Here is a 54721-nt window from a genome sequence, read left to right as displayed (position 1 = left end):
GCTTCAATGCGGAACTCATGGAACGCTTCCCTGCCCTGTCCCCGGGACGTCCCGGCGGATCACCTGTGAAAAATCATCGTTTGCATTGCTCGCCCGCGCACGGTCGGTAATCCGCCCGCGTGCCTTCAGCGTCTCGAACGGTACCCCCGGCGTGAGCACCCCCAGATCGCGCGCGTATTCGGCGAAGTAGCCCGAGGCCAGCAGCCGGTAGTCCATCGGCAGGCCAGGCGCGATCTGCTTGGCCAGTTCGTACACGATGGTCGTGCAGTTGCTGGTCAGCGTGTTGTAGAACGCCGGCGCGGCATCGAGCTTGCGGGCCTCGCCGAGGTAGGACACGAACAGCGCCTTGAGCTGCTCCTGGGTCATGCCGTGCAGGCGGTACAGATAGACATCTTCGCCCCGCGCATTGGTGCGCGTGCGCACGATGTCGGTTTCCTCCGAAGCGACCAGGGTCATCTCGAACTTGCGGAAGAACCCGCCCAGCGCGGAGAACGACTCGCCGCGCTCCTTGCGGATCTCCAGCGAGAACACCAGGTAGCGACCGTCGTCGAAGCCGAAGGAAATCAGCGTATGCGCGATCGCCGGGCCCATCCAGTAGGACATGATCAGATCGGCCGAGCGCAGCTGGTCCAGGTTGTACTCGCGGCGTACCCAGCGCGCGTCGTAGTCGGTCTCGCTGCGCCAGGTGAAATCACGCACGTTGTCGAGCACCACACGCGGGCCATCCACCTCGACCACCTTCAGCCGCTGGGCGACATCATCGGCCCAGACGCGATCCTGACGCGGGGTGAGCAGCAGCCACCAGACGCCCGAGAGCACCAGCGCCACGCCGTACAGCACGCCCGGCCAGCGCCCGGCGCGCGCACGCGCCACCCCGATCGCACCGGTGACGGCAAATAGCGCCCACAGGCCGACCAGCAGATACCGCACCCAGCCCGGACCCGGCAGCTGGTAGGCCAGCAAACCGGTGATCCACAGCGCCGCCAGCAGCATCAGCAACGCCAGCCCCCATCGTCCTGCCTTCTTCACGCATCGATCCGTCGTCTATCCGGGGCGCTAGTTAGCCATAACCCCTGTGTGCGCTGCATGTCGAGCCTGTTCAGCTTCGGACCGGCGTTCACCCCGGACCCGGCACCACATGGCGTCGCCTGCCCACCCGATCGCATACTTGGCCACCAACGGCTACCCGGGAAGCGCCCCTCATGCAGGGATTGACCACCATCGGCGGCGTGCCGATCCAGCGCCACCATCTGCTGCGCTGCCACTGCGGCGCCGTCGTCCTGCGCCTGCACCTGCCCGACGGCGTGGTCGCGCCCCGGCGTTGCGACTGCTCCATATGCCGCCGCCGCGGCGCGATCGTGGCCTCGGTGAAACTGGCGGATCTGGAGATCGTGCAGGGCCATGACGAACTGCGGCTGTATCAGTTCAACACGCACGTCGCCCGCCACCACTTCTGCGGCGTGTGCGGCATCTACACGCACCATCAGCGACGTTCTTCACCGGAGGAATATGGCTACAACGTCGGCTGCCTGGACGGTGTCAATCCGTTCGATATCGGCGAGGTGCCGGTGAATGACGGGGTCAACCACCCCGCCGATGCCAACCGCGCTTAGCGACGGCCCGGGCCGATCTTCTGCCACGGGGCCATGCCCTTGCGCCCATGCAGCAGCGGGCGCTTGAGCGGCAGCCGGCGCGGCATCGGGATGCCCACCCCGGGCGCGGCCGTATCGTCCTGGCGCAGTGACTCGGCACGCTGGCCGACCAGCAGGGCCGCCACTTCTTCCAACCCGTTTCGCATGGTCCGAGCGACCGTCTGCAGGGGATTCATGGCGTGTCTCCAAGCGGTGTGGGGACGATCTACGCTAATGGCGCACCGGCATTGAAACCGTGAACGGAATGGGTCAACAAGATGAAATCGGGGGTCCGGAGGGCATCTCCGTTCAGTGTTTTGCCACCGGATCGGGGCGGGCCTTGCCCAGGCGCCGCACCAGCACGAAGAACAGTGGCACCAGCAGGATCGCCAGCAGCGTGCCGGAAAGCATGCCGCCGATCACGCTGACACCGATCTCGCGCCGGCTCACCGCGCCAGCGCCGGTCGCCAGGGCCAGCGGGATCACGCCAGCCACGAAGGCCAGCGAGGTCATCACGATCGGCCGCAGGCGCAGGCGCGCGCCCTTCAGTGCCGCCTCCACCGCCGAGCTGCCCGCGCGGTACTCAGCCTCGGCGAACTCCACGATCAGGATCGCGTTCTTGGCCGATAGACCGATCGTGGTCAGCAGCCCCACCTGGAAGTAGATGTCGTTGACGAAGCCCGCCGCGGTGGTGGCGATCACCGTGCCGATCACGCCCAGCGGGATCACCAGCATCACCGCCACGGGCACCGTCCAGCTCTCATAGAGCGCGGCCAGGCACAGGAAGATGAAGGCGATGGAGGCCGCGTACAGCCACAGCGTCTGGTTGCTGGACAGCTGCTCCTGGTAGGACAGCCCACTCCACTGCAGCGCAAAGCCGGGCTGCTCGGCCACCAGCGTCTGCATGGTCTGCATCGCTTCGCCCGAGCTGCGCCCTTCGGCGGCACTGCCCTGGATCTGCATCGCCGGCAGACCATTGAAGCGCTGCTGCAGCTGCGGCCCACGTGACCAGTGGCTGCTGGCGAAACTGGCGAACGAGGCCATCTGCCCGTTGCTGCCGCGCACATACCACTGGCCGATGTCGTCGGGCACGCTGCGGTAGGGCTGGTCGCCCTGCACGTACACGCGCTTGACCCGGCCGCGGTCGAGGAAGTCGTTGACGTAGGTGCCGCCCCATGCCGAGGACAGCGTTGAATTGATGTCGGCCTGGGCCAGGCCCAGCGCACTGGCCTGCGCCTGATCGATGTCCAGATGCAGCTCGGCCTTGTCGCCGAGGCCATTCAACCGCACCGAGGTGAGCCGGTCGTCATCGCTGGCAGCCTGCACCACCTTTGCCTGGGCGGCCTGCAGCGCCGGCCGGCCGGCGGCGCTGTTGTCCTGCAGCCACAATTCGAACCCGCTGGACTGTCCCAACCCGCGCACCGCCGGCGGCGCCAGCACGTTGACCTTCGCATCGGGCAGATTGCGGAAATGCGCGTTGGCGCGGGCGATGATCGCCCCGGCGCTGTGCCTGGCATCGCGTTCGGACCACGGCTTGAGCGCCATGAACCCCTGCCCCGCGTTCTGCCCGGTGCCGGCGTTGTTGCGGCCGACCACCACGAACACCACGTCCAGGCTGTCCTTCTCGTGCTCCATGAAATAGCGACTGATCTGCTCGCCCAACGCCTCGGTGCGCGCCATCGGCGTGCCTTCCGGGGTGGAGAACTGGAAGGTCACCTGGCCCTGATCCTCCACCGGCAGGAAGCCGGTCGGCATCCGTGCATACAACGCGACCACCCCCACCACCAGCAGCACGTAGAAGGCCATCCAGCGACGCGGGTGCGCCACGATGCCGCCCAGCTTGCCGCGGTAGCCGTTCTGGCTGCGCTCCACGCCGCGGTTGAACCAGGCGAAGAAGCGGCCCGGTGGCGTCTGCGCGCTCGATGGCTTGAGCAGGGTCGCGCACAACGCCGGGGTGAGCGTCAGCGCGACCAGTGCCGACAGCGCCATCGCCGAGGCGATCGTGATCGAGAACTGCCGGTAGATGATGCCGGTGGAGCCGCCGAACAAGGCCATCGGCAGGAACACCGCGCCGAGCACCACGGTGATGCCGACCAGCGCACCGGTGATCTCGCCCATCGATTTCTCGGTCGCCTCGCGCGGCGGCAGGTGCTCCTCATGGATGATGCGTTCGACGTTCTCCACCACCACGATCGCATCATCCACCAACAAGCCGATCGCCAGCACCATCGCGAACAGGGTGAGCGTGTTGATGGTGAAGCCAGCCACCGCCAGCACGCCGAACGTGCCCAGCAACACCACCGGCACGGTGATCGCCGGGATCAGCGTCGCACGCAGGTTCTGCAGGAACAGGAACATCACCACCACGACCAGCACGATCGCCTCGATCAGGGTGTGGATGACCCCCTCGATGGAGACCCGCACGAACGGCGTGCTGTCGCGTGGGTAGGCCACTTCCAGCCCGGGCGGGAAGCTCGGGCGCAACCGCTCGATCTCGGCGCGCACCGCATCGGCGGTCTCCAGCGCGTTGGCACCGGAGGCCAGCGTCACCGAGAAGCCTGCTGCGGGATAGCCGTTGAGGAAGCTGCTGGTCTGGTAGTTTTCCGCGCCGATTTCCACCCGCGCGACATCGCTCAGGTGCACGGCCGCGCCGCTGGGCAGGGTGCGCAGGATGATCGCGCGGAACTGCTCGGCGGTCTGCAGCCGCGACTGCGCGGTGACGGTGGCGTTGAGCGCCTGCGCCGGCCCGGTTGGCAACGCGCCCAGCTCACCGGCGGTGACCTGGGTGTTCTGCGCCTGGATCGCGGTGCGCACATCCGAGGGCATCAGATCGAACGCGCGCAGCTTGTGCGGGTCCAGCCAGATGCGCATCGCATAGGGCGAACCGAACACGTTGATTTCGCCCACGCCGGGAATGCGGCTGATCGGGTCCTGCACATTGCTGACCAGGAAATCGGAGACGTCCACCCGTTCCATGCGCCGGTGGGTGTCATACAGCGACACCACCATCAGCGAATCACCCTGCGATTTGGCCACGGTGACGCCCTGCTGCTGTACTTCCTGCGGCAGCCGGTTGATCGCCTGGTTGACGCTGTTCTGCACCTGCACCTGGGCAATGTCCGGGTTGGCGCGCTGGTCGAAGGTGACCGTGATCCGCGCCTGGCCCGAAGACGAACTGGTGGAGGAGAAATACAGCAGGTGGTCGATGCCCTTGATCTGCTGCTCGATCACCTGGGTGACGCTGTCTTCCACCGTCTGTGCCGAGGCACCGGTGTAGTTGGCGGTGATGTTGACCTGCGGTGGCGCGATGTCCGGGTACTGCTCCACCGGCAACTGGGTCACCGCGATGGTGCCCAGCGCCATGATGCAGATGGCCAGGACCCAGGCGAAGACCGGGCGGTGGATGAAGAAGCGCGGCAGCATCGGCGGCTCAGCCCTCGCCGGCCGGCGCGGCGGCGGGCACCGTGGCCGGTGCGGCTTCGCCCGCGGGCTTGATCCGTACCGTGGCGCCTTCGCTCAGCCCCTGGCGGCCACTGAGCACGACCTGCTCACCGGCCCGCAGACCCTCGAGCACCAGCCACTGGTCACCCACCGCGCGCGCCGTCCCGAAGGTGCGTTGATGCACGCGTCCGTCCGCGCCCACCACCCACGCCAGCGCCTCGCCCTTCGGGCTGCGGTCCACGGCGGCCTGCGGCACCAGCAGCGCCTGCTGCTGCGTACCCTGGCCGACCTGGGCGCGCACGTACATGCCGGGCAGCAGCTGGCCCTGTGGATTCGGAAACTGTGCCCGCAGGGTGATGCTGCCGGTTTCCTGGTCCACATCGATGTCGGCGAATTCCAGCGTGCCGGTCAGGGCGTAGTCGGTGCCATCGGAGAGCTTGAGCTGCACCGGCGCGGTGGTCGCCTCCACGCCGCCGTCGGCGATCGCGCGGCGCAGCGCGAGATACTCGTTGCTGGACTGGGTGATATCCACGTTCATCGGATCCACCTGCTGGATGCGCGCCAGCGGCTCGGCCTGGCCGTTGGTCACCAGCGCGCCCGGGGTGAACAGCGCGCGGCCGATCCGCCCGCTGATCGGCGCGGTCACCCGCGCAAAGCCCAGGTTGGTGCGTGCGGTATCGCGCACCGCCTGCGCCGCCTGCACCGCCGCCTCGGCCTGCTGGTGGGTGGCCACCGCATCATCCACGTCCTGCTGCGCCGCCAGTTGACCGACACCGAGCTGCTGCATGCGCTTCGCACGCAACCCCGCCGCCACCGCACTGGCCTCGGCCGTGCGCAGGTTGGCCTGCGCTTCGTTCACCGAGGCCTGGTACAGCGCCGGTTCGATCTGGAACAGCGGCTGTCCGGCCTTCACCATCTCGCCCTGCTCGAACAACCGCGCCTGCAATACCCCGGACACCTGCGGGCGTACATCCGATTCCTGAGAGGCCACCGTGCGTCCGGGCAATTCCTGGGCCAGCGCCAGCGATTGCGCCTGCAGGGTCAGCACCGTCACCTCCGGCGCCGGTCCCTTTGCCTTGGGCGCTTCCTTGCTGCAGGCGGCCAGCCCCAACGCCACGGCCAGCCCCAGCAGCGGCAGGCGCCAAGGGCCGGACAACAGGCCGGGGGCCGGGGAGGACGGGAGCGGATCGGTCATGGGGGACGGTATTCCAGGCGTGAACGGGGCACATGGCCCCGGGCGGCAGGGCCACTGCTCGGGGCGAATATAGGAGAAGCGGGGCGAGGATCCGGCGAAAACCGCATGAAACATTTTTCATTTGCAGTCCCTCCGGGGGGTTGCGACGATGCACCGGTCCCAATCGTCAAAGTGGCCCATGCCGCGCGTACTCACCATCGAGGACGACCTCGTCACCGCCGAGGAGATCGCCACGGAACTGCGCAGCCACGGCTTCGAGGTGGACCGGGTGGGCAATGGCGAGGACGGCCTGGCCATGGCCTGCCGCGGCGACTACGCCGTGATCACCCTGGACCGCATGCTGCCGGGCATGGATGGCCTGGCCCTGGTCACGGCCCTGCGGCGCCAGGGCATCACCACCCCGGTGCTGATGATCAGCGCCCTTTCCGATGTAGATGAGCGGGTCCGGGGCCTGCGCGCCGGCGGCGACGACTACCTGACCAAACCCTTCGCCTCGGACGAAATGGCGGCCCGCGTGGAGGTGTTGATCCGTCGCCACGGGCAGCCAGCCGTGGCGGAGAACCAGTTGCGCGCCGGTGACCTGGAGCTGGACCTGATGACCCGCACCGCCCGCCGCGCCGGCGAGGAGATCACCCTGCTGCCGACCGAGTTCAAACTGCTGGAATTCCTCGTACGCAACGTCGGCCAGGTGGTCACCCGCACCATGTTGTTCCAGGAGGTATGGGGCTACCACTTCGATCCCGGCACCAACCTGATCGACGTCCACATCGGGCGCCTGCGCAAGCGCATCGACCAGCCCGGGCGTGCCCAGCCGATCCGCACCGTGCGTGGCACCGGCTATGTCCTGGACGACCATGTCTGATCACTGGCGTTCCTCCAGCAGCCGGCTGCTTGGGCTGTACTGCGTGCTGTTCGTGGCCTGGTCCAGCGTACTGCTGGGGGTGATGTACTGGCGCGTCTCGGACTACCTCAACGACCTCGCCGAGTCCGGCCTGCAGCAGCGCGCGCACCTGTTCGAGAAGTTCGAGGGCCCGGCGCTGGACGATGCGCTGCGCGACAGCCTGCGCTATGACCTGCACGGGGCGTATGCCTACGGCATCTTCAGCCGCAGCGGGCAGCCACTGTCCGGCCCACTCCTGGCGATTCCCGATGGCCTCAGCATCGACGGGCACGCGCAGGCGGTGGAACGCTGGTCCCTGCGTAGTGGGCCGATCAAGGCGCCCGGGCGCGCGCTCGGCGTGGAAACGCAGGATGGCCGGCTGCTGGTGTTCGTTCGCCAGAGCGGCAAGCTCTCCGCGGTCAACAGCATCATTCTCGATGCGCTGCTGTGGGGCGTCTCGTTGACCGTCCTTCCCGGCCTGGCCGGCTGGCACATCCTGCGCCGGCGCCCGCTCAAACGGATCCAGCAGATCGAGGCCGCGACCAACCGCATCATCGCCGGCGATCTCGGCCAGCGTCTGCCCGTGTCCGGCCACCCGGATGAGATCGACCGTCTCTCGAGCATCGTCAATGCCATGCTCGAACGCATCGAGCAGCTGATGACCGAGGTCAAGGGCGTGTGCGACAGCATCGCGCATGATCTGCGGACCCCGCTCACCCGCCTGCGCGCGCATCTCTACCGCACCCGTGTCGGGCTGGAAGAAGATGACCCGCGTGCCGCGCAGCTGGACAAGGCGCTGACCGAAACCGACCGGCTGATGGCGCGCTTCGGGGCGCTGCTGCGCGTCTCCGAACTGGAAAGCCACCAGCGCCGCTCGGCCTTCGTCGAACTGGATGCGGGCGAGCTGCTGCAGGAACTGCACGCGTTCTACCTGCCACTGGCCGAGGAGAAGGACCAGCAGCTGCTGCTGGAGATCACCCCGCAGGTAGGCACGCTGTGGGGCGACCGCGAACTGCTGTTCGAGGCGCTGGCCAACCTGCTCTCCAACGCGTTGCACTTCACCCCGGCGCAGGGCCGGATCGTGCTTCGCGCGGTGGATGACCACGGCGCACCGCGCATCGATGTGATCGACAACGGCCCCGGCATTCCGCCGCAGGATCGCAGCCTGATCTACCAGCGCTTCTTCCGCGGCGGTAGCGGCGGCGAGACGACCGAGGGCTTCGGGCTGGGGCTTTCGATCGTGGCCGCCATCGCCGGCCTCCATGGGTTCCGGGTCCGCGCCGGGGATGCGCCGGGCGGCGGCGCATGGCTGAGCATCCGCTGCGCGGCGGAGGGGCTTCGCTGACACCCGGCCGCCTGCACATCGCGGCGATGCGGTAGCCACTAGCATCGGCGGCGACGCTTGATTCGCTGCAAGGTGTACCCCTCGATGTCCTCATTGCCCGGCCCGCGCTTCCTCAACACCATCCTGCTTGGCGGCGACACAGCCGGAAAACTCGGTGCCGCCGCCGCGGCAGGATTCGCACAGGTCGAGCTGTGGCGTGAGGATGTCGAGTCCTCATCCGTCGCCGAGGTGCGTGCAACCCTGACGCGCACCGGCCTGCAGCTCACCGACGTGCAGGTGCTGCTGGATTTTGATGGCGCTTCGGCGGCCACCCGCGAGGGCAAGCGTGCAGAGGCACTGTCCTTGCTTGCGCTGGCGCACGACATGGGCGCAGGCACGGTGCTGGTGCCCGCCTGCACCGCGACCAACTACGTGCCCGACCGCGTCACCGACGACCTGCGCTGGCTGTGCGCGCGTGCCGCCGAACGTGGCCTGCGCATCGCCTACGAAGGCATGGCCTGGAGCCGCCTGCATTCCACCCTGCCCTCGGCGTGGCAGCAGATCGAGCAGGTCGGCGCGCCGAACCTGGACATCGTGGTCGATGCCTTCCACCTGTTCGCCGCCGGGCGCACCGCCGACGATCTGCACGACGTGCCGGTGGAGCGCATCGCGCTGGTGCAGCTGTCGGATGTGCTGACCCAGCCGTTGCCCGGCCAGGTCACCACGCAGGCGCGGCATCACCGCTGCCTGCCGGGCGATGGCCTCTGGCCGCTGGAGACGCTGATCGATGCGCTGGCCGCGATGGGTTACGGCGGGCCGATCGGGCTGGAGGTGTTCAACGATGCGCTGAAGGCCCGCGATCCACATGCGGTGGCACGTGAGGCCATCGCCGCGCTGGAGGCCGTGCTGACGCGCTGACGCTCGACGGCTGCCACCCGCGGGCCGTGTCGGGAAATCCGGCAAGCGCAGGACGTCAGGACGTGAGCGGGTGTCAGCGTGGTTCGACTGCCGACTTGGCGATCTGCGGCCACTGCCTGGCGACCGCCTCGATGTTACCGGCCACTACGGCCCGCAGATCGCGCGGATAGCGCACGCCCTCGGCCTCGCTCAGCCGCGTGGCATGGAACTGGCCGTTGCTGGCGCGCAGAATCCAGCCACCCTCGATGCAGGCGCGCGAGGCCAGGAACACGACGCCCGGCGCCACGGCCTCCGGGTGCAGCTCATCCGGCTCGCCTTCCACGCCCCACATGCGGGTCTTGGCCACGGGTGAAACCGCGTTGACCACGATCCCATGCGCGGCGCCTTCGGCAGCCAGCACATTGACGATGCCGACCGCGGCCGACTTCGCCGCCGCGTAGGCCGCCAGCCCGTGCTGCACGTACTGCGGGTACAGCGCGCGGTCGGAGGTGGTCAGCACGATGCGGCCATGCCCCTGCGCCTGCATCGCCGGCCACGCGGCCTGGGCGAGCCACAACGGCGCCTTGGCCGCGACCGCCATCATGTGGTCGAAACGATCCTCGTCCACCGCATCGATCCGCTGGTACTCGACCCAGCCCGCGTTGTGCAGGATCACGTCCAGGCGGCCATGCCGCTGCAGAATATCGGCGACCCGTGCGGCGGCCGCGGAGCGGGACTGGATGTCCTGGTGGCTGGCCTCGACAGAGAGCCCCTCTGCACGCAGACGCGCAACAGCGTGATCGATCCGCTGCGGATCACGGCCGGTACCGTCCAGCGTAGCGCCCACGTCCTGCATCACCACATGCGCGCCGCGCTGGGCCAGCAACCGGCTGTAGGCGAAGCCGAGGCCGCCTGCGGCGCCGGTGACCAGGGCGACCTGCCCGGCGAAAGAAAGTGTGTCGTTGATCGTCATGCGGACAGCATCCGCCCTGGACAGCGCGGATGCCAATACCGATGACAGCTTGCTGCGATACGCAGGGCGTATCGCACACGAGATGCTTAGCGGTGCGTGGGCTCGACGATCACCGCCGTGCCGTAGCACAGCACTTCGGTCAGGCCGGTCATCACGTCGGTGGCGTCATAGCGCATCGCGATGATCGCGTTGGCGCCCAGCAGCCGCGCATGGTTGGACATGTCCCGGTAGGTCTCTTCGCGCGCCTGCTCGCACAGCTGCGTGTAGATGGTGATGTTGCCGCCGAAGATGGTCTGCAGCCCGCCGAGGAAGTTGCCCACGATGGAACGCGAACGCACGGTGATGCCACGCACCACGCCCAGGCTGCGCACCACGCGGAAGCCGGGCAGCTCCATCGCCGTGGTCACCATGGAATCGTCGAGCCGGGTTGCCGGGCCTGCGCGGCCACCGCTGTTGTAAGGATCTGCCATTGCTGCCTTATCCAGGTTGAGAGTATCGATCCGGCCAGCACGCAGGGTGCGGCTGGCGCTGGCGGAAGGATAGCGCCAAGGCAAGCAAGGAAGCGACGTCCCGTGGCGCCCGGCGGCGCCCCTATACCCCGCCGAGCCTGACCACCTGGTACACTGCGATATTCCGCTCGGCCAGCGCACGCACCACCTCGGGAATCAGCTGCATCGGCAGGTCCACTTCATAGCCGTGCGGACGGGCGTGCAGGAGCGAGGCGTCGAAGTGGAAGGCAGGATTGTCGCTGGCGCGTTGAACGAGGAACGTGGTGATCGCATCGCGGGCGATGTCCTCCGATTCCCCGACTTCGACATACACCCGGTACAGCGTGTCGCCATAATCATCGGGCGTGCCGTGCACGGAAGTCACCGTTGGATCGGTCATCGCGTCCTCCTGTGTTGGCGCAAGCGCCGGGCCAGCCGAAACCATACACCTCGGTCGGTCCACAGCGCCTGCACACAGTCGCACTTCCGGCAGCCCTCAGCGCCCCCGCGGATCGACCAGATCGCTCTTGCTACGCGCAAACACCGGCGCCCCCACGTCCAGCTCCGCATCACCCACCGGCCGACCTGCCAGGAAGTCCGTGATGCCCGCGGCGATGGCGGGATTCCCGAGCCACAGTTCGTTGTCGTGGCTGGCCCCGCGCACCCGCAATGTGCGGCTGTCGCTGAAGCCCGGCCGCAGCGCCTCGGCGTTGGCCGGCGGCGTGCGCCCATCCAGCGTGCCACTGATGAACAGCACCGGCACGTTGCTGCGCAGTGGCCCGCGGAAAGCATCGCCAAGATCGACCAGCCCCAGGCCATCCCCCAGTGCCGGGAAGGGGAAGTTCAGCGCATCGCCGAACAGGCTCTCGCGTGCCTGCGCCTCGGCCAGTGCGCGGCGCTGCGGAGTCTGGCCAGAGGCCACATCCATCGCCAGCGACATCGCGCCGTAGCTGCCGTACTCACTGCGCAGCAGCAGGACCATTGCCGCCAGCAGATCGTAGTCGCCGTTCTCGGCATCGCGCAGGATCAGCGGCAGCCACTGCTGGGTCATGCGGCGCCCGAGACAGGCACTGATCGCCAGCTGCGCGTCGTACGCGCCGATCATCACGGGCTTGCCGCCATGCATGACACTGTGGCCTTGGCGCGGCTGCTCGCGCAGGGCGGCCAGCACGCGCGTGGCCGAGCCGGTCAGATCATCGAAGCCCGCTCCTTTGGCCAACACGCCCAGCTCCGCCAGCAGCGCATCGGCCGACAGCGGCAGCTTCAAGGTGTCATCAGGTCCTTCCGTCCCCATCAGCACCACGCGGTCCAGACCGGCGCCGTGCAGGCGCACCGTGGCCAGCGCCAGATGCGTGCCATAGCTCATGCCCCACAGGCTGATCTTCGGCACCTTCAACGCACGCCGCAGGTCCTCCAGATCGCCGGCACTTTCCGCGGTGGTGTAGGCCCCCAGGTCCACGCCCGTCTCCCGCCAGTACGCCACGCAGCGGGCGGCAACGTCACGCAGCGCGGCGAGCGCCGCATCGTGCTGCAGCGGCTTTGCATCGTCGAACGTGTGCTCATGCGGGCACGACGGCGGCGGCTCCGACTCACCCGCCCCGCGCTGATCGAGCAGCAGCACGTCGGTTTCGCGCCGGACCTGATCGAACACCGGCCAGCGCGGTCCGCGCCCGGTCCCGATCCCCGAGCCCCCCGGACCACCGGCCAGGTACACCACGGGCGACGCATTGCCATCGCCACCCGTTGCCGGCAGGCGCACCACCCGCAGGCGCATGCGCGGGCCGTTGGGGTCGGCATGCCGGCGCGGCACCTCCAGGTAGCCCGCCTCGGCGGCGATGGTGCCGTGCTTCTGCGTCTCGAACGCATAGGGGGCGAACACCAGCGGCGCCGCCGCATCACGTGCCAGCACAGGTGACGCGCCGACCAGGGTCAGGCAGAGCGCTGCCCACCGCGTGACCGGCAGGCACAGGCCGGGAGCAGGAGAACGGAACAGGGACATCGGGACGTTGGACATGACGGACTCCGGATGGGAGGTAAGGGAATCGAGCACCGAGTGACGGCGCATGCACCACGCCGTCAGCATCACCTTCCCCACGGCAGCCGAGGACGGCCCGTCCGCCGAACAGCTCCAGGCGGGGGTCCAGTGACTCCGTGCAACCGATACGATGGACGCATGCAGATCCCACGCACCCTGACCGCCCTCGTCGTCCTGCTCATCGCGGTCGCCGCGTGGCTGCTGTTGGTCGCGCCCCCACCGGGCGTGCACTACTACGAGCCACAGGAGATGGCACCCGCCACGTTGGATGCCGACGGCGCACTGCCCACCGCACCACCGACGGCACTGCAATGGCAAGCGGCCGACCAACGCGAACTGGTGAAGTGGCGCGGCCCTTACTGGCTGCGCTGGCGCTTGCCTGCGCAGCCAGCACACGGCGCGGCCGACCGTGCCCTGCGCATCTCGGTACGCGCCGCCAGCCAGCCCTTCTGGAACGGCCAGCCCTTGGCCGCCAATGGCACCGTCGGCCGCAACGCGGACGAAGAGCAGCCGGGACAGGTGGACATCATCCGTGTGCTGCCGCCCTCTTCCTCCAGTGGCACCGATACGGTGGTGCTGCTCGCCTCCAGCCATCATCAGTGGTTCAAACTGCGGGGCGCGGATGCCTTCGTTGCGGTCGGGCCGGCTGCCTCGATCTACAGCCTCAACCTTGGACCGTGGTTGATCGCCGCGCTTGCCACGGGGGCGCTGGGTGCGGCCTGCCTCTACTTCCTCGCTGCACAGCGCGGCCGTCCACGGGTACCGGGTGCGCGCCTGCTGCTCGCATTGGGGGTCGTCGGCCTTGCGTTGCCCGTCGTCGAAGCATGGCGGCCGCTGGTCGGCTATGGCTATCCGTGGCACGGCCCGCGACTGCTCATGCTGCTTCTGCTGCACCTCGCCGCGGCGATCCTGCTGCCGGCTTACCTGGCGCGTCGTTTCGGCGTCGCGGTGCCGAAGACAGCCCGCGTCGCCTATCTCGCCACACTGCTGGCGCTGGCCGCATTCGTGCCCAGCTTCGACGGCCGCGGTGCCGCACTCCTGCTGCTCAGCCTGCTGACCTCCGCCTACGTGCTGCTGCGCGCCCGTGGCGAGCCCGACGAGCGCTGGCCGATCCTGACCCTGGTGGTGGCCGGTGCATTCGCCGTGCCGCTGGCCGGCGGCATCTTCCTCGACGGCCCCTACTTCCTGTTCCTGGCCGTGCTGATGGGCTTCCTGCTGATCCGCCACGCCGCCCAACTGCGTACGTTGGACCACCACAACGCGCAGCTGCGCGAAGAGCGTGCCCGCCTCTCGCTGCAGCTGTTGCAACGGGGCATCCAGCCGCATTGGCTGATGAACACCCTCACCGGCCTGCAGGAACTGATCGAACAGGCACCGATGCGCGCCAGCCGCCTGGTCGAATCGCTGGCCGAGCAGTTCGACCGCCTGCGCGAGAGCAGCACCCGCCCCAGCGTGCCGCTGGACGAAGAGCTGGCGCTGTGCCGCAACCACCTGGACATCGTCGGGCTCGCGCTGGATCGCCACATCGGCTTCGAGCTCGACGGCGAGCACACGGGCCTATGGCTGCCGCCCGGCGTGCTGCATGCGCAGGTCGAGAATGCGCTGACTCATGCAGGAGCCGTCGCATGTGCCGAGCATCCCTTCCGCCTGCGTATCCAACGCGACGGCGACCGTTGGATGCTGGAGCTGCGCAGCGCACGCGGCACTGCCCCGCATCGCGGGCAAGGCACGGGCACCCGCTACATCGAGGCAAGCCTGGCCGCCACCTGCCCCGAGAACTGGCGCTTTGAACAAGGCCCCGATGGCAACGACTGGTACGGCCGCATGGAGCTGACATGCGCATCCTGATCGTCGAGGACGAACTGCTGGTCCGCCAGCGGCTGCTGCGGATGTGCACCGAACTGGCTGGCAGCCGCGCGCGATTCGATGCCGTGGCCGACCTTGACGCCGCCGGTGACCGGCTGCAGCGCAGCGTGTATGACGGCCTGCTGCTGGATTTGAATCTGGGTGGAGAGGATGGCTTCGACCTGCTGAAGCGCGTGGTGGCTGGCCGATACCACTGCGTGGTGGTCTCCGCGCATCGGGAGCGGGCGCTGCAGGCGTTTGAGCATGGGGTGCTGGATTTCGTGCCGAAGCCGTTCTCGCGCGAGCGGTTGCGGCAGGCGCTGGAGCGGTTGCTGGATGTTGGGCGGTATCGGTCCGGGGCGGCGCGTTACCTGGGCATCTGGCATGCGCAGGGGACGGCGATGGTGGAGCTGGCGGACGTGCTTTGGATTCGTGCTGATGGGGACTACAGCGAGGTGCGGAGGCGCGATGGCCGGAGTGAGCTGCATGACAAATCGCTGGCGACTCTTACTGCCGTGCTACCGCCGGACTTTGTGCGCTGCCATCGGTCGTATCTGGTCAATTTGACGCATGTGCGGACGTTGCATGCGGCTTCGGGGAGCCGGTATTGGCTAGTGTTGAATGATGGGGCTGAGGTGCCGGTGGGGCGGGCGTTTGTTGAGGACGTGCGCGGGGAACTTGGGTCGATATAAGCGCTTCGAGAAGACCGCTGCAGCACCGATGTCGGATTTCGGCCAGGAGCGGACGCAGCCTTTACAACAACCAGTCCTTCTTCATCCGGCGTATGTGAAGGAATAACCTCTTCCGATGCGCTGAATGCGAACAAACCCCAGCTCACCCAAGTGCATGCCGGCCGCCATCAACTGATCTGCACTGACCATATCCAAAAGCGCTGAACGGGCCGCCGCAGCCCGCTGCGGATCCTGGTCGAATGCGATGGATACGTCGGGCCGGGCAATTTGGATGTGGGGAAAATGCACGATGTCACCCCAGATCAACGCACTGCGGTCCTCCGATTCCACCAGATATCCGGTGTGCCCTGGCGTATGGCCTGACAGCGGAACCATACTGATACCGGGCAGTACATCGCCCTCGGCCAACAAGCGCAAGTTGCGGCGATAGCCGGCGAACACCTGCCGTGCGAGCAGGAAGTTGCCCCGGGCACGATCATTGCTGCGGGCAAGGTTGCCGTCGTCCTCCCAGAAGGACAGCTCGCGTGGGTGTATGAGCAGCTCCGCATTGGGGAAGACGGGGTGACCTTGAGCATCGAGTAGACCGCCAACATGATCAGGATGCGCATGCGTGAGCAAGATCGTATCCACATCCGTGGGCTGCACACCGGCTCGCAATAGATTGCCCCTCAATTCCCCTCCCCAGCCCTTGATCCCCCCGGCACCGGCGTCGATGAGGATCGTGCGGCCCTTCCCCCGCACCAGGTAGGTGTTGATATGGATCGAGGACGGGTCGCTGACCCCGGCCTTCAGCTGTAGCTGCGCGGCCTCGGCCGGATCGATGTGGGAGAGCAGATCCAGACTGGTGGTCAGATGGCCATCGCTGATCGCTTGGATCAGGAAGTCACCGATCTGGAGGGTGGGCAGAGCCCGTTCAATGATGGATGCGTTCATGCCGCTCGTCAGTTTCGCGCGTGGAGGGAATCATTGCCGTAGCCAAAGCATCGGATGCGCGCCGTCAGCCCAGCATGGTCTTGGATGGCCAGATCGAGCTGCCGCATGAATTCGTCCATGAGCTCGGGCGTCCTCTCCGGACCCAGTCGGTAGGCCAGTTCCGCAGATGCCGGATGGCCCCGCCCCTGACGCGCAGCCAGGTAAAGGATGTGGACGTTGTCCAACGCAGCACCCAGCATGTCCGTACACAGCACCGCGCATCGCTCAGTGAGCGCGGCCAGACTGTCGTCCGCCGGCATCCGCTCCGCGGTGAAGGAGATCGAGAGCCTAGGCATGTGAGCGCTGCTCCGATCCTTGTTGGCCTTCAACCGCCACGCTCTTGAGTTGCGCGGTCATGGGCGTATACGCGTGCACACCGTCAGGAAGGGATTCCAAGACCGGGACTTGCCCGGCCGGAACGCGCGCAAGCCAGAGTGCTGCGGGCGCGCGATCGAGCGCAACCGCATGCAAGGCCTCGAATGCAGTCCCCATCTCAATGAGCGGCTCAGGGCCGACGCGACTCACCAGCAGGTAATCGCCCTGTTCGACGGCGGAGGCCCGATCCAAGCCACTGTATAGGTTGCGATGCCAGTCGGTGATGTGCTGCTGCCAGCGCGCGAAGTTGCCCCCTCCCTTCCGGGCATACTCGTCCCCCTGCAGGACCTCCAGGCCGTCTATCGAGTGAAGGGCAAGGTAGGTCGGGCACCCTGAACCACATGCCCTGAAGCGCTGCGAGGTGTGGAACCCCCGCACGGAAATGAGCGCAGGCAGTTTGTGCAGGCTGTAGAAATCGTTCCATTCCTCCTCGCTGGCGGAGTCGGAATAGCTGCATTCGACGGTGTAGATCATGGGAACACTCCTGGGCCGGCTTGTGCGCGCCCCTTGTTGATGTCCCCTCATGCTAGGCCTGCATTAGCTCGCATCAAACCGATGTTTCGGTATGCTTCAGTGACAAAAGATCACGCTGAATCCCCATGCGCAGGAAGATTCCCAGCAGCACCGCCCTGACCGCCTTCGAGGCCGCCGCCCGCCACGGCAGCTTTGCGCGGGCAGCGGAAGAGCTTTCCCTCACCGAGGGGGCCATCAGCCGCCAGATCGGCAGGCTGGAATCCTTCCTGGGGGTCCCCCTATTTGAGCGGGTCGGCAATCGCGTCCGCCTCCTGCCCAATGGGCAGCGATACGCCGCCCAGGTCCGCGAGTCGCTGGACCGCTTGGACCGGGACAGCCAATACCTGATGGGCCAGCCTGACAACGCGGCAAGCTTGGACATTGCCGTAACGCCCACCTTCGCGATGCGATGGCTCATCCCTCGCCTGCCCGCGTTTAGCCGCGCGCATCCGAACATCACCGTGCACCTTTCCGAGCGCACCGAGCCGTTCGTGCTGGCCGGCAGTGGATTCGACGCTGCCGTCCACTTTGAGCATCCGGCCTGGGCGGGGATGCGGACCTACCCGCTACTGCAGGAAGTGCTGGTGCCGGTGTGCCATCCCGCGCTCATCAAGGGCGCAGAGGCTCGCGTCTTACTGGACCAACTGCCGCGGCTACACCGACGACAGAGCCCCGATGCTTGGCAGCGCTACGCCAAGGACTCAGGGATAACCCTCACCAACCCAGCGGTGGGTGCACGCTACGACCTTCATGCGATGCTGATTGAAGCAGCGCTTGCAGGCCTCGGAGTCGCCTTGGTGCCACGTCTCTACGTGGAGACACAGCTGGAGCAAGGTCGGCTGGTGGCGCCATGGCCGCAAGGCGAGGCGGTGTCCAAGACGTTCTGCCTGGTGCTGCCCGAACCGATGGGTTTGACGCCCAGACCTGTGAAGACGTTCTCACGGTGGCTACTAGAGGAGGCTGGCAAACCTTGGGCTGAAGATATCGCTTGCGACAAAAGTCCGCGACTCCACGAATGAAACGAACGGATCTCGTTGCATGTCCGCTACCGGCCAGCAGCGGGCATCAGGGAAGCGTGCCGGTGCCTGGAAGAGCTCGATCTGGCGTAGCTCGGTTCACTGTCAACTGAGACGAATCCAGTGCTCCTTCATCTGAGCGCGTCACTGCCCGAAAGTCTTTCTCCAGTCCGAGGGACTCACGTGCATTGCTCGCTTGAAACTCTGACGGAATGAAACCGCGCTCTGAAACCCGGCCTTCTCTGCCACCACATCGATCGGCAGCGCTGAACTCTCAAGCAGCTCCATGGCGCGGCGAAGTCGTTCCGCCTGAACCCAGTCACCAACGGTCATGCCGGTGACCTTTGCAAACCTGCGGGTGAATGTTCTCCGGCTCATCGCCACTTTTGACGCTAGGCTGTCGATGGAATGATCGTCACCGAGATTGCGCCGGACCTCGTCCATCAGACTACTGAGGGCGGCGTCCCGTGAGTTGTCTGGGACGGGTTGATCGATGTACTGGGCCTGCCCACCCTCGCGGTGCGGCGGCAACACCATCACCCGCGCGACGCGGTTGGCCTCCTTCGTTCCGTAGAGCTTTCGCACCAGGTAGATGCAGCAGTCCAGTCCTGCGCCGGTGCCGGCCGAAGTGACGAGCCTGTCCTCGTCTACATAGAGTGCGTCCACGTCCAGCTTTACGCTTGGAAATCTACCCTGGAAGTCCGATTCGCCTGCCCAATGGGTCGCAGCGCGCTTTCCATCCAGAAGGCCTGAGTAGGCCAGCGCGTAGGTACCATAGCAGAGGCCAACGACGTAGGCGCCGCGCTCATGGGCAGCGCGCAGTCCGTGCTGAAGCGCCTCGGAGGGCGCCTGCCCCAGCTCCGGCCAACCTGCGACCACAACGACGTCGGCCTTATCGAGGAGCTCCAGTCCGCCGTCACCCCTGATCATCAAGCAGTGCGAAGTCGGCCCTCCGCTGCCCTCGACGGCGACCCGTACCCGGAACTCCGTTCGCCCCTCAAAACACATGCCGAAGATCGCCAGCGGGACAGACAGGTGAAACGCGCTGACGCCCGGCTGTGCCAGCAGGACGACCTCCGTCGTACCCACAGATTCTGAGTGGATGGTCATTTTGGCCCGATCCCATCGTCATTTGACATCTGGGCCAGTATCTCACGGAAGGCGCCAAGCCCAGACTTTTCCCATCACATGAGCCCTCAAGGAACTTCAATGAGCAAGACACTTCCCGTCGCACTGTGCCTGATGCTGGCCATGGGTGCCCCACTCCACGCATTCAGTGCCGAGGTCAGCCCCAAGGTCTCGATCCAGCAGATCCGCAATGCCACCATCAAGGTGACGTATGGCGGCCAGGTCTTCCTGGTCGATCCCATGCTTGCACGCAAGGGAACCTACCCGGGTTTTGCCGGCACTTACCGTAGCCACCTGCGCAACCCGCTCGTGGAGCTTCCGGAGTCCGTTGAGTCCGTGCTGCGTGGTGTCGACGCAGTCCTGATCAGCCACACCCACCTCGACCACTGGGATGATGCTGCCCAGAAAGAAATCCCCAAGTCGCTGCCCATGTTCGTCCAGGACAATGCGGATGCGGCCCTGCTCCGCAAGCAGGGTTTCAAGGATGTTCGAATCCTGGGCACCGGCACCGTATTCAACGGCGTCAGGATCAGCAAGGCAGGCGCCCGTCATGGCTCGGAGGAAATGTACGCCATCCCCGAGGTGGGCAAGCTGCTCGGCGCAACCATGGGCTTTGTTTTCCAGCAGGCTGGTCTGAAGACGGTGTATGTGGCCGGCGACACCGTCTGGGAAGCCGAAGTTCGCGAAACGTTGAAGACTTTCAAGCCTGACGTGGTGGTTCTCAACACGGGCGATGCGCGGATCGATGGATTCAATACCGGCATCATCATGGGCAAGGAAGATACGCTGCGCGTGCACCAGATGTCTCCCAACGCCAGGATCGTGGCTGTACACATGGATGCGGTCAATCACATGAGCGTCAGCCGCTACGACCTGCAGGACTACGTCATCGAAAAGGGCATCGAAAGCAGTGTCGTCATTCCGCAGGATGGCGAAGTCATCGACTTCTAAAGGAGGATGTATGAAAGCGCTCATTGTGATTGATATCCAGAATGACTACTTTGCTGGCGGCCACTTCCCGCTGGAAGGCGCGGAGGAAGCACTCCAGAGTGCGCTGGTACTGATCGAGACCGCGCACGGCAACAACGATCTGGTCGTGGTCGTACAGCATCAGGCACCCGCTGGCGCGCCCTTCTTCGAGACCGGCAGCGTCGGCGCCGATCTGCATCCGTCCATTCAATCGGCGATGCGGAATTCCCCTTTGGTGGTCAAGCATGAGGCGGATAGCTTTCTGCGAACCAATCTCGCCGAGCTGCTCCGGCAGCACAAGGTGGACACCATCGATCTGGTCGGCATGATGACCCAGCATTGCGTCACTCACACAGCCCTCTCGCCGGAGGCGGTGGGCTACCCGGTGACGATCCACGCTGACGCGTGCGCCGCCCCGACCCGTGCGCTGAGTGCGTTGGCACTGAGCGGGCTGAAGGCCCGCCACTTGGTCGTCTGATAGGCATTAAGCGCCCTGGCACGTCACGGTCCAGGACGCGTGCAGAGGAGACAAGCACCTAGGACTTCACGGAGTGGCATCGGATGGATTCACCACTCTGGGGACCGAACTTCCCATGTCCGCTTCCGGCCAGAAGCGGACGTTCACAAGCCCAGCGCCGCGCCAAGCGATCAAGCGGCGTCTGCTTGCCAAGTGGATGTTCCAGATGGCGAAGGCTGAGGGCTCTAACAGCTGGCTGTTCAACCGCTGCCCAGGCTCGGCCTTCATCCCGCTGACGCATGCTCCGCCGCAAACGCTGCGTACGTACGCAGCGGCCGACCCAGCAACTGCATCAACCGCTCCACGTCACCCGCGCCCGGCAGCATGCCGTCGCTGATGAATCGCTCGGCCATCTGTCGCATGTCGTAGGCCATCCACGCCGGCATGAACTGGCGCAGGTTCTGCTCGAAGGCGGCCGTGTCATCGCCCCCGTAGGCGATCGGGCGGTTCAGCACACCGCTCCAGATGGCGGCCACCTGTTCTCCGGTGAGTGCTTCCGGGCCGACCAGGTTGAGTCGGGTCAGCGCGCTGTTGTCCGGCGCCTGTTCGCGGTTGAGCAGTTCGATGGCGGCAATCTCGGCGATGTCGCGGGTGTCGATCATCGCCAGCCCCTTGCTGCCAATCGGCATGGGGTACACACCGTAGCCCTGCACCACGTCCTTGATGGTGAGGTCGTTATCGATGAAATAGGCCGGGCGCAGGATCGTGGCGCTGAAGCCCATCTGCTCGATCATGCGCTCCACGCCAAACTTGCCGGCGAAGTGCGGCACGTTGACGTAGCGGTCGCTGTGGATCACCGACAGGTACACCACGCGCTTCACCCCCGCCTCGCGGGCGACGTTGAGGGTGATAAGTGCCTGGGTGAATTCGTCGGCGACCACGGCGTTGAGCAGGAACAGCGTGGAGACGCCCTCGAAAGCTTGGCGGAGGGCATCCACATCCAGCATGTCGCCCTGCACCAGTTCCACGGTGGCGGGCAGGTTGGCAGTGGCGGGGGTGCGGACCAGTGCGCGAACGCTTGCGCCGCGCTGGGTGAGGTGCTGGACGACCTGACGGCCGATGGTGCCAGTGGCGCCGGTAACAAGAATGGTCATGGGGTACTCCGGGTGGGTGGTGAGGCCTCATGGTTGTTGATCCGCGTGCGGGCCGATAGCCCATATACTTGGACCATCTGTCTCGCTGGTGGAACACATGGACCTACTGGCCTTGGCCGACTTCAACCTGGTGGCGCGCCACGGCGGGTTTGGCCGTGCCGCGCGCGCAGCGGACCGCCCCAAGGCAACGCTCTCGCGGCGTGTGGCTGAGCTGGAGGCCAGCCTGGGGGTGCGGCTGTTCGAGCGTGGCTCGCACACGCTGAAGCTCACCGAGGAGGGTCGGGCGCTGTTCGAGCGCACCGAGACGCTGCTCACCGAACTGGACGAAGCGGCCACGTCCATTTCCTCAGGCGGCGACACGCCCCGTGGGCGGCTGCGCGTGAGCGCACCGATGCTGTTCTCGCAGATGGCGCTGGGCAAGATCGCAGCCGAATTCGTGAAGCGCTATCCACAGGTGCGGCTCGATGTCACTACCGAAGACCGCGCCGTGGACATGGTGGAAGAAGGCTATGACCTGGTGATAAGGGTCAATCCGGATCCAGATGAACGGCTGGTGGGGCGGGTGCTGATCCGGGACCGCCTCGTGGCGGTGGCGCACCCGGACCTGCCCCTGCCCGCGCTGGGCGAGACGGCGCCTGCGGTGTTCCGTCCGTCCAGCAATGCCACCGGCTGGGACCTGGTGACGCCGAGAGGCGAGATACGTATCGCGGTGGATCCGGTGCTGCGCCTGGGCGCACTGACCATGGTGCGCGATGCCGTTCGTGCAGGCACCGGCGCGGCGATGCTGCCCTTCTCGCTGGTTGCCGACGATCTCAGGGAGGGCGCATTGGTGTCGTGGGGACATGCGAAGGCCCCGCCGATCGAGATATGGGCGCTGTACCCTTCGCGACGACTGCTCAGCTCAAGGGTGGCGGCGTTGCTCGACCTGCTCAAGGAATCCTTCCCCGAGGGTCAGGCGGAGGAGCTGGCCGCCTCCGCAGGCGGGGGCCGCTGACGGCCAGAAACGGACACTGCCAGCGATTGGCGCCTTTCTGTTGTCCGAAAAGTCCGCGATCGGCCGGAAAAGCAGACCAGCCTGACTCTTCAGCACGGACTGCATCGTTGGAAGCAGTTGCTAACATTGCAAGCTACTCCTCAATGGAAGGACGTCGCCCGCATGCCTTTCCTCCCGGCGTTTCGCCGAGTCGCAGCGCTGACGCTCGTGGCGTTGCCGGTCTGTCCGTTTTCTACCTTATCAGCGGCCGGGCCTGCTTCCGAGACCAGCGCCTTCATCCACCCCATCAACAATGCCGAAGACGCCCCCTTGGTAGCACTGGGCAGCAACGGCCTGCTGCGCTATGCCTTGTACTCCGAACGCGGTAGCGATCACGCGCGCAACATCGTCCCGGACTTCTCCCGCGCCGGCTACCAGGGCGGCGGTGTCAGCCTGCCCACCCGCTCCAGCATTCCTGTTATTGAGGTCCTTGAGCCAAACGCGGAGGGTGACGACTATCCCCGCATCCAGGCCGCCATCGACGCGGTCGCCGTGCGTGTCCAGGACAGCCGGGGCCTACGCGGCGTAGTCCTGCTGCGGCGCGGCGGTTATAGGTTGAGCAAGACGCTGACCATCCGGGCCAGCGGCGTGGTGTTGCGCGGTGAAGGTCGAGGTGCCGACGGCACGGTGATCCGCTCCGAAGTCAGCGATCGGCAGGGCAGGATTCTTGAAGTGGGCAGCAGCGAATCCGCGGTTCCCCGCGCCGCTCTGGACCCACGCCGGACCGCCATCACCATGGACTACGTGCCGGTGGGGGCGATGCGGATCACGGTGCAGTCCGCAGCCGGCTATCGCGTGGGCGATACGGTGTCGATCGCGAGGGAACCCAATGCCCGCTGGGTCGGCCCCGAGGGCATCGATACCGCACGATACCGATGGACGCCCAGCGACTACGCTGTGTACAGCGAACGCGTCGTCACTGCCGTAGACCACGACACGATCAGCCTGGATGCCCCGATCATGGATGCCATCGCGACGCGCTTCGGTGGCGGCAGCGTCTATCGCACGGATCCCATCCGTATCTCGCAGGTCGGCATCGAAGACCTCCGCCTTGAGGGTAACCCCGAGACCGGGACGGTCAACGGCACCGCCGATTCCGGCCCCTTTACCGCACTCCGCTTGGGTGCAATCTACGACTCATGGGTTCGCGACGTGACCGTGCGTTATGTGTCGCATGGCTTCGTGACCCGCAACGGCGCCCAGTTCAATACCCTGCAGGACATTGCCTATCTCGACCCCAGGTATGGCGCCACCCAAGGCGCCCGCCGCTATGTGTTCCTTTACGAGGGCAACGCCGCCTTCAATCTGATCCAGCGCTGCTACAACCAGGGCGGCAGGCATACCTTCGTCATCGGCGCACGGGTACCCGGTCCCAATGTGTTTCTGGACTGCCTCGCCGTAGGTGACAGCAACGACAGTGGTCCACATCATCGCTGGTCCACCGGCACGCTGTATGACAACACCAAGGGATACATGCTGCGGGCACAGAACCGCCGGTACAGCGGAACGGGGCACGGGTGGGCGGGCGCGCAGCAGATGTTCTGGAACACCGAGCACGACATCTACGTCGTCCAGGCGCCGCCCTTCGCGATGAACTGGAGCGTGGGACAGGTGGGCGCCATTGCACCCGGGAAATTCCCGCCTGAGGAACCTGCAGGGATCGTGCAATCGGTGGGCCAGGTGGTGACACCTCGCAGCCTGTATCTGCAGCAGTTGCGTGATCGTCTGGGCGAACAGGCGGTGATCAACGTCACCACTGAAGCGCAACGTGACGGACGTATCTGGGACAGCCTGGCCGCTGGCGCGGTGGAATAGCACTCATAGCAGGGAGAGCTCGCTGAAGGGGATCTTCGCTATCGCCGAAAAGCGGACGCGAGCGGACCGAAGCAGCGCTGCCGAGGGCAACGGCGGTTCAATGCGCCATCGACACGGCATAAGCGTTCGCCGCACTCCTGAACCCTCCGTTCTCGGTTTCCACCAGCACAAAGAACTCCTCGTCCAAATGATGGAAAGGACCTGCTTGGTCATCGCTGTTCGCCCCTATCTCGTCCATCGCGAGGTCGCGCTCGGTTCGCTCTCTCGGATACCGGGGACCAAAGGCAGCCATCGCTTTGACGATCAGCTCCGCGGTAAGCGGCATGTGGAGGGCACGAAAGGCTCGAGCACCTTCAGGGGCGAGTACCCCTGTGCTGTTCGAGAAGAACTGCTCAAAACCACCATTGTTGATCTCGGATTGGCACCAGTGCGCGGCGAACAAAATGCGTGATGCTTCCGGGGCGGCATTATATTGATGCAAAAACACCTCCGCACCGTCGTAAATGGACACGGTGTCCCAGACTGGTTCAACCAGCTGCCAGTAGCTCACGGACAATCTCCAGCGGGGCCAGAGACCGGCGCGTCTTGGCAATCCTCCGGATTCTAGTGGAGGCTATTAACGAGCGCGAGGTGCGGCAGCGTGGATCGCACATCGGTGTTCCGCTCGCGCAATTCGTTCCATCGCCTGCCTCCTTCGCCGGCAGATCTGCGCTTGATGGAGATCGGGACGCCTGGTCCAGAGAATTGACCACGTCGCGCTGCGCAGCCCTTGAACCACCCAAACCCAACCCAACAAAAAAGCCCCCGTTTCCGGAGGCTTTTTCGACTGAATCATGGTGGGCGGTACAAGGTTCGAACTTGTGACCCTTGCCGTGTGAAGGCAATGCTCTACCGCTGAGCTAACCGCCCGATGCTGCTGAGCCGCTCATTATAGGGCGGCAAATTTCGACGTCAACGGTTTCGCCGAAATTTCTTCACATCGTGTGCGTGGGCTTGTCCGCGGTCAGGATGCCAGCCAGCAGCGTCTCGATCCGATGGCGGACGGTCTCCCCTTCTGCGCCGTCGGCCAGCTGTACGCCGATGCCTGCCGCGCGGTTGCCCTGCGCTCCGGCCGGGGTTACCCAGATCACCTTGCCGGCTACCGGCAGGCGCTCGCTGGAGTCCGGCAGGGTGAGCAGCAGGAACACCTCATCGCCGAGGAAGTAGCGTTTGGGCGTGGGCACGAAGATGCCGCCGTTCTTCACGAACGGCATGTAGGCGCTGTACAGCGCGGCCTTGTCCTTGACGGCAAGGGACAGGATGCCCTGTCGGGCGTTGGTGGCGCTCATGCTCTATTCCCCTTGGCGTGCCGTTCGTTGACCTTTCCCCAGGCCAGCAGCAGCTCCACCACCGCAAGATCGGCGCGCACCGTGGTGCGCAGCAGGTCGCGGGTGCGGTTGGCCGCATCGAACCAGGCGGCCAGCTTGTGCAATCGATCGGGATCGGTCAAGCCACCGCCGGTGGCCTGGGCCAGGGCGAGATCGGCGGCGTGGCGCAGGCGCACGGCGGCGTTGTCGTCGGCGGTCCAGCGCTGGGCCAGCTCCACCGCGCCGGCGCGGCCGGCAACGAGGGCTTCCAGGTCCGTGGCGACCTGGCGGCGCAGGGCCAGGCCGTCTTCGCGCAGCCACTGGTCGGCCAGGCCGGGGTGGCCGCGGGCGGCATCCAGGGCTTCGCGGGCGCTGGCATCGCTGTGGCCCAGGGTCTGCAGCCAGGCGAGCGCTTCCTCGCGCGGAGGCAACTTGAACTCCAGGCGCTGGCAGCGGCTGCGGATGGTGGCCGGCAGGCGCGCGGGGTCGGCGCTGATCAGCCACAGGTAGCGGCCGGGCTGCGGCTCTTCCAGGGTCTTGAGCAGGGCGTTGCAGGCGGCGCGGTTGATGGCGTCGGCGGGATCGACGATCACCACCTGGGCCACGCCGTACTGCGGGGTCAGCGAGAGCTTCTGCGAGACCTCGCGGATCTGCTCGATCACGATCTCGGTGCGCAGCTTGTCGCCGGATTTGTTGGGGATGAACGAGATCCGCTGCAGGTCCGGGTGGGTGCCGGCGGCCAGCAGCTGGGCGCTGCGCTTGGCGGCGGGCTCACCCTGCCCCAGCACGTGCTCGGCCAGCCGCAGCGCGACGCCAAGCTTGCCCAGGCCGGCCGGGCCGCAGAACAGCAGGCCATGGCCGAGGCGACCGGCATCGAGCGCGGCCACGGTCTGGTCATAGGCGCGCTGCTGCCAGGGGGAAAAGGGTTCAGCCACGATCCGGCTCCTGTGCCAACCATGCCTCCACGGCCGCCACCACCGCGCCGGCGACGCCGGCCTGGTCCTGGCTGGCGTCGATCAGGCGGTAACGTGCGGGGTCTTCGCTGGCACGCTGGCGGAACACCGCGCGCACCCGCTGGAAGAAATCATCGTGCTCGCTTTCGATCCGGTCCGGCCACATGTCGCGGCCGTTGGCGCGCGCACGGCCGACGGCTACGTCCACATCCAGCAGCAGGGTCAGGCCGGGCAGCAGGCCGACGGCGCGGCGCTCCAGATCGGCGATCCACGCCGGGTCCAGGCCGCGGCCGCCGCCCTGGTAGGCGTAGCTGGAATCGGTGAAGCGGTCGCACAACACGTAGGCGCCGCGTTGCAGCGCCGGGGCGATCACCTGGCGCACGTGCTGGGCACGGGCGGCGAACACCAGCAACAGCTCGGCCTCGGCCGAGAGCGGCTCGGCGGCGATCTCCGCATCCGGCTTGAGCACCAGCGCGCGGATGCGCTCGGCCAGGGCGGTGCCGCCGGGTTCGCGGGTCAGCACCACCTCATGGCCACGGGCCTGAAGGGCCTCGCGGATCGCGTTGATGGCGGTGGTCTTGCCGGCGCCCTCGCCCCCTTCCAGGCTGACGAAATGCGGGTGCCGGTGCAGCGCGGGACTCATTGGGGTGCGGCCTCGTTGGTACGTCTGCTGCGCAGTTGCTGCAGGTAGCGGGCAACGGCAGCGTTGTGGTCGGTGTAGTTGGCCGAGAAGATGTGCGCGCCACTGCCATCACCGACGGCCACGAAGTACAGCGCGTCACCCTTGGCTGGCTGCGCGGCGGCATGCAGCGCATCGCGCCCGGGCATGGCGATCGGGGTCGGGGTCAGGCCGGCGCGCGTGTATGTGTTGTACGGCGTATCGGTGGTGAGGTCGCGCTTGCGGATGTTGCCGTCGTAGCTGCTGCCGATGCCGTAGATCACGGTCGGGTCGGTCTGCAGGCGCATGCCGATCTTCAGGCGGCGCATGAACACCCCGGCGATCTGCGGACGCTCGCTGGGCAGTGCGGTTTCCTTTTCGATGATCGAGGCGAGGATCAACAGCTCATACGGCGAGTTCAGCGGCAGATCGTCCACGCGGCTGTCCCACGCGGCGGTGAGTTCCTTTTCCATCGCGGCATGCGCGCGCTTGAGCACGTCGATGTCGCTGTCGCCGCGCTGGTAGACGTAGGTCTCGGGCAGGAAGCGGCCTTCCGGGTGTTCGCCGGGGAAACCAAGCGCCTTCATCAGCGCGGCATCGTCCAGCGCATCGGTGGTGTGCACCAGCGGATCGGCGCGCTTGAGCGCAGCGCGCAGCTGGCGGATGTTCCAGCCTTCCACGATGGTGACGCGGTGCTGCAGGACACGGCCCTGGCGCATGCGGGTCAGCAGCTCGCGCGGGGTCAGCGCCGGATCGAGCGCGTATTCACCCACCTTGAGTTTGCCAGCGGCATCGAGCTGGCGTGCCAGCAGCTGCCACTGGGTGTCGCTGCCTTCGTCCACGCCGGCCTGGCGCAGCTTGCCGAGCACGGTGCTGAAGCCATCACCGGAGGCGATCACCACGCTCTCCGCGCTGGGGGTGACCGGTGCATCGGCAAAGGCGCCCTGGCGATGCCAGAACCATGCCCCTGCGGCCGCCACCAGCAGGGCCAGCACCAGCAACACGGCCAGTACGGCCAGACATCCCCGTTTCGCACCCGCCATGCTCACCTCGAATCCATTTCTTCGCCGCGCAGCATACCGCGCGGGTGCTGCACACCGCCAAACGGCTCAGGCATCGCTGCCCAGCGCACGCAGCAGGCCACGGGCCTTGGCGCGGGTTTCGTCCAGTTCCCTGTCGGCCACCGAATCGACCACGATCCCGGCGCCGGTGCGGAAGCTGGCGGTGTCGGCGGCCACTTCGGCGGTCCGGATCAGGATGTTCAGGTCCAGGTCGCCATCGCGGTTCAGCCAGCCGAACGCGCCGGTGTAGGCGCCACGCGCGGTCTGCTCCAGCTCGGCGATGATCTGCATGCAGCGCACCTTGGGGCAGCCGGTGATGGTGCCGCCGGGGAAGGTCGCGGCGATCACCTGGCCCGGACTCACGTCCTCGCGCAGGCGGCCACGCACGTTGCTGACGATGTGGTGCACATGGGCGTAGCTCTCCACGGTCATCAGCTCATCCACCTCCACGCTGCCCGGTGCGCAGATGCGGCCGAGGTCGTTGCGCTCCAGATCGATCAGCATCACGTGCTCGGCGCGCTCCTTGGGGTGGCCGACCAGCTCCTGGATGCGCGCGGCATCGTCATCGCCGGCGAAGCGCGGGCGGGTGCCGGCGATCGGGCGGGTCTGGACGTCATCGCCATGCACCGAGACCAGGCGCTCGGGCGAGGAGCTGACCACCGCCCTGCCCTGCGCCATGAACAGCCCGGCGAACGGGGCGGGGTTGGCCACGCGCAGCTGCGCGTACAGCGCCTGCGGCGAGAGCGCCTCGGCGAACTGCGCATTCCAGCGTCGCGAGAGGTTCACCTGGAACACGTCACCCGCGCGCAGGTAATCGATCACCTTGCCGACGCCATCGGTGAAGCGCTGCGGCGCGTCCTCGCCGATCGCCACCGGTGGCTGCCACGTCGGAAGCGGCGCCAACGTGGCGGCCGCGGCGAGGTCGTCCTGCAGGGTCTGCAGCAGCGCGGCCTGGCCGGTCTCGCAGACGGCATGGAACTTGCCGAGCACGCGGTCGTGCAGCACCGCCGCCGGGCAGCGCAGCGCCAGCGCGGACGGCAGTCCATCGGCGCGCGCCGGCAAGGCCAGCACGTCTTCGATCTGGCCAGCCAGCTCGTAATCCAGCATCAGTGCCCAGCCACCGCGGAACGGCAGCGTGGTCGCTTCGCGCGGCAGCCGCAGCGCGGCCCAGTGCGCGTCCAGCACCTCTAGGAAGCGGCCCTCATGGGCGACGCCATCGGCATCGCGCACCACGCCGTCGGCCTGCAGTGAGAGCGCTTCACCGTTGCCCATCAGCAGCAGGTCCCAGCGCCCCTGTGCGGTGCCCGAGGCGGTGGATTCCATCAGCAGCGGGTAGCGCTGCGGGGCCAGGCGCTGCAGGGCCAGCAGGTCGGTGGTGGCGGGCAGCGGAAGCGTCTGGAACATGACAGGACACCGGAGGGGGCGCGCAGCGTGCGCGGGGGCCAGATACACCAAGGCCGCCATGATGGCGGCCCGGGTGGGGATACACGGAACGTGCGGTCAGACGCGCTTGAACACCAGCGTGCCGTTGGTGCCGCCGAAGCCGAAGCCGTTGGACATCACCACGTCGACCTTGGCCTCGCGTGCGGTGTTGGGCACGTAATCCAGGTCGCAGCCTTCGCCCGCTTCATGCAGGTTGATGGTCGGCGGAATGATGTTGTCGCGCAGCGCCAGCACCGAGAAGATCGCTTCCACGCCGCCGGCCGCGCCGAGCAGGTGGCCGGTCATCGACTTGGTGGAGCTGACCATCATCTTGTAGGCGTGGTCGCCGAAGGCGGTCTTCATGGCCATGGTTTCACCCAGGTCGCCCAGCGGCGTGGAGGTGCCGTGCGCGTTGAGGTAACCGACCTGGTCCGGGGTCACGCCGGCGTCCTTCAACGCCATGGTCATGCAGCGTGCCGCGCCTTCGCCGTTCTCGCTCGGGGCGGTCATGTGGTACGCATCCGAGCTGGCGCCGAAACCGGCAAGCTCGGCATAGATGCGCGCGCCACGCGCCTTGGCGTGTTCGTACTCTTCCAGGATCAGGATGCCGGCACCGTCGCCGAGCACGAAGCCGTCGCGCTCCTTGTCCCACGGGCGCGAGGCTTCCGCCGGGGCATCGTTGCGGGTGCTCATCGCCTTCATCGCGCAGAAGCCGCCCAGGGCGGTCGGCGAGGAGCCGCGCTCGGCACCGCCGACCACCATCACGTCCGCATCGCCGTACTGGATCATGCGCATCGCGGTGCCGATCGAGTGGTTCGAGGTCGCGCAGGCGGAGACCGCCGAGAACGACGGCCCCTTCAGGCCGGTGATGATGCTCAACTGGCCCGGAAGCATGTTGATGATGGTCTTGGGCACGTAGAAGGGCGAGATCTTCTTGCCTTCGTGGAAATCGATGGTCTGCTCTTCGATGCCCAGCAGGCCGCCGATGCCCGCCCCGACGATGGCGCCGATGCGCTCGGCGTTGCCGTCGGTGATCTCCAGGCCCGAATCGTTCAAGGCCATGAAGGCGGCACCGAGGCCGTAATGAATGAACGGGTCCATCTTCTTGGCATCCTTGCCAGTGACCCGGAATTTGCCGAACTGTTCGTTGTCGGCGGTGATGTCGAAGTCCCTGACCTCACCTGCGATCTTGGTGGTGAAACGGTCCAGGTAGGACTGCGAAACGTTGGTCAGCGGACCGATGCCGGAACGGCCTTCGGTGATGCCCTTCCAACTGCTGGCCATATCATTGCCCAATGGCGAGACCATGCCCATGCCGGTAACGACGACGCGACGCTTCATTGCAGATTCTCCTGACCCGGGTGTTGCGGGTATCACGCGGTAAAACGCTCAAAAGCACAGGGCCGCAAGCGCGGCCCCATGGGTTTGCCGCACGCGGTCGCAGCGATCGCCACGGCCGCGCGCGAGCCGCCTGACATCAAGCCTTGACGTGGGCGTTGATGTAGTCGATCGCAGCCTGCACGGTGCTGATCTTTTCGGCTTCTTCGTCCGGGATTTCGCACTCGAACTCTTCTTCCAGCGCCATCACCAGTTCAACGGTGTCCAGCGAGTCAGCGCCCAGGTCATCGACGAACGATGCGCTGTTGGTGACTTCCTCTTCCTTGACGCCAAGCTGTTCGACGACGATTTTCTTGACGCGTTCTTCGATGGTGCTCATTGGATATCGCTCCAGATGGAGTAGTGGTTCAAAAATGACGCCATCCGGTGAGGGATGACCGTGGGATAGTGTAGTGGAAACCAGCGACACCTTGCATTGCAGCAAAACATCAAACGGATCAACCACTTGCGGCGCAATCCTTGCGCCACATGCTTACGGCATGTACATGCCGCCGTTCACATGGAGGGTTTCGCCGGTGATGTAGCTGGCCGAAGGACCGGCCAGGAACGCCACCGCGTTGGCGATATCGGACGGCTCGCCGAGCCGCTCCAGGGCGATCGACTTGACCAGGCCGGTGCGCTGCTCTTCCGGCAGGGCCTTGGTCATGTCGGTATCGATGAAGCCCGGCGCGACCACATTGACGGTGATCCCGCGCGAGCCGATTTCCTTGGCCAGCGACTTGGAGAAGGCAATGATGCCGGCCTTGGCCGCGGCGTAGTTGGCCTGGCCGGCATTGCCGGTCACGCCGATCACCGAGGCGATGTTGATGATGCGGCCCTTGCGCGCCTTCATCATGCCGCGCATGACGGCCTTGGAGGTGCGGAAGACGCTGGTCAGGTTGGTGTCCAGGATCGCCTGCCAGTCTTCTTCCTTCATCCGCAGCAACAGGTTGTCGCGGGTGATGCCGGCGTTGTTGACCAGGATGCTGATGGCGCCGAACTCCTTGGCGATACCGTCCAGCACGGCCTCCAGCGCAGCGGCGTCGGTGACGTTCAGCGCGCGGCCGTGACCACCCACGGCGGCCAGGCGCTCACCGATGGCGGCGGCACCGGCGTCGGTGGTGGCGGTGCCGATGACGGTCGCGCCCTGCGCGGCCAGTGCGTCGGCGATCGCGGCACCGATACCCCGGCTGGCGCCGGTGACCAGTGCGATTTCACCCTGAAGGGGCTTGCTCATCTCATTTCCTCAAACGGGACCGGTCCGGCCGGGCTGGCGCGAAGCCATTCCAGCACGGACGCGATCGGAAGACATCAGGCGGCCCAGGTCTCGCGGGCCGTCTCGAAATCGGCGGGCGTGGACAGTGTGCGCGCGTCCAGCGATTTGTCGATGCGCTTGATCAATCCGCTCAGCACCTTGCCCGGGCCGCATTCGGCCACGCGGGTGACGCCACGGGCGGCCAGCGCCTGCACGCAGCCGGTCCACTGCACGGGCAGGTACAGCTGCTGCACCAGCGCCTGGCGGATGGCGTCCACGCCGTCATGCACACGGGCATCCACGTTCTGCACCACCGGCAGGGCCGGGGCGCGCCAATCCAGGCCGGCCATGGTTTCGGCCAGGCGGTTGGCGGCTTCGCGCATCAGCGGAGTGTGCGAGGGCACGCTGACAGCCAGCTTGACGGCCTTGCGGACGCCCTTCTCGGCCAGCAGCGCCAGCGCACGATCCACGGCGGCAGCGTCGCCACCGATGACGATCTGGCCGGGCGAGTTGTAATTGGCGGGCACGACGACCTGGCTGCCGGCGGCCTGCTCGCAGACCTCCACGACCAGCGCGTCTTCGGCGCCGAGCACGGCGGCCATGGCGCCCACGCCGGTCGGGGCGGCTTCCTGCATCAGCTGGCCACGCAGGCGCACCAGGTGGGCACCGTCCCGCAGGGTCAGCGCGCCGGCGGCCACCAGGGCGGTGTACTCGCCGAGGCTATGGCCGGCCAGGACGGCCGGCTGGACGCCGCCAACGGCGTTCCAGGCGCGCCACACGCCGATGCTGGCGGCCAGCAGGGCCGGCTGGGTGTATTCGGTGCGGTTGAGCATTTCCTCGGGACCGCCCTGCGACAGCGCCCACAGGTCGACACCGGCGCCGTCGGAGGCTTCGGTGAAGGCCTCGCGGATCTGCGGGTGCAGCTCGGCCAGTTCGGCCAGCATGCCCAGCGACTGCGAGCCCTGGCCCGGGAACACGAATGCGAGATTGGTATCGGTCACGCGATCATCCGCCTGCAAAAATCGAACGGCGAATGATAAAGGGGAACGTCGCCCTTCGTCTGTACTGCCGCGTATGTGGGGTCTTTCTTCAGGTGAACAGCTGGAGGATGTCGAGGTCGCCGTCACTGAAGAAATCGATGCAGATCACGGCCAGTATCAGCACGCCCAGGGTGGTGGCACCGTGCACGATGAGGATGGAATGGGCCAGCGCCCGGGCGGAGCGGCCCATCTTCATGCTGGCGCGGGCCAGCCCCTGGAGGCGGCCGGTGACATCGTGGGCATGGGCGAGGACCGGGGCTTCGGCGCCGTCCATGGCCTGGGCCATGAGGGTCTGCAGCTGTTGCGGACGGTCCTCGTAGTACTTGGCCACGCCGTAACCGAACATCAGCCAGTCGCGGGCCTGGGCCTGGGCGAGGTCCATGACCTCAAGGGGATCCTCCTCGAAATCGATGAAGCCGATCTCCTTGCCATCCCAGGTGAGGTTGCGCGGCAGCGGCTGGCCGAAGTACGCGCCCTTGCGGTGCGCCTGGGCAATGGCATTCATCGCGGCGGACACAAGGCGGTCACGGCCGGCATCGTCGGCTTCGCGCAGGCAGGTATTGAACGAGGAGCCGTTGTCGCCGAGCACGAGGGCGGCATGACCGCTGCCGATCACACTGGGGACGTTGACACCTTGCGCCTGCAGTTCGGCCAGGCGGCGGGCCTCGGTTTCGCGGGCGGCGTCGCCACCGCGGTGCGGCGGTGGGCGCAGGGCGTCGAGCTGGAAGCGACGGGCAATGAAATTGAGCAGCCCGAGTGCGACCACCCGGCTGCCTTCGCCGTACTGCTTCAGCCAGGCGCGTTGGCCCTCGATGACGATGGGCTCAACCATGGCAGTTCTCCTGAAATGCATACGGCCCCGTAATGGGGCCGTAACGACAGCGTCACGTTGTCGTAACTGACACTATCAATAGCGCAGCAGAGCAGAACCCCACGTGAAGCCGCCGCCGAAGGCTTCCAGCAGCAGCAGCTGGCCGCGCTCGACACGGCCGGAGCGGACCGCGTGGTCCAGCGCCATCGGCACGGAGGCCGAGGAGGTGTTGCCATGCTTGTCGACCGTCACCACCACCTGGTCCATGGACATCTCCAGGCGCTTGGCGGTGGCTTCGATGATGCGAAGGTTGGCCTGGTGCGGGATCAGCCAGTCCAGGTCGTCCTTGGTCAGCGCGTTGGCTTCCAGGGTTTCATCGACGACCGAGTCCAGCGCCTTGACGGCGTACTTGAACACGTCGTTGCCCTTCATCAGGATCGCGCCGCGGGCATTCTCGCCCTCGCCGAAGCCGGCCGAGACGCCCACCGGGTTCCACAGCAGCTCTTTCTTGCTGCCATCCGAATGCAGGTGGGTGCTGAGGATGCCGGTCTCTTCGTCGGCCTTGAGCACGACGGCGCCCGCGCCATCGCCGAACAGCACGCAGGTGGTGCGCTCGGTCCAGTCGACGATACGGGTCAGCGTTTCCGCACCGATGACCAGCACATGGCGTGCATCACCGGAACGAATGAATTTGTCGGCCACGCTCAACGCGAACACGAAGCCCGAACAGGCCGCGTTGACGTCGAAGGCGGGGCAGCCGCTCGCACCGAGCTTGGCCTGGATCAGGCACGCGGTGGACGGGAAAATCAGGTCAGGCGTGGTGGTACCCACCACGATCATGTCGAGCTGCGAAGCGTCGATACCGGCCGCTTCAAGCGCACGTACCGCGGCGTGGTAGCCGAGGTCGCTGGTGGTTTCGCCTTCGGCCGCAATGTGCCGTTCGCGGATACCAGTGCGCGATTGAATCCACTCATCGCTGGTGTCGACCATTTTCTCCAGATCCTGGTTGGTCAACACTTTTTCGGGCAAATAACTACCGGTGCCCGCGATCCTCGAGTAGATCCGCTTGCTCATTGCATGTCCTGTAGCTCGATCGCCAAACGTGACGATCGGGAAGAATGGGGTAAAGGCCGCTGCCCGACCGGGCAGCGGCCTTCACAAATCAATCTTCTTCGACGGCCGAGTTCGACTTGGTCGTGATCACCTTCTTGCCACGGTAGAAACCGTCAGCGGTGATGTGGTGACGCAGATGCACTTCACCGGTGGTCGGATCGGTGGACAGCTGCTTGGCGCTCAGGGCGTCATGCGCACGGCGCATACCGCGGCGGGACGGGGTGACACGGGATTTCTGCACAGCCATGGGATTGCTCCAAACTCGGTTCGTTTTGCTTCGTCGTATCGTCGCGCAGGACGCCAGCGCCCAGCACAGTTTTCGCTTTCGCCGCAGCCGCCGACGACAATCCGGCTGCTATTGTTTTTTCAGTGCCGCCAACGCCGCGAACGGATTGGCCTTGCTGATTTCTTCTTCGGTCGGTGCCCAGTCCTTGTCCACGGCCTCACCATCGGGAGACAGCGGCACGACGGGCACGGCCAGGACGAGTTCGTCCTCGACCAGTTCCAGCGGTCGCAGCATGCCGTCTTCCGGCACCAGCCACGGTTCCCAGCCTTCCGGCAGCGAGGATTCTTCCTCTTCGCTGCGGATCAGGCCGAGCCGCTGCACCATCGAAACCGGCAACAGGAAACGCTGCAGGCTGCGCTGACAGATCAGCGGCAGCGCGGTGTCGATGGACAGTTCAACATAGGATACCTGCAGGATGTCGTCGTGCGCGAATTCCAGTGCATAGGTGCACGTTCCTTCGGTATCGGCGACAAGGCCCTGGAGGCGGGTCAATTCCGCTAGATTCACCTGGCCGTCGAAGCACCTGCGTGCTGCGACCATCCGCCAAGCATCCAGCATTTCGGGCACGTTTGCGGACATAAGCCGCTGAATGTTAAGGATCGTCCGGGCCGCTGTCAAATGCCTGCGCAGTCAGGTTGCCGATCCCCGCCCCGAAGGGCCAGACTGCCGCCCTTCCGTGCCCGGTATTGTCGCATGACCCCGCTGCTGCTTGCCTCTACTTCCCGCTACCGCCGTGAACTGCTGGAGCGGCTCGGCCTGCCCCTGGAGACCGCCCGCCCCGAGGTGGACGAGACCCCCGGCCCCGCCGAAGCCCCACGGGCCGTGGCGGCGCGGCTGGCGCGCGCGAAGGCCGAGGCCGTCGCCCGCCTGCACCCGGGCCGGTGGGTGATCGGCTCGGACCAGGTGGCGGAACTGAACGGCGCCCCGCTGGGCAAGCCCGGCTCGGTCGAGGGCGCGCATGCGCAGCTGGCCGCGATGTCCGGGCAGGTGGTCGCGTTCCACACGGCCGTGAGCCTGGTGCGCGATGGCGAGGCCCTGGCGAGCTGTGATCTGACCCGGGTCCACTTCCGGGTGCTGGAGGCCGCCGAGATCGCCCGCTACGTGGCGGCCGAGCAGCCGCTGGACTGCGCCGGCAGCTTCAAGTGCGAAGGCCTGGGCATCACCTTGTTCGAGGCGATCGAGAACCGCGACCCGACCGCGCTGATCGGGCTGCCGCTGATCGCGGTCAGCCAGCTGCTGCGCCAGGCCGGCTACACCCTGCCCTGAGCCTCAGCGCAGCTGCAGCGCCTCCAGGCAGCTGGCATCAAGTTCGCCGGTGGCCCAACCAACCCAGCGGCCCGCCAGCGGCATGGCCAGGCCCACGGGATGCCCGCCGCATTGCAGGACCAGCCGTGGCGCCCTGCTCTGGGCGCTGAAATCGATGCGCCAGGCCGGGTGCCCCAGGAGGTTGCGCACGGCCACGAGGGAGACATCGCTGACCGGGACGGCCACGCCGGTCGCCGTCGTTGGCGCCCCCTGCAGATAGCGAACTTCCGGCCAGGCGAACACCGATGCCCCGTGCGTGCGCAGGCTGGGCAGCGCGGCCAGCACTTCGCCGGGCACGCTTTCGCCATGCGTCTGATCCGGATCGACCACACCGGCCGCGGCCGCTGTAGCGGTCATGTTGGCCACCCGCTGCATGCTGGCACCGAGGTAGGCCATCCACGCCGTACTCGGCACGGCCACCAAGGCCAACAGCAGGGCTGCCCAGGCCACCGCCCCGGGACGGCGCAGGCCGACGCGCACGATCGTCCACAGCATCAGACCGGACCAGAACAACCACGACCAGGGCACATAGCGCGGTGCGGCCAGCTGCGTGGGGTAGTCGGCAAAGTAGGTCCAGCGGCTCAGTGCGACCAGCCCGCCCACGGCCAGGCCGAACCATGCCATTGCCAGCCCCACCGATTCCCCCGCCCCGGCGCGGTGGCCGCGCTGCCAGGTGCGCCAGGTCATGCCGAGCAACCCGGCCATCCCCGCAGCACCGATCAGCAGATGCGGCCAGCGCGAGGTCAGCACCGGTCCGAACTGCGCCTGATAGGCGCTCGCCACGGCATGCACCACGCCGCGCACGGGCGCGAACGGCAACTGCTGTGCCGCTGCCGGATCCAGTGCCGGCCAAGCCAGATAGATGAAGGGCGAGGCCAGCCAGCGCAGCAGCACGTCCAGCTGCGGCAACGGGGCCAGCGCCATCTGTGTCGGCATGCCGGTCCGCCCCATGCCCAGGTGCAGCCCGACCGCCACGAGCAGGCCGGCGATCCAGGGCACCCAGTGCGACAACGGCGCACGCCGCACCACCAGCACCGCCGCCAGCCCCACGAACACGGCCACGCCGCTGCCGAAGGAGAACGTCGCCGCCACGCCGCATACGGCGGCCGCGACCGCGCCGCGGCGATCGCCACGCAGCAGCAGGGCGACGCCCGCCATCAGCGCCACGGTGATCAGGTACGCGTGGACCGATTCGTTGGCATGGGTGAGCGCGCGCTGGCTGCCCAGCCAGAAGACCGACAGCGCTGCGACCAGGGTGGCGGCGGCGCGCACCGGCGGCGCCAAGGCATCGGCCCTGATGATCCGGGCGAGCAGCCCTACCGTGGCCAATGCCAACGCAACGCCGGTACCGATCTGCAGCCATTGACTGCCGTGCAGCCACTCCAGCTCGGCGTAGCGCACCAGGTTCGGCAGGATTTCGCGGTGGCCATTGTCCGACACCAGCACGTTGCCCGGCCACGGCATCTCCAGCAGCTTCTGGGTGAAGCGCCACGGATCGGCGTACAACACGCGCGGTGAGAGCCACAGCATCGCGGCCACACCCACCGCGACGATGCCCACCACCGCGCACCACAACGCACGGATCAGCGCGGGTGACACCGGCGTGGCGTGCGGGTGGGAAGCAGACAGGGGGGCAGATTCCTGCGGCGCATTGCGCATGACGGTGTCATCCATGGAAGAACACGCACGCTCAGCGCGCGGGGACGGTGAAGGCCTGTTCCTGCCACTGCTCCACGCTGCCGTCCTTGCCGTGCAGCGTCATGCCGAGCCAATGACGGCCGGGCGCGAGGTGGTCGGTCTTCAGCGTGGCATCGAAGGCCACGTTCGGGTGCTGCGGATCGGTGGAGATCTTCCACGCGCCGGTGATGTCGTAGGGCCGACCGTAGACCGCATCGCCCACCGGCTGGCCATCGATCAGCAGCTCGACACGCTCGATGCCCACGCCATCCTTGAAGGCCCAGCCACGCACCTGGAGGGGGTTGCCCGCCGCGGCGCCGGGCTGCGGCGTATCCAGCCAGGCCATCGCCGGCGTGACGCACGGCCCCTCGACCCGCTCGGCCGGCAGCTTGAACAGCAGGAAGCGCTGGAAACCATGATCGTTGCTGACCACACGCGGCGGCGGCAGCGGGCCCACCTGTTCGCAGACCGCGTGGTAGCGCGCCAGCAGATCGCGATAGCGCTGGTCGCTGGGCGAGAGCACCAGCAGCATCGGCGCGTCGCGCTGGCCATCGTGCAGCAGCCCCCACAGCCCCAGCTGCGCAGTGCGGCCGTGCTTGTCGTTCAACGGGTGGGGCAGCACCTCGATAGAGGCGTCGCGCAACTGGAAGCCCAGTTCCGCACCCACCTTGAAGTTGCCGGCCAGCACGCGCGTGCCGGGCGGCATGCGTTTCAGCTCGTCGCGCACGGCGCCTGCCAACGGTTCCCAGCCGGCGAAGTTGCGCGGGTAATACTTGTAGCCGGCCAACTGCTCACGCACGCTCGGGATGGAGACCGTCAGGTAATAGCCGAAGGCCAGCGCCAGCCCGGCACCGGCCAACCACCAGCCGGTACGGCGCAGCCAGCGCGGCCAGCCGTTGAGTACCACCGGCACCGCGATCAGCAGCGCCAGATAGCCCGGCAGCGGCCAGTGGAAACTGATGCGCTCCACATCGGTGAAGAAGCCCAGGCCGAAGATGGACAGCGTCGACACCGCGCCGATCAGGCCGAAGTAACGCCATTGCGCGCGTGCGCCACCACCGGAGCGGGTGCCCGCCAGGGCCACCTTCCACATCGCGATGCACAGGATCGGGGTGACCAGCATCGGCTGGATCACCAGGAACCACAGCCCGCTCCATTCGAACGCCCACGGGTGGCGCTCGACCACCTGGAATTTCAGGCCCGCATCATGGTTGTCGGCATTCCACGACAGCAGCGGCAGCCACGCCAGCACGCCCACCGCCAAGGCCACCCAGACGCGCGGATCGCGCAGCATGCGCCGGCCCTGCGGCAGCACCAGCAACGCGATGAAACCGACCACGATCACGCCGATGAAGCGGTAATGGCTGAGTGCGCCGATGGCCAGGCCGGCGGCCAGCTTCACCGCCGCCGCGGCATCGACACTGCGCAGCAGGCGCGCGCCGGCATCCAGGCACAGCACCGCGGCCAACGCCATCGGCACATCCGGGACGGCCAGCATGCCCAGCGTGGCCGACAGCGGCATCAACAACGTGAGGCTGCCCGCCTGCCAACCGGCCACCGCACCGAACCAGCGCGTGGCGATGCGTGAGACCAGCCATGGCAGCCACGCACCGATCGCCAGGAACGGCAGGCGCAGTGCAAGCACATGATTGCCGCCCACTTCCACGCCCAGGCGTGCCAGCCAAGCGGTCAGGCCAGGCAGGTCCGAATAGGCCGCCGCCAGATGCTGACCTTCCTGCCAGTAAAAAGCTTCGTCCACGAACAAGGGCAGACGTGCGGCCACCACCAGCTTGACGGCGGTGACCAGCGTCCACAACAACAGGAATATGGTGCGTGCGCGTTGTTCGCCCTGCATTGCTCTATAGAATCAGTGGAATCATCGAATCGAGACGGACATGGATCATTCGCCCCCCGTGCCAGCCATGCTAACCGATGTACTGCGACAGTCCCTTCGCGCCGCCCAGGATCAGGTCAACGGGCTGGTGCTGGGCAAGGCGCAGGAGGTGCGGCTGGCGTTCGTGGCGCTGCTCTCCGGCGGCCATCTGCTGATCGAGGACCTGCCCGGGCTGGGCAAGACCACCCTCGCCCATGCCATGGCCTCCAGCCTCGGGCTGGGCTTCCAGCGGGTGCAGTTCACCTCTGACCTGCTGCCGGCCGATGTGCTTGGCGTCTCGGTGTATGACGCCGGCAGCCGCCAGTTCCAGTTCCACCCGGGCCCGGTGTTCACGCATGTATTGCTGGCCGACGAGATCAACCGCGCGCCGCCGCGTACCCAGAGTGCGCTGCTGGAAGCGATGGCCGAGCAGCAGGTCACCCTGGATGGCGTGACCCATCCACTCCCGGATCCGTTCTTCGTCATCGCCACCCAGAACCCGGTCGACCTCTCCGGCACGTTCCCGCTGCCGGACTCGCAGCTGGATCGTTTCCTGCTGCGGTTGGCCCTGGGCTACCCCAATCCGGAATCGGAACGCGAGCTGCTGCGCGGCACCGATCGCCGCCATCTGATCGCGCAGGCCACCGCGCGCCTTAGCGAGGTGGACGTGCGCACGCTGCGCGAGGCGGTTGGTCAGGTGCATGCCAGCGAGGCGTTGATCACCTATGTGCAGGCCCTGCTCGCCCGCAGCCGCCAGCACGCCGGGGTGCGCGTGGGCCTGTCGCCGCGTGCCGGGCTGGCATTGCTGCGCGCCGCCAAGGCGCATGCGCTGCTGCTCGGCCGCGCGCATGTGGTGCCCGAAGACGTGCAGACCCTGTTCGTGGCAGTGGCCGGGCATCGCCTGGTGCCCGAGGCCGAAGCCGGCAACGGGCCGGCACTGGCCCGCGCCATCCTCCAGACCGTGCAGGTCGACTGAGATGCGCCGCGGCTGGGTAGCCCGCTGGCAGCAACTGCAACATCTGGCGCGACCGCGCCGCCCCGAGCACCTGCCGTGCCGGTTCGACCGGCGCCGCATCTATGTGCTGCCGACGCGGTTCGGGCTGTTCGTCGCCGCGCTGCTGTCGGCGATGCTGCTCGGCGCGCTGAACTACAACAACAATCCTGCGCTGCTGCTGGCCTTGTTGCTGGCGACCGTCAGCATCGCCAGTGCGATCAGCGCGCACCTGCAGCTGTCCGGATTGCAGGTGGATGCGGTCTCCGCCGAGCCGGTCACCGCAGGCGCGCCGTTGCGGCTGCGCATCAGTCTGTCGCGCGCCGATACCCGCGCCCGGCGCGGCCTGCAGGTGGAGCACGAGGGCGTGGCCGCGTTCGGGCACCTGATCGACAGCGACCAGATCGAAGTGGATCTCGCGCTGCCCACGCACCGGCGCGGCTGGTTCGACCTGGCCCGCATCCGCATCGCCACCACGCAACCGCTCGGCCTGGTGCGCGCGTGGTCGTGGGTCTGGCCGGAAACCCCGTTGCTGGTCTATGCGGCACCGGAAACGCACGCACCCTCCCTGCCGGAAAGTGGCGGCGACCCACTGCATACCCGCGTGCATGCCAGTGGCGAGGAGCTGCATCAGCTGCGCCCGTATCGCGCTGGCGATCCGATGCGCAGCATCGCGTGGAAACACTCCGCGCGACGCGACACCCTGTTGGTGCGCGAGTACGAAAAGCCGGTCGGGCTGGAGATCGTGCTGGACTGGTGGCACCTGGCACCGCTGGGCACCGAAGCACGGATCGCACGCATGGCGCGCTGGATCGACCTGGCCGAACGCGAAGGCCGCCGCTACACGCTCAAGCTGCCGGGCCAACCGGTGCTCGGGCCTGGCAACGGCAGTGCCCATCACCACCTGTGCCAGCGCGCACTGGCGCTGTTGCCTCATGACTGACCGGCCCGTGTCCCTGCTCAGTTCCGGTGCGCGCTACTGGACGCTGGCCAGCGCGGCGCTGGGCCTGTTGCCGCTGCTGCTGCAGCTGCCCACCGTGCTGGCCGCCGTCATCGCCAGTGTCGCACTGCTGACCGCGCTGGCCTCGCGGCAGCGACTGTTGCCGGGCGCCCTGCGCCTGTTGCTGGTGCTCGCCATGCTGGCCGCCATTTACTGGCAGATGGGTCCACGGCCTGGCCGCGACACCGGCTGCGCGCTGCTGGCAGCAATGCTCGCGCTGAAATCCAGCGAGCTGCGCAGCCTGCGCGATGCCCGCAGCCTGGTCGGCTTCGGGCTGTTCGGCCCGTTCGCGGCGTTCCTGCTCGACCAAGGCCCGTTGACGATGACGCTGGCCGTGCTGGCCGGCCTGGTCGCACTGCTCGCCCTGCAACGCCTGGCACACCTGGAGGGACAGGCACCGCCAGCGCCCCTCAAACGCCAGTTGCGCGGCATCGGCCGGTTGGTGCTGCTCGGCCTGCCGCTGGCCCTGGCCGGTTTCTGGCTGTTCCCGCGGTTGAGCGAACCGCTCTGGGGCATCCCGGATCGCGCGGTGGGCAAACCCGGCCTGTCCGACACGATGGAGCCCGGGGAGTGGCTGGACCTGATGGCCGATGACACCCCGGCGCTTCGCGTGCAGTTCTTCGGCGCGATCCCCGCGCCACAGCAACGTTACTGGCGCGGGCCGGTACTGACCCATTTCGATGGCAAGCGCTGGGAGCAGGACCGGCGGCAGATCGAGCGTGCGCCGGCCGCCGTGACCCACGCCAGCACGCAGTGGGACTACCAGATCGATTACGAGCCGACCGATCGCCGCCAGTTGGTCGCGCTGGATCTTCCGCTGCAGGCACCGCCCGGCAGCGACCTGGATGCCAACCACAGCCTGCGCAGCCACGCGGCGTTGAACGCACTGACCCGTTGGCGGCTGACCTCCGCACCGGCGGTGGCCTATACCGAAGCGCTGACGCCTGACGCGCGGCGCCTTGCGCTGCAGTTGCCCGACGGCTTGAATCCGCGCACGGCAGCGCTGGCCCGGCAGTGGCGACAGGACGCCGGCAGCAACGATGCCGCGATCGTGCAGCGCGCGCTCGACTGGGTGCGCGCGCGTTTCGTCTACACCCTGGACACGCCCGAGCCCGGTCGCGATGGCGCGGACGAATTCCTGTTCGATCAGCAGGCCGGCTTCTGCCAGCACTTCAGCTCCTCGTTCGTCGTATTGATGCGCAATGCAGGCATCCCGGCGCGGGTGGTGACCGGCTTCGCGGGCGGCATCCGCAACCCATATGGCGACTACTGGGTGCTGCGCCGGATGGACGCACATGCCTGGGCCGAAGTGTGGCTGCCGGGCCGCGGCTGGGTGCGGGTCGATCCGACCGCCGCCGTTGCGCCGGAGCGCGTTTACGACACGCTTGAGGACCGGCTGGGGGCCGGCGCTGCCGGCGCCACGCTGGACAGCCGATGGCTGCAGATCGGGCAGATGGGCGACTGGCTGCGCCGGGGCTGGAACGACCTGGTCCTGTCCTTCGATGCCAACCGTCAGCAGCAGCTTCTTAAACCGTTTGGTTTCGAGCGGCTGGATCCGAGCCAGCTGGTGGGAATTTTCATCGTCTTCGCACTGGCCGCGCTAGGCTGGATGGCATGGCTGCTGGCCCGGGGCGAACGCGAGCGCGACCCGCTGTTGCGGGCTTGGCATCGGCTGGGACGCCGGTACGCACGCTATGGGCTGTCCCGCGCCAGCGCCGAACCCGCTGACGAGTGGGCGCGTCGGGTGGACCGGCAGCGACCCGATCCTGCGCTGCTGTCGCTCAGCGCGCGTTTCGTCCAGGCGCGCTACGCTGGCGCTGACGTCGACCTCACTTCATTATTGCGCGACCTGCGCAGGCATCGCCCGACCTCCGGAGCATCCCCATGAAGATTCAAATCCTGCTTCCCCTTGCTGCCTCTCTGGCACTGGCTGCCTGCGCCACCGCGCCCAAGCCGTTGCAGGGGCAGTTCAGTATGGTCAGCCCGCGCGACGCGGTTCCCACCCAGCAGGTGGGCACCCCGGTACGTTGGGGTGGTCGCATCATCGAAACCAATCCGGGCCAGGGCCAGACCTGCTTCCAGATGATTTCGCGCCCGCTCAACGGCAGTGGCCGCCCGAGCACCACCTCGGCCGACGCCAGTGACGGCCGCTTCATCGCCTGCCGTGCCGGCTTCTACGATCCGGCGGTGTTCGAGCCAGGCCGCGATGTGACCTTCATCGGCAAGATCGGCGGCTACGAGAACACCCGCATCGGCGAGTACGACTATCGCCTGCCGAAACTGGACGCCGACGTCATCTACCTGTGGCCGGAACAGCGCCAGGTGGATGTGGTGCCCGCCTACCCCTACGGCCCGTGGGGCCCGGGCTGGGGTCCGGGCTGGGGCTACCGTGGCTGGGGCTGGTGGTAACACGCTGACGCAGAAACGCCGCCCTCGGGCGGCGTTTTTGTTTGCGCGCGGCCGGCTCAGCCGTTTGACGTGCCGAAGTGGCCCAGCGGGGCACCGGCCAGCAGGTGCAGGTGGATATGGAACACGGTCTGCCCGGCATGCTCGCGGCAGTTCATGACGATGCGGTAGCCGTCCTGCGCGAAACCTTCGCGGCGCGCGTAGTCCGCGGCGGCCATCGCCAGCTTGCCGATCAGGTGTGCCTGCTCCGGGCGCACGTCATCCAGGGTCGGGATCGCCTCGTGCTTGGGAATGAACAACACGTGCACCGGCGCCTGCGGGGCGATGTCCTTGAAGCCGAGCACGTCCTCGTCTTCGTAGACGATGGTGGCCGGAATTTCGCGGCGGATGATCTTGCCGAACAGGGTGTCGTGGCTCATGAGGGCACCTCGTGGAACAGGGCCCTGGAGAGTAGCGCGGATGCGCCCCCGGTTTCGATCATTGCCGCGCGGTGCGCCGCGTCATTCCTGCACTTCAGTACGCGTGCCGAACGCGTGCGACAGCGTGCCGCGATCCACGTATTCCAGTTCGCCCCCCAGCGGGAGACCCTGCGCGAGGCGGCTGGGCCGCACTTTGTAGCTGCGCGCCATCTGCGCCAGGTAATGCGCGGTCGCTTCGCCTTCCACGGTGGCACTGGTGGCGATGATCAACTCGTTGACCTCGCCTTGCTTCAGGCGCGCCTCCAGCTGATCCAGGCCCAGCTCGCGCGGACCGATGCCATCCAGCGGCGACAACCGCCCCTGCAGCACGAAGTACACTCCACGGAACCCGGTGGCCGTTTCGATCGCCAGGCGATCGGCCGGTGATTCCACCGCGCACAGCTGCTGGCGCTCGCGGCTGCCGTTGGCGCAGACCGCACAGATCTCGGTCTCGCTGAAATCCCGGCACTGTTCGCAATGCCCGATCCGCTCGATCGCCTTGGCCAGCACCTCGGCCAGCTTCTGGCCGCCCTCGCGCTCGCGCTCCAGCACGTGGTATGCCATGCGCTGGGCGGTCTTCTGGCCCACGCCCGGCAACACGCGGAAGGCCTCGATCAATTGTTCGAGCAGGGGCAGGCTCATGGCGGATCGCTCATCTCAGAAACAAGCGCGCGAAGCCCGAAGGCTTCGCGGCGCGGTCACCACGGTCGCGCCAGGCAGACACCCGGCGCAGGCGGTGGGTCAGAACGGCAGCTTCATGCCCGGGGGCAGCTGCATGCCGGCGGTCGCCGAACCCATGCGGTTCTTCGACTCGGCGTCGATCTTGTTGGAGGCATCGTTGAACGCGGCGGCCACCAGATCTTCGGTCATTTCCGCATCGGACAGCACCGACGGATCGATGCGCACCTTGCGGCATTCCTTGGTGCCGGTCAGGGTCACGCTGACCATGCCGCCGCCGGCGCTGCCGGTCACTTCCAGCTTGGCGAGGTCTTCCTGGGCCTTCTGCAGGTTCTCCTGCATCTTCTGGGCCTGCTGCATCAGTTGGGCGATATTGCCGCGCATGGGTCTTTACTCTTCAAAAGGACGAATGGAATCGGCGACGACCCTGGCACCGTGTTGCTGGACCAGCAACTGCACCGAAGGATCGGCCATGAAAGCGGCTTCCGCCGCCGTTTGGCGTTCGCCACGCTGACGGTCAGCGCGCTGATGCAGGGTCTCGGCACCGGCTGCACCGGTATCGATCACCAGGCGCGGGGCCTGCCCCAAGGGGCCGGTCAACGCCGCGATCAGCGCCGCCTGCGAGCGGTCCGAACTCAAGTACTCAAATCCGGGCGAAATCGCCAGTTTCAAGACGCCGTGCTGGTAGCTGATGAACGCCGAGTGCGCGGCCAGCTGTTTGGACGGGCCATTGAGCTGGCTCCCAGCCACCAGTTCCAGCCAGGCATCGGCGGTCAGGTCGCCCTGTGGCTCCGAGGGCGCGGTATCCGGCGCCGAGGGGGCGATGGCGATGCCCTCCGGGCGGGCCACCGGGGCGGGAGCTTCCCGTGCAGGCGCGGGAGCAGCCGGTGCCACGGTCCGCTCGGCCGACGCTTCCCACGGGGCGACCATGGCCGCATCCGGGGTGGCCATTTCAGCAGCCAGCGCTTCGTCGCGATCGGCGGCATCGCTTTCACGGTGCCACGGCGGAAGATCGTCGTCGGCCGCGGGGGCTGAGACGCTTGGTTTGGACGGTTTGACCGGCTCGGCGGCTGCCGGGGCCGGGACAGGTTGTTTCGGCGCCGGCGGTGCGGGCTCAGGCGCCGCGGAGACGGGAGCAACCACGGGCGCCACCGGGGCCGGCTGAGCGACGGGGGCGCTCGCCTTGGCCGGCGCCACGACCGATGCAGAAGCCGCGCTCGCTGCCGCAGCGGCCATGCCGGTGCCCTGGCCGCTGGCCTGGCCACCACTGTTCACGTCGGTGCCGGTGCCCGGATCGCGGGGCACGGGCGGTACGGCGGCAGCGGGACGGAACGCCAGCATGCGCAGCACGGCCATCTCGAACCCGGCGCGCGGGCTCGGGGCCAGGTGCAGGTCACGACGGCCGCCCAGGGCCATCTGATACCAGAGCTGGACCACTTCCGGGCGCAGCCGCTGGGCGAAGGCCTCGGCATCGATCCCCTCGCCTGCCGTCGCGGCGCCCGGCACCAGCTGCTGCACCTGGATCCGGTGCAGGGCTTCGGCCAGGGCATCGAGCACCCCGCTCCAGTCCGGCGAGAACTCGGCCAGCAGGGCCACGGTCTGCAGCAGGCGCGGGCCATCACCATCGGCGAGCGCATCCAGCATCGCGGCGACCTGGGTGCGGTCGACCGTGCCCAGCATCGCGCGCACCACGTCCTCGCGCAGCGCGCCGCCGGCATAGGCGATCGCCTGATCCAGCAGCGACAGGCCGTCACGCAGGCTGCCATCGGCCGCCTTGGCCAACTGCACGATGGCGGTCGGGTCGGACTCGATCTCCTCGGCCGCCAGGATCTTGGTCATCTGGCCCTGGATCTGGTCCTCGTCCAACCGCTTCAGGTTGAACTGCAGGCAGCGCGAAAGCACCGTCACCGGCAGCTTCTGCGGATCGGTGGTGGCCAGCAGGAACTTCACATGCTCCGGCGGCTCTTCCAGCGTTTTGAGCAGCGCATTGAACGCCGCCTTGGACAGCATGTGCACTTCGTCGATCAGGTAGACCTTGTACTTGCCCCGGGAGGGCATGTACTGGGCGTTCTCGATCACCTCGCGGACATCATCCACACCGGTATTGGACGCAGCATCGATCTCGAGCAGATCGATGTAGCGGCCGGAGTCGATATCCAGGCAGGCCGGACACTGGCCGCACGGATCGGCGCTGGTGCCCTGCTCGCAGTTCAGCGACTTGGCAAAAATACGGGCAATGGTGGTCTTGCCGACCCCGCGGGTGCCGGTAAACAGGAACGCATGGTGCACCCGGCCGCTGTCCAGCGCATTGCTGAGCGCACGGACCACGTGTTCCTGGCCCACCAGCTCGGCAAAACGCTTCGGACGCCACTTGCGGGCAAGGACGAGATAGGACATCAGGCCACCGTCTTCATCGGGACGACCATTGTGCCACGCCTGTCCAGCCCCCCTGCCCCCTGTGACGAACCGCTTGTGCGATTCCGATTCCCCCGCTAGAATCTGCGCCCCTGCAGCGGGTTATTGCAGCAGGTCCGGAGAGGTGTCCGAGCGGTTGAAGGAGCACGCCTGGAAAGTGTGTAAGCGTCTAAACCGCGCTTCGGGGGTTCGAATCCCCCTCTCTCCGCCAGACAAATGCAAAAGGCCGCCCCTCGGGGCGGCCTTTTGCATTTGTCACGTTCGTCATTCATCCGGCTCCGATAGCAGCGCGCGAAACCATGGAGAGGGGGATGAGAACCCCCGACCGGGGGTTCGACGGATTCGCCAGGAGCGAATCCGGACAGCCGAACGGCTGGCCCTGGAGCGCGCAAGCGCGGAAGGGCTGGGTGCATGGATGCAGCCAGCAATCCCGATGAAGCGGCCACCCTGCATCCGAAGCCTCTGCGTCGCCACCGCTAACGGTAGAGCCGACCGCTGGTCGGCTGCTCTTTGCGCAGCCAACTCATGCCAAAGTCCCCCCATGCCCACCCTGCGCCCCTACACCCCAACCGACGCCCCCGACTGCCTGGCACTGTTCGACACCAACGTGCCGCGTTACTTCGCCCCACACGAACGCCACGACTTCGCCACTTACCTGCTCCACCCACACCGCGCCCACGACTATCTGGTCATCGACCACAACGGCCACCTTGTCGCCTGCGGCGGCCTCGCCCTCGACAACGAACACACCGTCGCCTTCTGCTGGGGCATGGTCGACCGCACCCGGCATCGCCAAGGCCTGGGCACGCAGCTCTCCCACGCGCGGCTGGCCCACGCAAGAACACTCGGCGCCCAGCGCATCACGCTCAGCACCAGCCAGCACACGCAGGCGTTCTACGCCGGCCTCGGCTTCGTCGTCACCCACATCACCCCCGATGGGCATGGCCCCGGGCTGGATGCGGTGGAGATGGCACTCGAACTGGCGCCACGTTGAGCGGCGCCAGTGATTGGAGTGCGTCAGGGTTACGTCAGCCACGCATGGCGTGGCTCTACCCCCGAGCGCGCAGCGTGCATTTTGAACGCCTCAGCTGCTGCTCAACTTCATCAACACCAACCCGCTCACGATCAACACCGCTGCGGCAATCCGCATCGCGCTGACCTGCTCGCCGAGGAAGGTAATACCGATCACGAACGCACCGACCGCGCCGATGCCGGTCCAGATCGTGTACGCGGTGCCCAGCGGCAACGTGCGCATTGCCAATGACAGCAGCCAGAAGCTGGCGATCATGGTGACGAGGGTGATGATCGAGGGGGTGAGCTTGCTGAACCCCTCGGACTGCTTCATCGAGAACGCCCAGACGATTTCCAGTACACCCGCTGCCAACAGATAGATCCAGGCCATGCGGCCCTCCTTGATGGGGGCCAGGCCGTCCTGGTCAGTGATTCCCGAAATGGGGGAGGCCGTTCCTCCTGTGCCGCGCATTTTAGCAACCCGCCCGCACATTGGCCGCTCCGTGTCACGACGGGCTACACGGGATTCAGCCTCCGCGTCTGGCACTGCGTGCCACGCATGCGCTAGAATGCGCGACTGCACTGCCGGGCCTGTTCCTGCGGTGCAGCTTCCGCCTGCGGTTGGCTGATCCTTGATCGCCCAGCAGCCGGAACGTCTCTATGGTGGCCCCGTCGGCCCCTCGCGACGCTAGGTCGAAAATCCCGCCAGGGCCGGAAGGCAGCAACGGTATCGATCGACGCGGGCGCCGAGGTCAGCCGGCGGGGCCGCCACCTTTTTGGGCCCCTGTTTTCCTTCGCGATGCTGCCGCTCAAGGCGCCGCGGGCGTGCCCTGATGAAACACCACCCGCCATGCCTCGCCGTGCAGCCGCCACAGCGAGCTGCGCAGCACCTCACGTTGGCGCACCCCTTCGATCACATACCAGCTGCGGTAGCGCACCTGCGCCAGCGTCGGGGCCAGCAGAGCGACGTCATAATCGCAGGACACGATCTCCACCTGCGCGCGCTCACGCGGAAGCTCGGCCAACACAGCAGCACGGTCGAAACAGGTGCCCGAGCTGCCGATCTCGCGAAAGTCATCATCCAACAGCGCCGCCAACTGCGCGACATCACCGCGAACCGCCGGCGCATGCAACGCGCGTTCGAGCGCCTGCAGATGGGCGGCCAGCGCGTCGTCCATGCTCAGGGCGGATCCTGGGCCAGCACATGCATGGCGGTCGGGGTGGCCAGCGCCACACGCTCACCGGGCAGGGCCACACGGTGGCCACGCTGGCGCAGCGCCTCGCCGTCCGTCTCGCTGGCGTAGTGATAGAGCATCATCCGCGCCTGCAGCTCGGGCGTGTACTCACGCTCCAGGTCGTCCACTCCGGTGTGCGAGGGATTGCCGTGCAGGCCGCAGTCGTGGGCGATCAGTTCGTTGTCGTCGGCGTAGCGCGCCAGCATTTCCGGAATCGGGCGGGTATCACCACTCCAGGTGACCGCACCCTTCAGGCGCAGGCCATAGGCGGTTTCCGGCCAGTGATGACGCACCGGGAAGACCTCCAGACGCACGCCGTCATGCCAGAACGCCTCGCCGACCACGATCAGCTGGAACGCATCCCAGAAGTTCGCACCGCCCTCGGCCAGCACGTTCGGGTAATCGGCCACGCGCTTGTGCAGCAGCGGCACGACCGTCGCCGGCACGTAGAGGCGGATGCGGCCGCGACGCTGCGGCGAGAAATACGCATCCACGAACAGGCGTTCGAAACCGGCGACATGGTCCAGGTGCACATGGGTAACGAACAGTGCCTGCGGCACATGCCCGAAGTGCGCCTGGAAGGCGGTCAGCCCTTCCCCGCCGCAATCGATGGTGAGCCACGGGCGGCCATCGCGCTCGATCACCGCCATCGGCGAACCCAGCTGCACGGCCGACGCATTGCCGACCCCCATGAAACGCAATGCCCAGTCCATCAGTAACCCCGGTTCCAGGCCAGGTCGTAGGCGCGGCGCAGCCGTGCGTAGTCCTTCTCGACATCCTCATGGCTGCGCTCACCGCGCAGCTTGATCAGCGAGCGCAGCAGCCGCTTGAGATTGCGTTCGCGCCAGCGGGTAGCGGGAATGCGCAGCACGCCGCGATCGAAATCGATCAGCCACCCGTGGCCGTTGGCGTCGAACAGAATGTTGTGGGCATTGAGATCGGCATGGTCCAGCCCGGCGCGATGGAAGCGCGCGATCAGCCGGCCGGTCTCTTCCCAGGGAGCGCCGCGCCCGGCGACCAGCGCCCGATCGGCCAGCGAGCGCACGCCCTCCAGCCGCTCCATCAGGATCGCCGCTTTGTAGCGCAGGCCTTCGCGCATGTAGAACGCGGCGATCGGCCGCGGCACCGGCAGCTTCTGCGCGTGCAGGGCGCGCATCAGCCGGAATTCGGCAAAACTTCGGGTGCGGTTGGCGCCGCGCCAGAGGTAGTGGTCCCGGCTGAGCTTGGCCGCCAGGCCGCCGCGCAGGTACTGGCGCAGCACGGCATGACCGAAGGGCGCATCGACGAACCAGGCGCCGCCGCGGCCGCCATCGGCGACCGGTCGTGCCCGCTCGCCCCAGTGGGCCGGCGCGAACAGGCTCATCTCGGCTTGCCGCAAGGCTTCGCGGTCGAACAGAATGGCACCGATACCGCGTCCATCGCGGCAGGGCGTCAGCGCTTCAGTGGCGTCGAATGCGACCATTCCTTCGAGTCTAACAACACCATGGCACCAACGTCCTCTTCCTTGTGTCTTTTGCGTTTGTCCGCGCTGGGGGACGTGACCCATGTGGTGCCGCTGGTGCGCACCCTGCAGCAGGCCGATCCCGGCGTGTCGCTGCACTGGATCATCGACAAGGCCGGCCACAAGCTGCTCGATGGGCTACCGGGCGTGACCTTCCACAGCTACGACAAGAAGACCGGCCTGGCCGGCATGCGCGCCCTGCGCGAGAGCCTCCCTGCGGGGCGTTTCGATGCGCTGCTGCAGATGCAGGTCGCCTTCCGCGCCAACGTGCTCTCGGCCTTCGTGCCAGCCAAGCGCCGCATCGGCTACGACAGATCGCGCTCCAAGGACCTTCACGGGCTGTTTATCAATGAACGCATCCCCGACCGCCCGGGCATCCACGTGCTCGACGCGATCGGCAGCTTCTGCGAGCCGCTCGGCCTGAAACAGACCGAGGTCAGCTGGGATCTGGCCGTGCCGCCGGCGGCGTTCGAGTGGGCCAATGCCCAGTGGGCCGACGACGGCCGCCCGGTGCTGATGATTTCGCCCTGCTCCAGCCACGTACGCCGCAACTGGTATGCCGACCGCTATGCGGCCGTGGCCAACCACGCCACCGCGCGCGGCTGGCGGGTGGTGCTGTGCGGTGGGCGTACCGATCTGGAGCGCGGCATGGCCGATGCCATCCAGGCGCAGCTGACCACCCCGGCGCTGGATCTGGTCGGCAAGGACACGCTGAAGCAGCTGCCGGCGCTGCTGGCGCGCGCCGCGCTGGTGATGACGCCCGATTCGGGCCCGATGCATATCGCCAACGCGATGGGCACCAAGGTGCTGGGCCTGCACGCGGCCAGCAACCCGCACCGCAGCGGCCCCTACTCCGACCGGCGCTACTGCGTGGACCGCTACGACGACGCCGCGCGCAGATTCCTGGGCAAGCCGGCCAGCGAACTGAAGTGGGGCGCGAAGGTCGAGTTCGACGACGTGATGCAGCTGATCACGGTCGAGGACGGCATTGCCGCATTCGAGCGCTATGTGGCCGATTACGCCCCGCGCGGCGCGTAATCCTTGTACGACTTCTCTTCCACGTAGAGCGAGCCCAGCGCCAGGTTGATGTCCTTCTTGATGCGGGCACGCTCATCGTTCTGCTGGTAGACGCTGCGGGCCAGTTCGACGAAGTGGTCGTCGAAGGCCTGGGCTTTGTCCTGCAGGCGGATGTTGTCTTCGATGTCCCACAGGCGCTCGTTGACGGCCTTGAGCTCGGCACGCAGGCGGGCGATGTCCTTGACCCCGGCCGGGTGCGCCATCCAGGTCTTTTCCAGCGCGCTCAGCTCGGTGCGGATGTTGGCCAGCTTGGCCTCGTCGCTGATGCGCTCGGATTTGATCTGCAGGATCGAGATCTTGTCGAGCAGTTCACCGAAGGACACGGGGACGAGGATTTCAGCGGTCATGGTGGGGATCCGTTACGTGAGGCGGGCAGTTTAGCGGAGCGCATGTTGGAGGGGTGTGGCCTGAGGGTGTGGCCCCTCGGGTAGAGCCACGCCGTGCGTGGCTGCGCGGTGATCGGGTAGAGCCACGCCATGCGTGGCTGCGCGATGGTCGGCGGGAGGCAGCCACGCATGGCGTGGCTCTACCGCGATGACGTCGCGTGGCCTGCGGGGTGGCCGCTTCATTGCCGGGATTGCTGGGCCCATCCATGGGCCCAGCCCTTCCGCGCTTGCGCGCTCCAGGGCCGCGCCTCCCATAGCTGGAGACGCCGTTGGGGATGAACGCGTCGCCACGCGCCCGGGAATGTCGGTGATGACGCTGAGGGCTTCGGATGCAGGGTGGCCGCTTCATTGGGATTGCTGGGTGCATCCATGCACCCAGCCCTTCCGCGCTTGCGCGCTCCAGGGCCAGACGTTCGTCTGTCCGGATTCGCTCCTGGCGAATCCGTCGAACCCCGGCGCGTCTTCGCTTCATCCCCCTCTCCGCCACACACACCAAAAATAACACCCCAAAGGGTGGCAGTTTTTTGTGTGGGGGGGGGTGGGGGGGGGTTGG

Annotated in this window: 56 protein-coding genes, 2 tRNA genes and 1 other RNA gene; 20 read left to right on the top strand and 39 right to left on the bottom strand. The window is 67.0% G+C overall.

The genetic code is table 11. The features are described from left to right. Nucleotides 1-15: 15 nt before the first annotated feature. On the bottom strand, nt 16-993 hold the full coding sequence (locus tag ABE472_RS15405) for a DUF4105 domain-containing protein (protein WP_313212145.1): 978 nt from the start codon (nt 991-993) through the stop codon (nt 16-18). A 209-nt stretch (nt 994-1202) separates the two neighbouring features. Here ABE472_RS15405 and ABE472_RS15400 point away from each other — a divergent pair, with 209 nt between their 5' ends. Next, nucleotides 1203-1613, top strand: coding sequence for a GFA family protein (locus tag ABE472_RS15400; RefSeq protein WP_346466562.1), 411 nt, complete (start codon nt 1203-1205; stop codon nt 1611-1613). On the opposite strand, the gene ABE472_RS15395 is transcribed toward ABE472_RS15400, so the two are convergent. The 3 genes from ABE472_RS15395 to ABE472_RS15385 form a co-directional block, all read right to left on the bottom strand. Beyond that, on the bottom strand, nt 1610-1828 hold the full coding sequence (locus ABE472_RS15395) for a hypothetical protein (RefSeq protein ID WP_143592064.1): 219 nt from the start codon (nt 1826-1828) through the stop codon (nt 1610-1612). The two genes, ABE472_RS15400 and ABE472_RS15395, sit on opposite strands and share 4 nt — an antisense overlap. A gap of 112 nt (nt 1829-1940) precedes the next feature. Next, nucleotides 1941-5054 (bottom strand): efflux RND transporter permease subunit, encoded by a 3114-nt coding sequence (locus ABE472_RS15390; RefSeq protein WP_346463557.1) that lies wholly within the window; start codon nt 5052-5054, stop codon nt 1941-1943. Nucleotides 5055-5061: 7 nt separating this feature from the next. Then, nucleotides 5062-6267: an efflux RND transporter periplasmic adaptor subunit gene (locus ABE472_RS15385; protein WP_346463559.1), complete on the bottom strand. Its 1206-nt coding sequence runs from the start codon at nt 6265-6267 to the stop codon at nt 5062-5064. Between the two features lie 178 nt (nt 6268-6445). On the opposite strand from ABE472_RS15385, the gene ABE472_RS15380 reads away from it, so the two are divergent. The 3 genes from ABE472_RS15380 to ABE472_RS15370 all read left to right on the top strand — a co-directional run bounded on the left by ABE472_RS15380 (nt 6446) and on the right by ABE472_RS15370 (nt 9389). Beyond that, nucleotides 6446-7129: a response regulator transcription factor gene (locus ABE472_RS15380; protein ID WP_313212127.1), complete on the top strand. Its 684-nt coding sequence runs from the start codon at nt 6446-6448 to the stop codon at nt 7127-7129. After that, entirely contained in the window at nt 7122-8492 is a 1371-nt protein-coding gene (locus ABE472_RS15375; protein WP_346466561.1) for an ATP-binding protein, read from the top strand. The genes ABE472_RS15380 and ABE472_RS15375 overlap by 8 nt, the downstream gene beginning before the upstream one ends. Nucleotides 8493-8576: 84 nt before the next feature. Beyond that, the gene (locus ABE472_RS15370) at nt 8577-9389 is read left to right on the top strand and encodes a sugar phosphate isomerase/epimerase family protein (protein WP_346466560.1); all 813 of its coding nucleotides are present in this window, start codon (nt 8577-8579) and stop codon (nt 9387-9389) included. Between the two features lie 73 nt (nt 9390-9462). Here ABE472_RS15370 and ABE472_RS15365 read toward each other — a convergent pair whose 3' ends face one another. The 4 genes from ABE472_RS15365 to ABE472_RS15350 all read right to left on the bottom strand — a co-directional run bounded on the left by ABE472_RS15365 (nt 9463) and on the right by ABE472_RS15350 (nt 12843). Further along, nucleotides 9463-10341, bottom strand: coding sequence for an SDR family NAD(P)-dependent oxidoreductase (locus ABE472_RS15365; RefSeq protein ID WP_313217418.1), 879 nt, complete (start codon nt 10339-10341; stop codon nt 9463-9465). Nucleotides 10342-10427: 86 nt separating this feature from the next. Beyond that, nucleotides 10428-10811: a YbjQ family protein gene (locus tag ABE472_RS15360; RefSeq protein WP_313212122.1), complete on the bottom strand. Its 384-nt coding sequence runs from the start codon at nt 10809-10811 to the stop codon at nt 10428-10430. A 121-nt stretch (nt 10812-10932) separates the two neighbouring features. After that, on the bottom strand, nt 10933-11229 hold the full coding sequence (locus ABE472_RS15355) for a hypothetical protein (protein WP_346463563.1): 297 nt from the start codon (nt 11227-11229) through the stop codon (nt 10933-10935). Nucleotides 11230-11325: 96 nt separating this feature from the next. Continuing rightward, on the bottom strand, nt 11326-12843 hold the full coding sequence (locus ABE472_RS15350; RefSeq protein ID WP_346466559.1) for an alpha/beta fold hydrolase: 1518 nt from the start codon (nt 12841-12843) through the stop codon (nt 11326-11328). 159 nt (nt 12844-13002) lie between these two features. Between ABE472_RS15350 and ABE472_RS15345 the strand changes: the two genes are divergently transcribed. Continuing rightward, a complete protein-coding gene (locus ABE472_RS15345; RefSeq protein WP_346466558.1) occupies nt 13003-14712 on the top strand; it encodes a histidine kinase in 1710 nt (569 codons plus the stop codon). Then, on the top strand, nt 14700-15401 hold the full coding sequence (locus ABE472_RS15340; RefSeq protein ID WP_346466557.1) for a LytTR family DNA-binding domain-containing protein: 702 nt from the start codon (nt 14700-14702) through the stop codon (nt 15399-15401). The genes ABE472_RS15345 and ABE472_RS15340 overlap by 13 nt, the downstream gene beginning before the upstream one ends. An 81-nt stretch (nt 15402-15482) precedes the next feature. On the opposite strand, the gene ABE472_RS15335 is transcribed toward ABE472_RS15340, so the two are convergent. The 3 genes from ABE472_RS15335 to ABE472_RS15325 are packed head-to-tail and all read right to left on the bottom strand — an operon-like array spanning nt 15483 to nt 17222. Further along, the gene (locus ABE472_RS15335) at nt 15483-16334 is read right to left on the bottom strand and encodes an MBL fold metallo-hydrolase (RefSeq protein WP_346466556.1); all 852 of its coding nucleotides are present in this window, start codon (nt 16332-16334) and stop codon (nt 15483-15485) included. A gap of 8 nt (nt 16335-16342) precedes the next feature. After that, entirely contained in the window at nt 16343-16669 is a 327-nt protein-coding gene (locus tag ABE472_RS15330) for a hypothetical protein (RefSeq protein WP_346463568.1), read from the bottom strand. Continuing rightward, entirely contained in the window at nt 16662-17222 is a 561-nt protein-coding gene (locus tag ABE472_RS15325; RefSeq protein ID WP_313212115.1) for a hypothetical protein, read from the bottom strand. Before ABE472_RS15325 ends, ABE472_RS15330 begins: the two co-directional genes overlap by 8 nt. 125 nt (nt 17223-17347) lie before the next feature. Here ABE472_RS15325 and ABE472_RS15320 point away from each other — a divergent pair, with 125 nt between their 5' ends. Further along, the gene (locus ABE472_RS15320; protein WP_313212114.1) at nt 17348-18280 is read left to right on the top strand and encodes a LysR substrate-binding domain-containing protein; all 933 of its coding nucleotides are present in this window, start codon (nt 17348-17350) and stop codon (nt 18278-18280) included. Nucleotides 18281-18421: 141 nt separating this feature from the next. On the opposite strand, the gene ABE472_RS15315 is transcribed toward ABE472_RS15320, so the two are convergent. After that, the gene (locus ABE472_RS15315; protein WP_346463570.1) at nt 18422-19387 is read right to left on the bottom strand and encodes a helix-turn-helix domain-containing protein; all 966 of its coding nucleotides are present in this window, start codon (nt 19385-19387) and stop codon (nt 18422-18424) included. A 99-nt stretch (nt 19388-19486) separates the two neighbouring features. Between ABE472_RS15315 and ABE472_RS15310 the strand changes: the two genes are divergently transcribed. Both ABE472_RS15310 and ABE472_RS15305 read left to right on the top strand, forming a co-directional pair. Beyond that, nucleotides 19487-20356 (top strand): MBL fold metallo-hydrolase, encoded by an 870-nt coding sequence (locus ABE472_RS15310; protein WP_137190677.1) that lies wholly within the window; start codon nt 19487-19489, stop codon nt 20354-20356. A gap of 10 nt (nt 20357-20366) precedes the next feature. Then, nucleotides 20367-20852 carry an isochorismatase family protein gene (locus tag ABE472_RS15305; RefSeq protein ID WP_137190678.1) on the top strand — a complete coding sequence of 162 codons (486 nt, stop codon included), beginning with the start codon at nt 20367-20369 and terminating at the stop codon, nt 20850-20852. Between the two features lie 263 nt (nt 20853-21115). Here the strand turns inward: ABE472_RS15305 and ABE472_RS15300 are convergent, their stop codons facing one another. Further along, nucleotides 21116-21985 carry an NmrA/HSCARG family protein gene (locus ABE472_RS15300; RefSeq protein WP_313212112.1) on the bottom strand — a complete coding sequence of 290 codons (870 nt, stop codon included), beginning with the start codon at nt 21983-21985 and terminating at the stop codon, nt 21116-21118. 112 nt (nt 21986-22097) lie between these two features. Here ABE472_RS15300 and ABE472_RS15295 point away from each other — a divergent pair, with 112 nt between their 5' ends. Then, a complete protein-coding gene (locus ABE472_RS15295; RefSeq protein ID WP_346466555.1) occupies nt 22098-22979 on the top strand; it encodes a LysR substrate-binding domain-containing protein in 882 nt (293 codons plus the stop codon). 162 nt (nt 22980-23141) lie between these two features. Continuing rightward, the gene (locus tag ABE472_RS15290) at nt 23142-24833 is read left to right on the top strand and encodes a hypothetical protein (RefSeq protein WP_346463574.1); all 1692 of its coding nucleotides are present in this window, start codon (nt 23142-23144) and stop codon (nt 24831-24833) included. A 97-nt stretch (nt 24834-24930) separates the two neighbouring features. Here the strand turns inward: ABE472_RS15290 and ABE472_RS15285 are convergent, their stop codons facing one another. The 15 genes from ABE472_RS15285 to ABE472_RS15215 form a co-directional block, all read right to left on the bottom strand. Further along, nucleotides 24931-25383, bottom strand: a complete 453-nt coding sequence (locus ABE472_RS15285) for a DUF4375 domain-containing protein (protein ID WP_313212222.1) — start codon at nt 25381-25383, stop codon at nt 24931-24933. A 284-nt stretch (nt 25384-25667) separates the two neighbouring features. Next, a tRNA-Val gene (locus ABE472_RS15280) sits at nt 25668-25742 on the bottom strand. 65 nt (nt 25743-25807) lie between these two features. Further along, nucleotides 25808-26161 (bottom strand): PilZ domain-containing protein, encoded by a 354-nt coding sequence (locus tag ABE472_RS15275; RefSeq protein ID WP_088432861.1) that lies wholly within the window; start codon nt 26159-26161, stop codon nt 25808-25810. After that, on the bottom strand, nt 26158-27114 hold the full coding sequence (locus ABE472_RS15270; RefSeq protein WP_346466554.1) for a DNA polymerase III subunit delta': 957 nt from the start codon (nt 27112-27114) through the stop codon (nt 26158-26160). Before ABE472_RS15270 ends, ABE472_RS15275 begins: the two co-directional genes overlap by 4 nt. Further along, nucleotides 27107-27775 (bottom strand): dTMP kinase, encoded by a 669-nt coding sequence (gene tmk, locus ABE472_RS15265; protein WP_346466553.1) that lies wholly within the window; start codon nt 27773-27775, stop codon nt 27107-27109. The genes ABE472_RS15270 and tmk overlap by 8 nt, the downstream gene beginning before the upstream one ends. Continuing rightward, nucleotides 27772-28833: an endolytic transglycosylase MltG gene (gene mltG / locus ABE472_RS15260; RefSeq protein WP_313212226.1), complete on the bottom strand. Its 1062-nt coding sequence runs from the start codon at nt 28831-28833 to the stop codon at nt 27772-27774. Before mltG ends, tmk begins: the two co-directional genes overlap by 4 nt. A 66-nt stretch (nt 28834-28899) precedes the next feature. Further along, nucleotides 28900-30255 (bottom strand): aminodeoxychorismate synthase component I, encoded by a 1356-nt coding sequence (locus ABE472_RS15255; RefSeq protein ID WP_313212227.1) that lies wholly within the window; start codon nt 30253-30255, stop codon nt 28900-28902. A 96-nt stretch (nt 30256-30351) separates the two neighbouring features. Beyond that, nucleotides 30352-31614: a beta-ketoacyl-ACP synthase II gene (fabF, locus tag ABE472_RS15250; RefSeq protein WP_176990978.1), complete on the bottom strand. Its 1263-nt coding sequence runs from the start codon at nt 31612-31614 to the stop codon at nt 30352-30354. Nucleotides 31615-31750: 136 nt separating this feature from the next. After that, on the bottom strand, nt 31751-31990 hold the full coding sequence (acpP, locus tag ABE472_RS15245) for an acyl carrier protein (protein ID WP_017357544.1): 240 nt from the start codon (nt 31988-31990) through the stop codon (nt 31751-31753). Between the two features lie 153 nt (nt 31991-32143). Further along, the gene (fabG, locus tag ABE472_RS15240) at nt 32144-32887 is read right to left on the bottom strand and encodes a 3-oxoacyl-ACP reductase FabG (protein ID WP_070426748.1); all 744 of its coding nucleotides are present in this window, start codon (nt 32885-32887) and stop codon (nt 32144-32146) included. 74 nt (nt 32888-32961) lie between these two features. Next, entirely contained in the window at nt 32962-33906 is a 945-nt protein-coding gene (gene fabD, locus ABE472_RS15235) for an ACP S-malonyltransferase (RefSeq protein WP_313212228.1), read from the bottom strand. 88 nt (nt 33907-33994) lie between these two features. After that, on the bottom strand, nt 33995-34777 hold the full coding sequence (locus tag ABE472_RS15230; RefSeq protein WP_346466552.1) for a serine/threonine protein phosphatase: 783 nt from the start codon (nt 34775-34777) through the stop codon (nt 33995-33997). Nucleotides 34778-34852: 75 nt separating this feature from the next. Next, nucleotides 34853-35830, bottom strand: a complete 978-nt coding sequence (locus ABE472_RS15225) for a beta-ketoacyl-ACP synthase III (RefSeq protein WP_313212230.1) — start codon at nt 35828-35830, stop codon at nt 34853-34855. Between the two features lie 88 nt (nt 35831-35918). Further along, nucleotides 35919-36116 carry a 50S ribosomal protein L32 gene (rpmF, locus tag ABE472_RS15220; RefSeq protein WP_017357626.1) on the bottom strand — a complete coding sequence of 66 codons (198 nt, stop codon included), beginning with the start codon at nt 36114-36116 and terminating at the stop codon, nt 35919-35921. 108 nt (nt 36117-36224) lie between these two features. Continuing rightward, nucleotides 36225-36734 carry a YceD family protein gene (locus tag ABE472_RS15215; protein ID WP_088432868.1) on the bottom strand — a complete coding sequence of 170 codons (510 nt, stop codon included), beginning with the start codon at nt 36732-36734 and terminating at the stop codon, nt 36225-36227. Nucleotides 36735-36848: 114 nt separating this feature from the next. Between ABE472_RS15215 and ABE472_RS15210 the strand changes: the two genes are divergently transcribed. After that, nucleotides 36849-37421, top strand: a complete 573-nt coding sequence (locus tag ABE472_RS15210) for a Maf family nucleotide pyrophosphatase (RefSeq protein ID WP_346463601.1) — start codon at nt 36849-36851, stop codon at nt 37419-37421. 3 nt (nt 37422-37424) lie between these two features. Here the strand turns inward: ABE472_RS15210 and ABE472_RS15205 are convergent, their stop codons facing one another. Continuing rightward, on the bottom strand, nt 37425-39134 hold the full coding sequence (locus tag ABE472_RS15205; protein ID WP_346466551.1) for a hypothetical protein: 1710 nt from the start codon (nt 39132-39134) through the stop codon (nt 37425-37427). 16 nt (nt 39135-39150) lie between these two features. Next, entirely contained in the window at nt 39151-40992 is a 1842-nt protein-coding gene (locus ABE472_RS15200) for a glycosyltransferase family 39 protein (RefSeq protein WP_346463605.1), read from the bottom strand. A 40-nt stretch (nt 40993-41032) separates the two neighbouring features. On the opposite strand from ABE472_RS15200, the gene ABE472_RS15195 reads away from it, so the two are divergent. From ABE472_RS15195 to ABE472_RS15180, 4 genes are read left to right on the top strand one after another with little or no spacing between them, the layout of a single operon-like run. Continuing rightward, nucleotides 41033-41986, top strand: coding sequence for a MoxR family ATPase (locus tag ABE472_RS15195; RefSeq protein ID WP_313212234.1), 954 nt, complete (start codon nt 41033-41035; stop codon nt 41984-41986). Between the two features lies 1 nt (nt 41987). Next, nucleotides 41988-42944 carry a DUF58 domain-containing protein gene (locus tag ABE472_RS15190; protein ID WP_346466550.1) on the top strand — a complete coding sequence of 319 codons (957 nt, stop codon included), beginning with the start codon at nt 41988-41990 and terminating at the stop codon, nt 42942-42944. Next, nucleotides 42937-44889: a DUF3488 and transglutaminase-like domain-containing protein gene (locus tag ABE472_RS15185; protein WP_313212236.1), complete on the top strand. Its 1953-nt coding sequence runs from the start codon at nt 42937-42939 to the stop codon at nt 44887-44889. Before ABE472_RS15190 ends, ABE472_RS15185 begins: the two co-directional genes overlap by 8 nt. Continuing rightward, nucleotides 44886-45410 (top strand): Slp family lipoprotein, encoded by a 525-nt coding sequence (locus tag ABE472_RS15180; protein WP_019185338.1) that lies wholly within the window; start codon nt 44886-44888, stop codon nt 45408-45410. The genes ABE472_RS15185 and ABE472_RS15180 overlap by 4 nt, the downstream gene beginning before the upstream one ends. 56 nt (nt 45411-45466) lie before the next feature. Here ABE472_RS15180 and ABE472_RS15175 read toward each other — a convergent pair whose 3' ends face one another. From ABE472_RS15175 to dnaX, 4 genes are all read right to left on the bottom strand, one after another. Continuing rightward, nucleotides 45467-45826: a histidine triad nucleotide-binding protein gene (locus tag ABE472_RS15175; protein ID WP_346466549.1), complete on the bottom strand. Its 360-nt coding sequence runs from the start codon at nt 45824-45826 to the stop codon at nt 45467-45469. An 81-nt stretch (nt 45827-45907) separates the two neighbouring features. Then, on the bottom strand, nt 45908-46507 hold the full coding sequence (gene recR, locus ABE472_RS15170; RefSeq protein WP_259261179.1) for a recombination mediator RecR: 600 nt from the start codon (nt 46505-46507) through the stop codon (nt 45908-45910). 99 nt (nt 46508-46606) lie between these two features. Further along, nucleotides 46607-46927 carry a YbaB/EbfC family nucleoid-associated protein gene (locus tag ABE472_RS15165; protein ID WP_019185335.1) on the bottom strand — a complete coding sequence of 107 codons (321 nt, stop codon included), beginning with the start codon at nt 46925-46927 and terminating at the stop codon, nt 46607-46609. 6 nt (nt 46928-46933) lie between these two features. Then, entirely contained in the window at nt 46934-48940 is a 2007-nt protein-coding gene (gene dnaX / locus ABE472_RS15160; protein WP_346466548.1) for a DNA polymerase III subunit gamma/tau, read from the bottom strand. A 136-nt stretch (nt 48941-49076) separates the two neighbouring features. On the opposite strand from dnaX, the gene ABE472_RS15155 reads away from it, so the two are divergent. Continuing rightward, nucleotides 49077-49169: transfer RNA gene (locus tag ABE472_RS15155), tRNA-Ser, on the top strand. A 330-nt stretch (nt 49170-49499) separates the two neighbouring features. Further along, nucleotides 49500-49952: a GNAT family N-acetyltransferase gene (locus tag ABE472_RS15150; protein WP_346466547.1), complete on the top strand. Its 453-nt coding sequence runs from the start codon at nt 49500-49502 to the stop codon at nt 49950-49952. Between the two features lie 90 nt (nt 49953-50042). Here the strand turns inward: ABE472_RS15150 and ABE472_RS15145 are convergent, their stop codons facing one another. Then, nucleotides 50043-50360, bottom strand: a complete 318-nt coding sequence (locus ABE472_RS15145) for a multidrug efflux SMR transporter (RefSeq protein ID WP_123728503.1) — start codon at nt 50358-50360, stop codon at nt 50043-50045. 278 nt (nt 50361-50638) lie between these two features. On the opposite strand from ABE472_RS15145, the gene ffs reads away from it, so the two are divergent. Next, nucleotides 50639-50735: signal recognition particle sRNA small type (gene ffs, locus ABE472_RS15140), an RNA gene on the top strand. Nucleotides 50736-50778: 43 nt separating this feature from the next. Here ffs and ABE472_RS15135 read toward each other — a convergent pair. Genes ABE472_RS15135 through ABE472_RS15125 form a run of 3 tightly spaced genes read right to left on the bottom strand, consistent with a single transcriptional unit; the run spans nt 50779 to nt 52666 of the window. Next, the gene (locus ABE472_RS15135; protein ID WP_346463614.1) at nt 50779-51147 is read right to left on the bottom strand and encodes a nuclear transport factor 2 family protein; all 369 of its coding nucleotides are present in this window, start codon (nt 51145-51147) and stop codon (nt 50779-50781) included. Nucleotides 51148-51149: 2 nt separating this feature from the next. Further along, entirely contained in the window at nt 51150-51917 is a 768-nt protein-coding gene (locus tag ABE472_RS15130; protein WP_346466546.1) for an MBL fold metallo-hydrolase, read from the bottom strand. Beyond that, entirely contained in the window at nt 51917-52666 is a 750-nt protein-coding gene (locus ABE472_RS15125) for a 3-deoxy-D-manno-octulosonic acid kinase (protein WP_313212245.1), read from the bottom strand. Before ABE472_RS15125 ends, ABE472_RS15130 begins: the two co-directional genes overlap by 1 nt. A 21-nt stretch (nt 52667-52687) precedes the next feature. Between ABE472_RS15125 and ABE472_RS15120 the strand changes: the two genes are divergently transcribed. Next, nucleotides 52688-53743 carry a glycosyltransferase family 9 protein gene (locus ABE472_RS15120; protein WP_346463618.1) on the top strand — a complete coding sequence of 352 codons (1056 nt, stop codon included), beginning with the start codon at nt 52688-52690 and terminating at the stop codon, nt 53741-53743. Here the strand turns inward: ABE472_RS15120 and ABE472_RS15115 are convergent. Beyond that, nucleotides 53722-54129 carry a DUF6165 family protein gene (locus ABE472_RS15115; protein WP_019185792.1) on the bottom strand — a complete coding sequence of 136 codons (408 nt, stop codon included), beginning with the start codon at nt 54127-54129 and terminating at the stop codon, nt 53722-53724. The two genes, ABE472_RS15120 and ABE472_RS15115, sit on opposite strands and share 22 nt — an antisense overlap. Between the last annotated feature and the right edge of the window lie 592 nt (nt 54130-54721).

The sequence above is a fragment of the Stenotrophomonas sp. TWI809 genome, assembly GCF_039673205.1.
In the GTDB taxonomy this organism is placed as follows: Bacteria; Pseudomonadota; Gammaproteobacteria; order Xanthomonadales; family Xanthomonadaceae; genus Stenotrophomonas.
The sequence above is the reverse complement of the archived record's forward strand: the minus strand, read 5'-3'. Positions and strand labels throughout refer to the sequence as shown.

Excerpts from the sequence above, each read along its gene's own strand:
- ABE472_RS15325 (WP_313212115.1), bottom strand. The coding sequence starts at position 17,222 with ATGATCTACACCGTCGAATGCAGCTATTCCGACTCCGCCAGCGAGGAG.
- ABE472_RS15350 (WP_346466559.1), bottom strand. The coding sequence starts at position 12,843 with ATGTCCAACGTCCCGATGTCCCTGTTCCGTTCTCCTGCTCCCGGCCTG.
- ABE472_RS15315 (WP_346463570.1), bottom strand. The coding sequence starts at position 19,387 with ATGACCATCCACTCAGAATCTGTGGGTACGACGGAGGTCGTCCTGCTG.
- ABE472_RS15195 (WP_313212234.1), top strand. The coding sequence starts at position 41,033 with ATGGATCATTCGCCCCCCGTGCCAGCCATGCTAACCGATGTACTGCGA.
- recR (WP_259261179.1), bottom strand. The coding sequence starts at position 46,507 with ATGAGCCTGCCCCTGCTCGAACAATTGATCGAGGCCTTCCGCGTGTTG.
- dnaX (WP_346466548.1), bottom strand. The coding sequence starts at position 48,940 with ATGTCCTATCTCGTCCTTGCCCGCAAGTGGCGTCCGAAGCGTTTTGCC.
- ABE472_RS15185 (WP_313212236.1), top strand. The coding sequence starts at position 42,937 with ATGACTGACCGGCCCGTGTCCCTGCTCAGTTCCGGTGCGCGCTACTGG.
- ABE472_RS15335 (WP_346466556.1), bottom strand. The coding sequence starts at position 16,334 with ATGAACGCATCCATCATTGAACGGGCTCTGCCCACCCTCCAGATCGGT.
- ABE472_RS15365 (WP_313217418.1), bottom strand. The coding sequence starts at position 10,341 with ATGACGATCAACGACACACTTTCTTTCGCCGGGCAGGTCGCCCTGGTC.
- fabF (WP_176990978.1), bottom strand. The coding sequence starts at position 31,614 with ATGAAGCGTCGCGTCGTCGTTACCGGCATGGGCATGGTCTCGCCATTG.
- ABE472_RS15355 (WP_346463563.1), bottom strand. The coding sequence starts at position 11,229 with ATGACCGATCCAACGGTGACTTCCGTGCACGGCACGCCCGATGATTAT.
- ABE472_RS15380 (WP_313212127.1), top strand. The coding sequence starts at position 6,446 with ATGCCGCGCGTACTCACCATCGAGGACGACCTCGTCACCGCCGAGGAG.
- ABE472_RS15145 (WP_123728503.1), bottom strand. The coding sequence starts at position 50,360 with ATGGCCTGGATCTATCTGTTGGCAGCGGGTGTACTGGAAATCGTCTGG.
- tmk (WP_346466553.1), bottom strand. The coding sequence starts at position 27,775 with ATGAGTCCCGCGCTGCACCGGCACCCGCATTTCGTCAGCCTGGAAGGG.
- ABE472_RS15230 (WP_346466552.1), bottom strand. The coding sequence starts at position 34,777 with ATGGTTGAGCCCATCGTCATCGAGGGCCAACGCGCCTGGCTGAAGCAG.
- ABE472_RS15375 (WP_346466561.1), top strand. The coding sequence starts at position 7,122 with ATGTCTGATCACTGGCGTTCCTCCAGCAGCCGGCTGCTTGGGCTGTAC.
- ABE472_RS15395 (WP_143592064.1), bottom strand. The coding sequence starts at position 1,828 with ATGAATCCCCTGCAGACGGTCGCTCGGACCATGCGAAACGGGTTGGAA.
- ABE472_RS15320 (WP_313212114.1), top strand. The coding sequence starts at position 17,348 with ATGCGCAGGAAGATTCCCAGCAGCACCGCCCTGACCGCCTTCGAGGCC.
- ABE472_RS15200 (WP_346463605.1), bottom strand. The coding sequence starts at position 40,992 with ATGCAGGGCGAACAACGCGCACGCACCATATTCCTGTTGTTGTGGACG.
- ABE472_RS15330 (WP_346463568.1), bottom strand. The coding sequence starts at position 16,669 with ATGCCTAGGCTCTCGATCTCCTTCACCGCGGAGCGGATGCCGGCGGAC.
- ABE472_RS15150 (WP_346466547.1), top strand. The coding sequence starts at position 49,500 with ATGCCCACCCTGCGCCCCTACACCCCAACCGACGCCCCCGACTGCCTG.
- ABE472_RS15255 (WP_313212227.1), bottom strand. The coding sequence starts at position 30,255 with ATGTTCCAGACGCTTCCGCTGCCCGCCACCACCGACCTGCTGGCCCTG.
- ABE472_RS15215 (WP_088432868.1), bottom strand. The coding sequence starts at position 36,734 with ATGTCCGCAAACGTGCCCGAAATGCTGGATGCTTGGCGGATGGTCGCA.
- ABE472_RS15305 (WP_137190678.1), top strand. The coding sequence starts at position 20,367 with ATGAAAGCGCTCATTGTGATTGATATCCAGAATGACTACTTTGCTGGC.
- ABE472_RS15175 (WP_346466549.1), bottom strand. The coding sequence starts at position 45,826 with ATGAGCCACGACACCCTGTTCGGCAAGATCATCCGCCGCGAAATTCCG.
- ABE472_RS15125 (WP_313212245.1), bottom strand. The coding sequence starts at position 52,666 with ATGGTCGCATTCGACGCCACTGAAGCGCTGACGCCCTGCCGCGATGGA.
- ABE472_RS15115 (WP_019185792.1), bottom strand. The coding sequence starts at position 54,129 with ATGACCGCTGAAATCCTCGTCCCCGTGTCCTTCGGTGAACTGCTCGAC.
- fabG (WP_070426748.1), bottom strand. The coding sequence starts at position 32,887 with ATGAGCAAGCCCCTTCAGGGTGAAATCGCACTGGTCACCGGCGCCAGC.
- ABE472_RS15165 (WP_019185335.1), bottom strand. The coding sequence starts at position 46,927 with ATGCGCGGCAATATCGCCCAACTGATGCAGCAGGCCCAGAAGATGCAG.
- ABE472_RS15205 (WP_346466551.1), bottom strand. The coding sequence starts at position 39,134 with ATGGATGACACCGTCATGCGCAATGCGCCGCAGGAATCTGCCCCCCTG.
- ABE472_RS15300 (WP_313212112.1), bottom strand. The coding sequence starts at position 21,985 with ATGACCATTCTTGTTACCGGCGCCACTGGCACCATCGGCCGTCAGGTC.
- ABE472_RS15360 (WP_313212122.1), bottom strand. The coding sequence starts at position 10,811 with ATGGCAGATCCTTACAACAGCGGTGGCCGCGCAGGCCCGGCAACCCGG.
- mltG (WP_313212226.1), bottom strand. The coding sequence starts at position 28,833 with ATGGCGGGTGCGAAACGGGGATGTCTGGCCGTACTGGCCGTGTTGCTG.
- ABE472_RS15120 (WP_346463618.1), top strand. The coding sequence starts at position 52,688 with ATGGCACCAACGTCCTCTTCCTTGTGTCTTTTGCGTTTGTCCGCGCTG.
- ABE472_RS15290 (WP_346463574.1), top strand. The coding sequence starts at position 23,142 with ATGCCTTTCCTCCCGGCGTTTCGCCGAGTCGCAGCGCTGACGCTCGTG.
- ABE472_RS15390 (WP_346463557.1), bottom strand. The coding sequence starts at position 5,054 with ATGCTGCCGCGCTTCTTCATCCACCGCCCGGTCTTCGCCTGGGTCCTG.
- ABE472_RS15180 (WP_019185338.1), top strand. The coding sequence starts at position 44,886 with ATGAAGATTCAAATCCTGCTTCCCCTTGCTGCCTCTCTGGCACTGGCT.
- ABE472_RS15340 (WP_346466557.1), top strand. The coding sequence starts at position 14,700 with ATGCGCATCCTGATCGTCGAGGACGAACTGCTGGTCCGCCAGCGGCTG.
- ABE472_RS15385 (WP_346463559.1), bottom strand. The coding sequence starts at position 6,267 with ATGACCGATCCGCTCCCGTCCTCCCCGGCCCCCGGCCTGTTGTCCGGC.
- ABE472_RS15225 (WP_313212230.1), bottom strand. The coding sequence starts at position 35,830 with ATGAGCAAGCGGATCTACTCGAGGATCGCGGGCACCGGTAGTTATTTG.
- ABE472_RS15405 (WP_313212145.1), bottom strand. The coding sequence starts at position 993 with ATGCTGCTGGCGGCGCTGTGGATCACCGGTTTGCTGGCCTACCAGCTG.
- ABE472_RS15275 (WP_088432861.1), bottom strand. The coding sequence starts at position 26,161 with ATGAGCGCCACCAACGCCCGACAGGGCATCCTGTCCCTTGCCGTCAAG.
- acpP (WP_017357544.1), bottom strand. The coding sequence starts at position 31,990 with ATGAGCACCATCGAAGAACGCGTCAAGAAAATCGTCGTCGAACAGCTT.
- ABE472_RS15210 (WP_346463601.1), top strand. The coding sequence starts at position 36,849 with ATGACCCCGCTGCTGCTTGCCTCTACTTCCCGCTACCGCCGTGAACTG.
- ABE472_RS15345 (WP_346466558.1), top strand. The coding sequence starts at position 13,003 with ATGCAGATCCCACGCACCCTGACCGCCCTCGTCGTCCTGCTCATCGCG.
- ABE472_RS15370 (WP_346466560.1), top strand. The coding sequence starts at position 8,577 with ATGTCCTCATTGCCCGGCCCGCGCTTCCTCAACACCATCCTGCTTGGC.
- ABE472_RS15190 (WP_346466550.1), top strand. The coding sequence starts at position 41,988 with ATGCGCCGCGGCTGGGTAGCCCGCTGGCAGCAACTGCAACATCTGGCG.
- ABE472_RS15310 (WP_137190677.1), top strand. The coding sequence starts at position 19,487 with ATGAGCAAGACACTTCCCGTCGCACTGTGCCTGATGCTGGCCATGGGT.
- ABE472_RS15400 (WP_346466562.1), top strand. The coding sequence starts at position 1,203 with ATGCAGGGATTGACCACCATCGGCGGCGTGCCGATCCAGCGCCACCAT.
- ABE472_RS15135 (WP_346463614.1), bottom strand. The coding sequence starts at position 51,147 with ATGGACGACGCGCTGGCCGCCCATCTGCAGGCGCTCGAACGCGCGTTG.
- ABE472_RS15130 (WP_346466546.1), bottom strand. The coding sequence starts at position 51,917 with ATGGACTGGGCATTGCGTTTCATGGGGGTCGGCAATGCGTCGGCCGTG.
- rpmF (WP_017357626.1), bottom strand. The coding sequence starts at position 36,116 with ATGGCTGTGCAGAAATCCCGTGTCACCCCGTCCCGCCGCGGTATGCGC.